The organism is Oligella ureolytica DSM 18253 (genome assembly GCF_000373745.1).
GTDB classification, from domain to species: domain Bacteria; phylum Pseudomonadota; class Gammaproteobacteria; order Burkholderiales; family Burkholderiaceae_B; genus Oligella; species Oligella ureolytica.
This window is the reverse complement of sequence record NZ_KB892279.1, coordinates 1-57,671: the sequence shown is the minus strand read 5'-3', so window position 1 is coordinate 57,671 and position 57,671 is coordinate 1. Positions and strand designations below refer to the sequence as shown.

The following is a 57,671-nucleotide window of genomic DNA, read 5'->3' as shown; positions in this document are numbered from 1 at the left end:
GTGGCTCTGAGAACAAAACAAAATTTGCTATGCTAAATCCCGGTGAGGATATTGTTGAGTGGGTACTCAAAACAGTACCGACAATGGGTGCCGGTTGGTGTCCTCCGGGTATGTTGGGAATTGGGGTTGGCGGTACCGCCGAGAAAGCGATGCTGATGGCCAAGCAAGCCTTGATGGAAGACATTGATATGTATGAATTGCTCCAACGCGGCCCGCAAAACAAATTAGAAGAAATGCGCATTGAGTTATATGAAAAAGTCAATGCACTCGGTATTGGTGCCCAGGGTCTGGGTGGTTTGACCACTGTGTTAGATGTGAAAATTAATACCTTCCCAACACATGCAGCGTCTAAACCGATCGCGATGATTCCTAACTGCGCGGCGACCCGTCACGTACACTTTGAGTTAGATGGTAGCGGTGTGGCTGAGATGCCGGTGCCGTCTTTAGATAGTTGGCCTGATATTGAATGGGCGCCTGATTACAACAAGTCCAAAACGGTGAATTTAGATACGCTCACACCTGAAGAGGTGGCTAGCTGGCAGCCGGGCGATACCTTATTGCTATCAGGTAAGATGTTGACAGGTCGTGATGCAGCGCATAAGCGTATTCAGCAGATGTTAGCAGCCGGTGAGCAGTTGCCGGTAGATTTTAAAAATCGTGTAATTTACTATGTCGGTCCGGTTGACCCTGTTCGTGACGAGGCAGTTGGTCCTGCTGGTCCTACCACTGCAACACGTATGGATGCCTTTACCGATATGATGCTAGAGCAGGGCCTTATCGCTATGATTGGTAAAGCAGAGCGCGGTCCGGTCGCAGTCAATGCGATTAAAGATCACAAGTCTGCATACCTCATGGCTGTTGGTGGTGCAGCGTATTTAGTATCAAAAGCTATTCGCAGTGCCAAAGTAGTGGCTTTTGAGGATTTAGGCATGGAAGCGATTTATGAGTTTGAGGTTAAGGATATGCCGGTCACCGTCGCTGTTGATACGACAGGCGTGTCTGTGCACGAAACCGCTCCCAAGATTTGGCAGGCGAAGATTGAGGAGTTGCGCACGGCAGAAGCTTAAGTAGCCACAGTCGTTATCGCTTTTTCTTGAAGGCAGGCAAAGGGAGTTAGGGTGTTTTCTTAACTCCCTTTTTTGGTCAGTGATAGAGAATTAAAGAGCATGAATAATTTGTCCTGATGCTAAAGCTTCTTCTAAAAGCTTAGAGAGGTAACCTTGCTGAAGTGACATATCCCCCGCAATTTCCATTAACGGCATCAGCACAAAGCTGCGTAAATGCATACGAGGGTGTGGGACCGTTAGCTCTGCACTATCCGAATTGAAGTTCTCATAAAGTAACACGTCAAGATCTAAGGTGCGAGGTGAGTTTCTGTATAAACGCTCTCGACCAAACGCATTTTCAATCGCCTGTAGCTGGTGCAAAAGTTCCAAAGGCGTCAAAGTGGTCTTAATTTCCGCAACGGCATTAATATAATCCGGACCATCTGCATCAAGAGGAGGGCTGCGATAGAGCGATGAACGCTTAACCAGCTCTATCCCTTTGCTTTGACTGATGGTCTCTAGAGCGGATTCCAGTGTGGATGCAGGAGAATTAAGATTAGCGCCCAAAGCGATGTATGCTTTGCTGGCCTTAGTCATCTGTCGTCCTGTTTAGAGCTGAAGTGGTTTTGTTGGCTCTCTTATTGCGACCGGCGCTTGAGCGACGACGAGAACGACGGCGTCTGGATTTTGTGGCCCCGGCGCCACCACCGGCAGATGAAGCCGCTTGATGCGGTAGTTTGCCAAGCATCTCTTTGCGGTTTGCATCGTCAGCGTCAGCTAAGTCCATCCACCATTGGGCAAGCACGCTGTCAAATTCACCGGCAGCCGCACGGATCTGTAAGAAGTCCACTGCTGCTCTGAAACGTTGCTGTTCAAACATGCGGTAAATCGATCGGGCAGATCGCCTTTCAAAACGTGGCTGCATAAACCAGATCTCGCGCATATCGCTGCTTTGTCGCTTTTGAAGCGCTAAGGCGCGTGCGTATTGATCCAATACATCATGAGCGGCTTGGATAAGTGCCGGTACGGCAGGCTCTTTATGCTGCTCTTGGTAGAAAGCCCAGCGTTGATTGACTAATGGCCACAGTGCAGAGGCGTATAAGAAACTGGGGCTGACTGTTTTGTTATGGCGAATGCGAAGATCGGTACGCTCCAAGGCAATATTTAAAAACTTACTGCTATCTACCTGCTGTAGAAGCAAGTCAATTAACGGTAAAACACCTTGGTCAATTTGTTGCTCTTGAATGAGCTGCAGACATAGATTGACATTGCCACAGGTTAATAATTTAAGACATTCGTCAGCCATGCGGGACTCCGGGACATTGGCGAGTAAATTCGCCATTTCTCGGATTGGGGCGGCCGTTTTTTCTTCGATGGTACCGTTTAATTTGGCTTGAAAACGTAGGGCACGTAAAATCCGTACCGGATCCTCTCGATAGCGCTCTTCAGCATTGCCAATGATTTGAACCACACGTTGACGGATATCGCTTAGGCCATCATGGTAGTCAATTAACTCTTCGCGAACCGGGTCGTAATAGAGTGCATTGATGGTGAAATCACGGCGCTCAGCATCTTGAGCTTGCGTGCCGTACACATTATCACTGAGGACGCGACCGAACTCGTCTGTCAGTTGCTTTTTCTTAGAAGCAGCCCTAAAGGTAGATACTTCAATAATTTCGCGACCAAAAACACAATGCACCAGTCTAAAACGGCGACCGATAATTAACGCTCTACGAAAGAGCGGTTTAATTTCTTCAGGGGTGGCATTGGTGGCCACATCAAAATCTTTAGGCTGTAGGCCAAGAGTTAAGTCACGTACTGCGCCACCGACGATATAGGCTTCATAGCCGGCTTGCTGCAGTACCTGGCAGACTTTAATTGCATTGCGTGAAATAAAATGCTTTTGAATCTGGTGTTCATCAGCGCTGTAGATTACTTTTTTAGCCACGGTTTTTGAGGTGCCTGCTTTGTTTTTTGATGTGCGATGTGCAGTCTGTTTATCTTGGTCTGACGTTGGAAAGAACCGCCTTACAAACTTGCTGATGGTGGATTTAGCTTCGTTAGCCATAGACTTTTACTTAAAAAGATCAATAATTGCCCAGTTGTTGCGCTTAGCAATCTCTCGTAGCGTCGGACTTGGGTTTGTCGCTACTGCGTGAGTCGCTTTTTCTAATAGTGGTAAGTCATTCATCGAGTCACTATAAAAATGCACCTCGTTAAAGCTCTCGAAGGTTAAATTTAAGCTCTTGAGCCACTCCTCAACACGCGTTATTTTACCCTCTTTGTAGCTCGCAACGCCAACGAATTGACCGGTGTATCTACCGTTAAGGTACTCCGGTGTGGTGCCAATAATATGAGAAAAACCGAAAGCGCGCCCAACGGGTTCGATAACAAAGGAGTTAGTGGCTGAAACTAAGCAGCATAAATCACCATTGGATAAATGCTGATTCACCAAATCACATGCTTGCTGAGTGATGTTTGGGCGTACGACCTCTGCCATGAAGCGCTCATGATAGGCTGCCAGTTCAAATGGGCTATGCATGGTTAAAAAACTGAGTACAAAGGCCGCTGACTCCTCGATCGTGAGTTGACCGGCATCGTATTTGTCCATGATCTCCTGATTACGGCGTTTTACCTCAGCGGGATCGCCGGCTAAGTTATTACGGCTAAGCCATTCGACCCACTCATAGTCGGTGTCGATTGGCAGTAAGGTGTGATCAAGATCGAAGAGGGCAAGTGTTGTTGTCGTTGTTGTACTCATAGTGTGTTTTTAAATTCAGCTTCTTTAATAAAGTTTTTAATTAAGTTTAATGTGATTTGGCGTCGCTTAGCGATGGAGTAAAGATCTAAAGCATCAAGCCAAGCAAAAAGAGAGCGGATATTACGCTCAGTATTTTTTAAAAGCCAATCCATTGCTTCTTTGTTGATTTTGAGATCTTTTTCAAAGGCGCGTTGCTGTATGGCTAATAAGATATCCTCGTCTTTGAGCGAATGTAATCTATAAGCCAGCCCCCAGCCGAGACGATTACGTAAATCCTCACGAATCGGCATGTTTAGCGGTGATTGGTCGCCTGTCATTACGAGGGAGATGGCGGCATCATTAGTCTTGTTGCGATGACAGTAATTGACCAAATCGAATAGAGTCATTTGCTGAGCAGCAGTTAGCCTATGTACATCATCCACCGCGATGATTCGGGGCTTTGATGCTAAACATGCATCGACAGTCCTTGGAAAATCATTGGCAGTAAAATAGATAGCATCTGTACGATCCGCTGCTAAGGCTTTTAGCAGATGTGTTTTGCCACTGCCGGACTCACCGAAAAGATAAAACATCTTGCCGGTAGAGCAGTCAATGAGCCGGCTGAGCGCTTCCCAGTTCTCACCCGGTACAAAATTATCAAAGCTAAAGTCTTGGCTTAACTGAAGAGCCAATGGCAGTTGTTCAATCATTCAAAATCATTGCAACCACTCAAGCACTGTTGAGTGATAATTTATCGTAAAATAGGATAATCTACTTAATGCGCAGCGTAGTGCACTTTTTCTAACAATAATCATTATTCTTACATATTTGGGTATATTTCTCATGACAAATAAGCAAAACTCCCCTTTAAGTTACCGTGATGCGGGTGTAGACATTGATGCCGGTGAGGCTTTAGTTGATCGTATTAAGCCTTTGGCAGCTAAAACCATGCGCGAAGGGGTGTTAACAGGTCTTGGTGGTTTTGGCGCCTTATTTGAAGTTCCTAAGCGCTATGAGGAGCCTGTTTTAGTCGCCGGCACCGATGGTGTAGGTACCAAGCTGCGTTTAGCCTTTGATTGGGATAGGCACGATACCGTCGGCATTGACTTAGTGGCGATGAGTGTTAACGATATCCTGGTACAGGGCGCAGAGCCTTTATTTTTCTTAGACTACTTTGCTTGTGGTGTACTCTCCGTTGACAAGGCGGCTGCTGTGGTCGGTGGAATTGCCAAAGGTTGTGAGTTGTCAGGCTGCGCCTTAATCGGTGGTGAGACAGCTGAGATGCCGGGTATGTATCCGGAGGGTGAGTACGATTTGGCCGGTTTTGCGGTCGGTGCTGTCGAAAAATCTAAGATTATTAATGGTTCCACGATTGCTGCGGGTGATGTCGTGATTGGTTTAGCTTCCAGTGGCGCCCACTCAAATGGCTATTCTTTAATTCGTAAGATCATTGAGCGCGCAGGGATTAAACCAAGTGATCGTTTTGGTGACAGCACCTTTGGTGACGTCATCATGGCTCCGACGCGTCTCTATGTGAAGCCGCTATTAGCTGCTATTGAAAAGCATGGCGCAGCGATAAAAGGCTTAGTGCACGTTACCGGTGGCGGTTTGTTGGAAAATATCCCACGTATTGTGCCTGCCGGTTTAGCTGCTCATTTGCAAAAAGGTGAGTGGCAGTTGCCGCCCTTGTTCCAGTGGTTACAGGAGCAGGGTAATGTGGATACCCAAGAGATGTACCGCGTCTTTAATTGCGGTCTGGGTATGGTGATTGTAGTAGCTGCCGATGAGGCTGAAGCGATCAAAGCTCAGCTAAGCGAAGCCGGTGAAACAGTCTATCACTTAGGTGGGATTGTTGAGCAGGGTGATGGCGCTCAAGTTGTCATCAAAGAGTAGTGTCAACACCCCAAAATTGCTGATACGGTGTTAACTATATTAGTTAATAAAGCCATGCTCCCGAGCAAGTGCTAGCACTTGCTTAGGCACATCATCAGAAAAGCAGTCAATCTGAATTCTTTCCGGTTGACTGCGCAGCCAGGTAATTTGGCGTTTTGCCAGCTGTCTGGTGGCAGCAATGCCTCGCTCAACTGCTTCATCATAGCTGCAGTTATTATTCAAATAATCCCAGAGTTGTCTATAGCCTACGCAGCGGATTGACGGTAAATCAGGGTGTAAATCCTTGCGCTGATAGAGCGCTTCTACTTCATCTAAAAAGCCCATCTCCATCATTTGATAAAAACGTTTAGCGATTTGTTGGTGTAATTGACTACGATCTGTAGGTTCTAAGCTAATAGTGACAAAATCATAGTTGTGCTGTTTGTTTTTTTGCTCGGACAGCAGTGCCGACATAGGTTTGCCACTTAGTTCAATAATTTCTAAAGCACGTGAAATACGCTGGCTGTCATTGGGTGCTAGGCGATCGGCAGTGATGGGATCTAAAGCAGCAAGTTGTCGGTGCATTGCCGGCCACCCGAGTTCGGCTGCTTCCGCTTCGATCCTTTCTCTGAGAGTGTTATCGGCTTTGGGTAAATCATGCATGCCCTCACGCAAGGCTTTGTAATACATCATGGTGCCACCCTCAATGACCGGCAGACGGCCGCGCACTTCTATCTCACGGATGAGTCTTAAGCTATCATCAACAAAATCCGCTGCGCTATAACTCTCGGCCGGGTCGCGAATATCTAATAAATGATGGGGTACCAGTGCTTGTTCTTCCGCGCTGGCTTTGGCGGTGCCGATATCCATATGTTTGTAAATGGTGGCTGAGTCCATGGAGATAATTTCAATTGGAGTGGACTGGGCCAAAGCCAAAACGGAGGCGGATTTGCCGGCGGCAGTAGGACCACTAATGCAGAGAATCTTTTTTTTCATGATGTTTTTCTTATTCGCCACGCATAAAGAGTTTATCTAAGTCGCGCAGCGACCATTGAAACCAGGTAGGACGACCGTGATTACAGTTATCGGCCTTATCTGTTGCTTCCATCGCCCGTAGAAGAGCGTTCATTTCTGTGATGGTCAGGAATTTATTAGCGCGTACCGAACCGTGACAAGCCATCGTTGAGAGAATTTCGTTGCGTTGCAAAGCGAGTCGTTCGGTACTGCCAATATCATTGATATCTTTTAAGACACCTAAGACAAGACTTTCGATATCACCTCGAGCGAGTAGGGCAGGAACAGCACGTACCGTGATGCTTTTAGGGCCACTGGCACTAAGACGCAGGCCCAATTCCTGCAATAGTTCCTGTTGTGATTCGACAAGAGCGACTTCTTTTTCGCTACAAGAAATTAAGAAAGGAACTAAAAACTCTTGGGTGACAATCTCTTGTTGATTGTGTAATTGCTTTAATTGCTCATAAACGACACGCTCATGGGCAGCGTGCATGTCAACCAGCACGAGACCGGAGTGATTTTGGGCCAAAATATAAATACCGTGTAATTGCCCAATGGCCATGCCTAATGGATAATCCCCCAACTCAGTCTCACTGCTGTTGTGCATTCGAGGTTTAGGTACGTGAATATCTTCAGGTGCGCTGATAGGGGCATAAGCAGATTGCCAGTTGCCGGCTGTCTGCGCTAAGTCTAGCGAATTTTGGTGGTAGCTGGACGTAGGGTAGTTAAGCGCAGCAGGAGCATGGTTGCGACTGCCTGTGTGTGCCGGGTAGGTCCCTTGTGTCATGAGTGCTTGAGGTAATGCGGACTGTGCCGAAGCAGCGTCCACTTCCACTACTTGACCATCACCCGCACGACCTAGGGTGCTCATGACGGCATTAGCATCGCTTTGGCTTTGACCCCCTGTGTTGGATAAGGCTGAGCCGATTGCTTGTGTAAATAAGCGATAGACGGCGCCTGATTCTCTAAAGCGAACTTCACTTTTAGCAGGGTGAACATTGACGTCGACTAAGTCGGGCGAAATTTCTAAAAAAAGCACATAAGCCGGTTGACGATCACCATGTAAGACGTCGCTATACGCTTGTCGAATGGCATGGCTGATGGTGCGGTCGCGTATAAAGCGGCCGTTAACAAAGAGATATTGCTTATCCGCCCTGGCTCTTGCCGCCGTGGGGTGAATCGTGATGCCATGAACTCGCGCAAGTCCATGATCCATTTGTACTTCGAGGCCGTGTTCAATAAATTCCTCACCAATGACATCACGCACACGCTGAAACGCATCGCTCGCTAGCCATTGCTTATATGGCTTTTGATTATGAAATATCCTAAAACTGATGTGCGGATTTGCCATTGCAATGCGCTCCATGGCGTCTACCGCATGACCAAACTCAGTGCCCTCGGTTTTAAGGAACTTGCGACGTGCAGGGATATGCTCAAATAACTGCTTAACATCAATGGTGGTGCCAATGCCGCCGGCTGCCGGACTGATTTCTTTGCTGCTGCCGCAAATGCTATAAGCAAGATCTTGTTCGGCGCTGCGTGAAGTGATGGTCAGACGGCTGACTGAGGCGATTGATGCTAGGGCTTCACCCCTAAAGCCCATTGATGCGACTGACTCCAACTCATCAAGCGAGCGAATCTTACTCGTTGCGTGTTGAGTGATTGCCAACGGCAGTTCATTGACAGGAATACCGCTGCCATCATCAATGACGCAGATACGGCGAATGCCACCGCCCTCAAGCCGTACTTCAATTTGAGATGCACCGGCATCAATGGCATTTTCCAGTACTTCTTTAAGTACCGACGCAGGACGTTCGATCACCTCGCCCGCGGCGATTTGATTGATTAACTGCTCTGGTAGGGGGAGGATTTCTTTTCGTTGACTCATGTCGTACATATTAAAAAACCGCTCGATATTAATCAAGCGGTTTTAAAAACTAAGTTTAATCAGTAGGTGGGTTTGCTTTTAACCCATGCGGGCTAATGGTGGGTTGGTTGCTAAGTAGTCTTGTAAGCCTCTGGCAATCCCCTGCGCTAAGGCTTTTTGGTTGCTCTTGGAGCGTAAAAATCTTTCTTCTTGTGGATTAGAAATAAACGCTGTCTCAACTAAAATGGAAGGTATATCAGGGGATCGTAAAACAGCAAAGCCTGCTTGCTCCACTCGTCGACTATGGACGCCATTGACCTTGGAAAGCGAACTTAAGACGCGATGTCCAATTTTTAATGAGTCTTGAATTTGCTGAGTCGTCGATAGGTCTAATAAAACACTGGCTGTGCTCTTATCGTGAACACCAAAATCAACGCCCCCAATCATATCGGCTTGGTTCTCACGATTGGCTAACCATTTGGCGGCGGCACTCGATGCCCCCTTATTGGATAAGGTAAAGACAGTCGTTCCGCGAGCACTTGGATTGGTGAAGGCATCTGCGTGGATAGATACAAATATATCGGCTTTTACGCGTCGTGCTTTTTGTACCCTTACTTGTAAAGGCACAAAGAAATCAGCATCGCGCGTCATGTAAGCGCGCATATTAGGCTGGGCATTGATCTGGTCGCGTAGGAACTTACCAATGGCTAAGACAATATCCTTTTCTCGCGTGCCGCTAGGGCCAATTGCACCGGGATCCTCACCGCCATGACCCGGATCGATGGCGATTAAGACTTGACGCGAGCCGCGGCTCCTGCTGCCTGAACTGGTTGGCGGTGTTGGCGGAGCAATTTGTCCCTGTACGGTAGGTGCATTGGTGGTTGGGCGATTTGCACCTAACTGATCAATAATACCTGCCAACGGGTCATCACCCGGACTATCTAATAGGGCCATGAGCGGATCGTGGGCTACTTTAGGATACAAATCCAGCACAAGACGGTATTGATAATCACCAATCGGTTTTAGAGTAAACACTTGTGGAGCAATCGACTGCTTAAGATCCATGACTAAGCGTACAACATCAGCACGGTTTTGCCCAACACGTATTGACTGAATGTAAGGGTCATTAGGCTTAATCTGTGACACTAACGAGTTGAGTGCCTGGTTTAGCGTAATGCCCTGTAAATCCACCACTAAACGGTTTGGGTTTTCGAGCATAAAGTGCTCAGCACTAAGCGGTGCACTTAACTCTAAGGTGACACGGGTATATTCATCGGCAGGCCAAGTACGAACAGCCAAGACCTGGGGTCCGGCAGCTTGGGCCCATTTTGGGATGACACTTAGGGTCAATAAGCTACCCGCGACGCTTAAAGCACGACGACGCTTTATGCCTTTGTCTGTGAGTTCAAATTGTTTAACCATTGCTTCCCTTTGTCTGAAATTGCCGATAAAACGGCCTCTCGTCCTTCGTCCTGATAAATTAACTTAAGGTATAAATCAGGAGGAGGGAGTTGCTCGTTTGCTTTTTCTGACCATTCAACTAGTACAACCGCTTGGTCGAATAGCTGCTCCTCAAAACCGGCTTCTTGCCACTCGTCAGAGTCACTAAACCTATAAAAATCAAAGTGATATAAGTATAATCTAGAAACATTATAGCTTTCAAGTAGGGTATATGTGGGGCTTTTAATGCGCCCTGTTACACCTAATGCACGTAAAAAGGCGCGAGCAAAGGTTGTCTTACCGGCGCCTAAATCTCCTTGCAAATAAATACGAGCACCGTCGAAGTTGCTAAGGTCTGGCTCATAACCCGTTGATAAATCAGGGAAAATAGATTCTGCAAGTTGATTTGCCAAGGCCTCGGTGGCCTCTTCATCGGCTAATAACAGGTGATAATTACTCAGTTCTTTGTCCATGTGAATTCGAGATGGTAATGCTAATTCATTGTTAATTAAGTAAATTTTAAGTTATTATTTGTGTTTATTATTGAAAATAATTAACAATTGTTTGTAAAAAAGATGTGTTGACGATAAGAAATAGCCACATCGGGATAGTTAATACACAACATAAGGTTTGTACAGAAATAATATTGGCGACTAAACGAGCGTCACCACCCATGCGTACGGTTAAAACATAAGCCGCCGGTGCGGTGGGAATAGCAGCAAAGATGACAAACATCTGTGTTTCCAATACGCTGAAACCCATAATCAGTGCGATAAGAATGGCACACATCGGCATCAAAAGCAGGCGTCCCGCGGTCATCCAAGCAACTAACGGTGCATTGGCAGTGCCTTCTCTGAGTTTTAGTGCTGCACCAATACAAATCAGACCGAGTGGAATGGAACCTTGACCCAGTTTAGATAAGGTGTTGCTAAGTACCTCAGGTAATTGGAAACCGAGTAAATTCAAGCCCACGGCAGAGGCGGTAGCAAGTACTAATGGGTTGGTGAGTATGGACTTAATCATGCCACCTTGACCTGCTGCCAAGGCGCGAACAGCTAAGATATTAACTAAAGGCACGGTAAAACCGATAAAAACCGCCATCACCGCCACTCCCTCTGTGCCGCCAACGGAGGGGGCGATGGAAAGGGCAATGTAGGTACTGAAGCGATAAACACATTGCTGTGTTGAGTTAGCTGAGCGCTCATCTATTTTTAAAACCGGTCGGGCTAAGCTCGCGACTAATAAACCGGCAAAGGCTAATAAAGCACAAGACAACAAAGAGGTGCCTGCGGTATTAAGACTCAGTGGACTCAATAAAACAGAGCGAAATAACAATGCCGGAAACATGATGAAATACACCATTTTTTCAGTGGTGGCAAAAAACTCACGACTAAAACCCATCTTGTTAAGTAGGAACCAACCAAGCGCTACAAGGATAATGTCAGGTAAGAGAATATATAAAATAGACATGACGGAAGGGATTGGTTTAATGTTTAGAATGGGTTGGGAATTAATGCGCAATTTCTATGTGCGAAAACACAGTTAGCTAGTATAGCTGAATATTAATTTTTAAATGGGAAGCATAATGCAAGAAAGCGATGTCTCTTCTTTTTTAGATACCTTGTGGTTAGAGGAAGGCTTATCCAAAAATACGCTATCCGCTTATCGGCAGGATTTAGGTATTTTTCTTAAGTTTTTAAAAGAAAAGCGTAACAATATCTCGCTATTAGCAGTAAGAGCAGAGGATATTCAAGCGTGGTTAGCGCAAATGCATTTGCAAACCAAGGCGAGTACAGCGAATCGCCGTTTAGCGACGCTCAGACGTTTTTATGCATGGGCCATTCAAAGTCGTCGGATTGACGAAGATCCCTGTCTACACATACAGCCTGCAAAGCAAGCGGCACGATTTCCTAATACCCTAAGTGAGGCACAGGTTGAATTGTTGTTGGCCGCACCTGACATCACGACCCCGGGCGGGCTTAGGGATAAGGCCATGATGGAAACGCTTTATGCAACCGGGCTACGTGTGACTGAATTGATTAGCTTAAAGAGTTTTCATCTGGCTTTAAACGAAGGCTTTGTCCGAGTGGTTGAAGGTAAGGGGGGTAAAGACCGTATTGTGCCACTGGGGGAAGTGGCTGTTGATTACTTGGTGCAATACTTGCAGGAGGGTCGACCGGAATTACTAAAGGGTCGGATTGATGACGCGGTATTTATCACACGCTTGGGTCGTGCCATGAGTCGCCAAGCATTTTGGCAATTAGTGAAGAAATACGCGCAGCAACAAGCGATTCAAGTGCCGCTATCACCTCATGTGCTAAGACACGCTTTTGCGACACATTTACTCAATCATGGGGCGGATTTGCGAGTGGTCCAGATGCTGTTAGGTCATGCGGATATTTCAACCACACAAATTTATACGCATGTGGCGCGCGAGCGCTTAAAAAGTTTACATCAAAAGCATCACCCGCGCGCTTAGGGTGTTATTTTAAATAGGCGCGTGTAGCAGTTTGCGTTTAAATAAAAATGAAGCAAGTCTATGACTTAAGTCTGATTTGCAGGCTATCGACTAAGGTTTAAACTTAGATCCATGCCATACTTTTGAATACGGTTACTATTTTAAAAAGCATAATTTTAAATCAGGAGACAACATGGCCGATTACGATACAGGTCTGGGCAAAAATGCCGCAAATTACGTACCAATTACCCCCATTGATTTCTTAGTCCGTGCTCATGAGGTATTTGGTGATGAGCTATCTATTGTTCATGGGACGACTCGACAGAATTGGACTGAAACCTACTATCGTTGTCGTCAAATGGCAGCTGCTTTAAGGCAAAATGGTGCAACGCGTAGCACAACGATCGCTACGCTTTTATATAATACGCCTGCCATGGTTGAGGCCAGTTTTGGGGTACCGATGTCCGGAGGCGTGTTGCTGGCATTGAATGTCCGTTTAGAAGTGGATGGGCTGATTTTTTGTTTAAAGCATGGCGAAGCCGAGTTCCTCCTGGTAGACAGTGAGTTCGCAGCGTTTATTCCCAGGATTAAGGCGGAGCTGCCGGCATTAAAAATCATCCAGGTCAATGATGAGTTAGGTCCTCAGGGGGTGGAGCTATTTGCTGATGTGGATTATGAGACTTTTTTAGCATCAGCAGAAGACCTTGATAACTGGGTGTTGCCGGAGGATGAGTGGGATGCGATTGCACTGAACTACACCTCAGGCACTACCGGAAACCCTAAGGGTGTGGTGTACCATCACCGCGGTGCAGCCTTAAATGCGATCGCGCAGATATTAGAATTTGATATGCCTAAGCGTCCGGTTTATCTATGGACCTTACCCTTATTTCATTGTAATGGCTGGTGTTTTGCTTGGACGATTGCTGCGCGTGGTGGGGTCAATGTATGCTTACGCAAATTTGAGCCGACGCTTTGTTTTGACTTAATCCGACAGGAGCGAGTTAATTATTATTGTGCTGCTCCTGTGGTGCATGCGGCTTTAGCCAATGCGCCGGCCGAGTGTAAGCAGGGCATTGAACATCAAGTCAATGGGATGGTCGCCGGTGCTGCGCCTCCCGAAGCTATTTTAGCCCGTATGGAAGAAATGGGCTTTAATATCACACATGTGTATGGGCTAACGGAGATCTACGGCCCATCTGCCGGCTGTGTTGAAAAGCCGGAGTGGGATGAGTTAACGGTCAGTGAAAGAGCAATGAAAAAGGCACGTCAGGGCGTACGATATACCCTGCAGTCCGGGTTTGCGGTGATGGATCCGAGCGCGATGAAGCCGGTCCCTGCTGATGGAAAAACCTTTGGCGAGCTGATGTTCCGCGGCAATATTGTCATGAAAGGCTACCTTAAAAATCCTCAGGAAACTGACAAGGCCTTTGCCGGTGGTTGGTTCCATACAGGTGATTTAGGTGTTCTGTATCCTGATGGCTATGCGCAGATTAAAGACCGCAGCAAGGACATTATTATTTCCGGTGGTGAAAATGTCTCCAGTATTGAGGTGGAAGATGTGCTTTATAAATACCCCGGTGTGGCAAATGTCGCTGTCGTTGCATTAGCCGATGAAAAGTGGGGTGAGGTGCCAGTTGCTTTTGTCGAGTTGCAGGAGGGTGCAGTCATCACAGAGGAGGAATTGGATCAATATTGTCGTGCTAAGTTAGCCGGCTTTAAGCGCCCTAAGCATTATGTCTTTGGTGAGTTAGCTAAAACAGCGACGGGTAAGATTCAAAAGTTCGAGCTGAGAAAGCAGGCAGAGGCTTTGTTTACGTAGAGCAACTGCTTAATTAACTGTTTAAAAGGGCGCATATCATGACGGTATGCGCCTTTCTCTTCGCAGAAAGGTGTCGGTAGCTTAAAATTAACTACCATTATTTTTAAATATCAAACAATCATTAAGTGCTTAAGGCGGAGCGATGCTGGATAGTTTAGAGATCATTTCAAGACAGCAGTTACTGGATTTTCCAGCGACTGATACCATGGTGGTCACGGTCAATAACCGGATGGCCATTCATTTAAAAAAAGAATTAATTGCTGCTAAACGTCACGATGCCAAAGTGTTTCAATTGGCGCAGGTGCAGCCGTGGAATTTGTTTTTAGAGTTTCTTTATGAGCGGTTGATCTTTACTGCTGGTAAAGTGCCTGCCGCTAAGCAGTTGACCCCGTTCGCATCATTGCTCTATTGGGAAGCCGTCTTGGAAGAGCAGCATCTCAACACATTGAATTTGACTAAACTTGCCAAGGTTTTGTCCGACGCCTATACCTTGCAAGTAGAGTGGGGTGTGCAGGTTGAAGCGCTTGAAGAGACGCCCGAATATATTGAGTATAAAAAGATCAAGGCGCATTATCTTCAAAGGTTGCAGGAACGGGACGCGATTGACGGACCATTAAAAAATCAATGGCTTTTAGAGCAATTACAACAACATGCGGTCAACGCCTCATCAAATACTGACAGCAGTACCTACACTACCCAACGCTTACAAAAAAACATCGCGAAGAAAATTGTCTTATTGGGTTTTAGAGAGTTGTCTGCTATTCAGGTTGACTTATTGAACGCGTGCCAAGCTTTGGGGGCTGAGCTATACATTCTTGAAAGTGAATTAGAAGAAGTCGCTAAGCTGCAAGTGATCCGCACGCAAAGCAGAGCCGAAGAATTAGAAGTAGCGGTTAACTGGGCTAAGCAAATGCTTCAAAAGCATCCGCGTGGTCGCTTTGCCATTATCGATCCCATGCTGCAAACAGAACTTAATACGGTGCGTCGCTATTTACATGAGCGTATTCAAGACGGCGGTTTAAATGCTGATTTGCTTTATAACGTGGCCATCGGTCGTCCGCTCAGTGACTGGTCCATTGTGCGCTCCGCCCTTGCGTGGCTTAAGCTGTTCATCAAGTTAAGCGCTTCAAAACGTATGCCAACTCAGGAGATTGGTGAGTCCTTGCTGCTTGCTCAGGAAGCCTTGGTGTCAACCTGGGCAGATCAATTAAGTGCCGTTGACTTGGCGCTACGACAAAATAACAAAGTCAGTTATAGCAAACATCAGGTTAAGCAGTTTTTATATGATATTAGCGATGAGTTTAGTGAGCTGACAGAGAGAGCTTTTGCCCTATTTGCAGACGATGAAAAGTACCTAAGGTTAAATCGTTGGCTGCAGAAATTTAAAGCTTTTTTCGAACTCTTTGCCTTTCCCGGTATTAAGAAATTAAGTTCTGCTCAGTATCAAGTATGCGGTGCGTTTGAACAGGCTCTAAAAAATGCAGTGCCTCTATCACAGGCGTTAGACCACATGACGGTTAGCGACGCTTATTATCTCTTCGAGAGAGTCTGTAAACAGCAGATTTTCCAACCGCAGAGAGCGCCCACCGCACGTCTTGATGTGTTGGGTATGTTGGAGGCTGAAGGGGCTAAGTGGGATGCCGTATGGATCTTAAGTATGCAGGATGATGTTTTGCCCACCGTGCCAAAGCCAAATCCTTTACTTCCAAAATCGGCTTTGTTGCGAGTTGATGCGCCGAGGACGGATCACAAGCGCGAGTTTCTATGGGCTGAAGCGATGCTGAAGAGTCTGTTGAAAACAGCACCGGATATCACGATTAGTTGGCATGCCTTTGCCGGGGAAATGCCAACGAAAGCATCACCGCTTATTCATCAGCATTTGGCAGAAGAGAAGTGGGCTAAGGTTGAGGATCTTGACGAAGTGAATCAAGCGGCTACTGAGTCTCAGCAAGCAACACCCGCTGCGCTTGAGTTCTTAAGGGATGATTACGGTCCGCCGGTGCCGGCGGACGGTTTGCTGTCAGGAGGTTCCCGATTAATTGATTTACAAGCCATCAACCCGCAATGGGCGTTTGCAGTGTATCGTTTGCATATGCGCGCTTTTGAGCCCTATCCGCGCTATGAGTTGGATCGTATGCAGCGAGGCAGCTTTATTCACGCTTCTTTAGAGAGTTTTTGGCGTGATGTGCGGGATCAGGCCACGCTCAACGCGATGAGTGATAGCGAACTGGAAGCGAAGATTGCTGAGGTAGTTGATGCCTCAGCGCGTAGTGAGTTGCTCTTTGATTCGGCGACGTTATTGGCGTTGGAAAAAGACTTTGCAAAAAGCCAGTTATTCCATTTCTTAAAATTAGAACAACAACGGGAGCTAGCTTTTACGGTAGCCGATATTGAGAAAAATGCGGAGATTACTCTGTCTAAAATCAAGATACGGGTCAAGATTGATCGTGTGGATTTTTTAGAAAATGATAGCTATTTATACTTAGATTATAAAACCGGCAACCTTCCTAACTACAAGCAGAACTGGTATAGGGAGCGTCCGATTGATTTGCAACTACCCTTGTATGCGGCCTATGGCGAGCACCCGATCAATGAGGTTGGCGGTGTAGGTTTTGGTGGTTTAAAACCTAAACAGATGGGTTTTGCCGGTATTGGATTAGCCAACTGGTCATATCCGGGTAGGTCCGGCGTTGAACTAAAAGAAGAAGCTGAGTTTGAGCAGCAATTAAGTCATTGGAAGGGTGTGTTAATGGGTTTAGCTGATGAAATAGCGCGTGGTTATGCTGCCAATCGCTATGTTTCTCAAAAGGATATGCAGTATTGTGAGGTCTTACCTTTCTTGCGCCTAGATCAGGTCTTTGATGAAGAGGAGAATGACAATGACTAGATTACCCTCGGACGCTGCTGAGCGTAAACGCGCGCTCGCACCTAATCGATCCTTTTTAGTTCAGGCACCGGCGGGTTCAGGAAAAACAGAGCTCGTGACCGATCGTATCCTTTCATTGCTGGCGATTGTCGAGCAGCCTGAGCAGGTATTAGCCATTACCTTTACCCGCAAAGCGGCGGGAGAAATGCGTCATCGTGTGATGGAAAAGCTGACTTCAGGCCTGCAGTCTAAGCCTGTCGAGGACTATAAGGTGGCGAGTTGGGAGCTTGCGCAAAAGGTTTTACAGCGTAATCAAGAAAAAGAATGGCATTTATTGGAGTACCCGAGTCGTTTACGTATCATGACCTTTGACTCGCTAAGTTCAGGCTTAGTGCGCACCATGCCTTGGTCATCGCAAACCGGTGGTGGTTTGGAAATTTCTGAAGCGCATCGCCGTCAGTATCATGAAGCTGCTTTTATGACCATCCGTGAGATTGATGACTTACCGGCGCTGCAAGCAGTCTTAAGTCATTTAAATGTGGATTTGGTGCATTTGGAGCATGCCATTGTGCAGATGTTGGAAACACGTGAGCAATGGCAGGACGCCTTGAGTGACCCGACTAAAACCATCGTCAGTATGGTGCAGACTTTTGAGCGCTTTATCCAGAAGCAGTTGCAGCAGCTCGTCGATCATTTACCGCTTGGTTTTGCCTCAAATTACATTCCTTACTTGGTGCAGTGGGCTCAGGATTGGCCGGATCTTTCTTGTCTAAAGGACGTGGATATCAATCCTTTAACGGCAGAGGTTGATGACTTAGCGCGTTGGCAAGCCGTGGCGGAATCACTGCTGACAAAAGAAAATACGATTAGAAAAAGTCTGAATAAAAATAACGGTGTACCGGCAGATGCGCCATTTAAAAAGGGGTTAATCGACTTCTTAAAAGGAACTGATTTTTCACCGACATTTTTACAAGCTATGGTGACGGTGAGAAGCTTGCCGCTTAACCTACTGACAGACGATCAGATCGTGCTTTATCAAAACCTGTCTATCGTATTAAATAAGGCCTTAGAAAGCTTATATAAAGTCTATGTCAATGAAGGAGCCGTTGATTTTACCGAGGTTGCGCTAAGTGCTTTAAATGGCTTGGGTAGTGCTGACAACCCGGCTGATTTACTGCTGGCCCTTGATGCGCGTATTCAGCATTTATTGGTGGATGAGTTTCAGGATACCAGTCAAATGCAAATTGATTTATTGGCTTTATTAACGTCGGGTTGGTTGCCGGATGATGGACGCACGGTGTTTTTAGTGGGTGATCCGATGCAGTCAATTTATCGCTTTAGAAAAGCAGAAGTAGGGCTTTTTATTAAAGTGGCTAAAGAGCAGCAACTAAATCACGTACCTCTCGAGGTGCTCAAGTTGCGAGAGAATTTTCGTTCAGTTGAGGGGGTAGTGGAATGGAACAACACAATTTATCAGACGAGTTTTCCTGAGGTGTATGATGCTGAATTTGGTGCCGTGCCTTATGAACATTCCGTGTCGTTTAATGGGCCGGGCAGCCTCGAGCCGGTGACACATTATCCTTTTTACTACAGTAATAAGGAGATTAAGGGAGTTGATTCTAAATCCTTAGCGCTTGAAGCGGCAGAAGAAAGAGTGGTTGAGGTCGTCAAAGAAGCCTTCAAACGCCATCAAGACAAAGAAAAACCGGTCGCTATTTTAGTAAAAAGTCGTAGCGCGTTAGGACGTTTAAACGAGCGTTTATTGCAAGCCGATATTCCGGTGCGTGCGGTGGATATGTTCCCGCTCAGTGAGCAACCTTATGTGATTGATTTATTGCAGATTATCCGTGCTTTGACCTATCGTTTTGACCGCGTGGCGTGGTTGTCTTTGTATCGTTCGCCGTTGTGTGGTTTGACGTTAAACACCTTATATGTGATTTTTGGCGATAAAAAAGAACCCAATGTCTTGAAGCAAATTCGTGAGGCACTTAGTGATGAGACCTTAGCCATTCAGATCGGAGAAGAACAATTCGCTCGTTTTAAGCATTTGAGTGAGGTGCTGCTTAGTGTCAGTGCAGAGCAGCAGGGCTTAAGCTTTACGATGCGTGTCAGTACGATGTGGCAGCAATTGGGTGGGCCTTTGCTGTATACCAAAGAGTCCGAAAAAGCCGATATCGAGGCTGTGTTCAATCTGCTTGATAAGCTGGCGCCTTATGGTACGCCTGATCTTGAAGTACTTGAAGAGCATATCTCAAGCTTATATGCGGAGAGTGTGACTGCCGGTGCTGCCGTGGAAATCATGACGATTCACAAAGCAAAAGGCCTACAGTTTGAGGAGGTTATTTTATATGGTTTACATGGCACCTCAAATAATCGGGATGAGATACTTTTGCGTCTTGAGCCTTATAGTTATGAGGTTAATGGTGAAAAAGTGCCCGGTGTTTTGTTAGGTACAGTGCAGTCGAAGCAGCATGGAGCAGCAGAAGATGCCATGACAAAGCTGCTAAAAACGCGAGAAGCACAGCGTGAATTGTTAGAGGAAACGCGACTGCTCTACGTGGCAACGACTCGCCCATGCCAGCGTTTACATCTTTTTTATTTAATGGGCTTAAGTGAAAAAGACGGGGTGTTAAATGTCACTAAACCGTCAAAAAATCAGTTTTTTACCCGTATTGAGCAAGCGCTGGTATTGGATATTGAGGTCATTAAGCAGTCTTTGCCTAATTATGTGGATTCTCACAACCAAGAAGCTGAGTCTACGCAAGGCCCATTCGAGCAGCCATACCAGTTGGATATTGGTGCAGAGCACATAGATGCTACGTTGAGCTTGGGGGATTTTGTGCGCTTTAAGCAAAAGACGATTGAGGAACTGCAAAATGGCTACCGTTCTTATCGTCAATTGGGTGAAAACCTGATGAAAGAAGCCGGTAATGAGGAGGGGACTTGGCAATTTGCCAGTGAAGATGAAGCCCTTTTAGGGACCGTAGCCCATACCTGGTTACAGATGATGGGGGCGGATCAGTTGGCGGGTTGGGATAAGCAGCGATTGCTACAAGGTGAGCCATTAATGCGTCATCAGTTAATGAGCGCCGGTTACAGTGAGGATAGGTTAGAGGAGGCAATGAGGGAATTATTGCTGCTGCTTGCAAATAGCTTAAGCAATCCTCAGTTAAGAGAGTACTTAATCGATCCACTCGCTCAGCATGAGTGGCCTTTGCACGATGTTGATGGCAAGTTGTTGATTATGGATTTAGTGATACCGCACGAGGACTATTGGCATGTGATCGATTTTAAAAGTTCACGTCGTCGGCATGATGAGCATGTCGACGACTATTTACTTCGTATGCGTCAAGAGCATCGACCACAGCTGCAGAGCTATTGTGCTTATTTACGGGCGATTGATGGCAAAGCAGTCAAAGCTTCTTTATTCTTAATGGAAGAGGGGCTCTTTGTGGAAGTCATTTCATAAACTTGTTATACTAGCTTGCGGTGGGTCCCTTCGCATAGGTCCATGGTCAACCTGGTCAGGTCCGGAAGGAAGCAGCCACAGCCATTAAGACTTAGTGCCGGAGTCAGGCTCACCGCCTCATTATCATCTTCCTCCTCATGTTCTATGAATTATTTAGCCCTTGCCCGTAAGTGGCGTCCTCGTAAGTTTTCGGAATTGGTTGGCCAAGAACATGTGGTCCGCGCGCTGTCTAATGCGCTTGATACGCAAAGAATCCATCATGCTTGGTTATTTACCGGTACCCGCGGTGTTGGTAAAACGACCTTGGCGCGCATTCTTGCTAAGTCGCTTAATTGTGAAACCGGTATTACTGCCGCTCCTTGCGGACAATGCTCTGCCTGCTTAGAGATCGATCAGGGGCGTTTTGTCGATTATATTGAGGTTGATGCGGCATCACGACGTGGTGTTGATGAAATCACACCTCTATTGGAACAGGCCATTTATGCGCCATCACGCGGTCGTTTTAAGATATATACGATTGACGAGGTGCATATGCTGACGACTCACGCATTTAACGCGATGTTAAAGACGCTTGAGGAACCGCCGGCACATTTAAAATTTATTTTAGCGACAACCGATCCACAAAAAATACCGGTCACTGTGTTGTCGCGTTGTATTCAATACAATCTCAAGCAGATGGCGCCCGAAGCCGTCATCGAGCATCTGCAGCATTTATTGTCAGACGAAGGCGTACAGTATGAATCCGCAGCCTTACAGTTGATAGCTCGTGGTGCAGCCGGGTCAATGCGTGATGCTTTATCACTGACAGATCAAGCGATAGCGTTTAGTGGTAACCATATCACTGTTGAAGCGATGCAGGATATGTTGGGTGCCATCGATCAAAGCTATTTGCTTCGTTTAGTTAATGCCTTATTAGCAGGTGATGCATCTCAAGTGGTTAGCTTGGCTGATGCGATTGCTGAGCGCGGTTTCTCTTATGAGGGGGCGCTTGCAGATTTGGCAATCGTGCTATCACGTATCGCCATGGAGCAAAGATTGGCGGGCACGCTGGATAGTGACGATCCACTTTATCCGGACATGATGCAGGTAGTGCAGAGCGCTAATCATGATCTGCTGCAGCTCTTTTACACGATTGCCGTGCACGGCCGCAAGGAATTAGCACTCGCTCCGGATGAATATGCCGGTTTTGTGATGATTTGCTTGCGTATGCTGGCGTTGGTCAATACCCCCGTGATTCAAGGTGAGTTGAGTCAGCCACGGCCAGGATCATCTGTAAGTGATGCGCCGATAGCTGACGAAGAGGATAAAAAAAAACTCCTTAAAGAAGACGTAAGCAGTCAAGCAGAGCAACTCTCCGCACGGACTTACACAACCGCTCCGGGTACTGAGCCTGACAGACAGGAAGTCGCTGATGAAGTTTACGAAGCTCAGCCGGAGACGATTGAGAAGATCGCTAGTGCTGACGTAGTAGTGGAAGAAGAGGAGCTGGTTGTTGCTGCTCCGGCAGTGAATACAGTGAGTCCGGCAATCGATGGCGAGAGTGTGCCGACCGAGTCTGTTCGTTTTTCAGAGCCTCACAAAGAACCGCACAATATTGCTAGCTCTGAGCGTTCTGAGATGTCTGACGCCGATTGGGATCGGATATATGACAGTAGTGTAGGTGATTATGATGGCGGTATCATTGATGCACCATTATCTGATAGTCACTTTGAGTTGGGCTGGGAGCCCCATGCGACAGAAAGCGATAATAAAATCAGTCTGGCAAATCTTAATCAAGAGCGCTGGATTGAGCTTACTAAGCGCTTGAATTTGCCGGGCTTAGCTGGTGAATTACTATTAAATAGCCAATGGTTAGCGACCGATGGTAATACTCTGCATCTGAAAATATTCTTAAGAAATGTCGATGAGTTGTCGGTTAAGTCAACCCTAACGACCGCATTGACTGAGTATTTTTCTCAAGTGGTTAAATTGGATTTTAAAACGGGCGAAACAGGGGATGCTACCGCCCGAGCTCAATTAATTAAGGAGCAAGAAGAGCGTCAAAGACAGGCAGAGGAATTGGTGGCCAATGATCCTTATATAAAAAGTCTGCAAGATAATTTTGGTGCGATTGTCGTTGATGGCTCGGTGCAAGTTCTCTCTAATGGATAGATAAGATACAATACGGTAAATTTTTAATCTTTAGGAAAACGTCATATGATTATGAAAAATCAATTAGCTGGGTTGATGAAACAAGCTCAGAAAATGCAAGAAGATGTCAAAAAAGCACAGGAAGCCTTGGCTGAGATCGAGGTTGAAGGCGCGGCCGGCGGTGGCTTGGTTAAAGTAACCATGACATGTCGTTATGATGTACGACGAGTCACGATTGATCCGTCTTTACTAGAAGACGATAAGGATATGCTGGAAGATCTGACGGCAGCAGCCTTTAATGACGCCTTACGCAAAGCACAAGCGACGTCTGAAGAGAAAATGGGTGCGGCGACAGCCGGTATGCCAATGCCTCCGGGTATGAAGTTTCCTTTCTAATTCTTTAAAAAATTACTCTTTTAATTCTAAATAGTTCATTGATTAAAGCTAATATCAACGCTGAGCCTCAATTTGCCGATCCCTTGGAAGAGTTGGTTGATAGCCTGCGACAACTCCCCGGAGTAGGTGAGCGTAACGCTAGGCGTATGGCTTATCATTTGCTGCAATACGATCAGCAAGGAGGCCTAAGGTTAGCCGCAGCGTTAGATAACGCACTTAATAATCTGCGTCATTGTCAACTCTGTAATTCATTTACCTTGGATGATATTTGCTCTACCTGCCGTGATGAGTCGCGTGATCACTCAGTGCTTTGCGTGGTTGAAACGCCGGTCGATCAAAATATGATTGAGTCGACTCGTAGCTATCGCGGCTTGTATTATGTGTTGATGGGTAAATTGCAACCGATTCAAGGGGTTGGGGCAGGCGATCTCAACTTGCAGCGTTTAATTGAACGGACCCAGCATGGGCAGGTTAAAGAAGTAATTTTGGCAACCAACTACACGACAGAAGGTGAAACGACTGCGCATTACCTAAGTCAATTACTACGTCCGCAGGATATTAAAGTGACTCGTATCGCTCGTGGTGTACCGGCGGGTAGTGAGTTGGAATATGTTGATGCGGGCACCATCGCGTGGGCGCTCATGGAGCGCAAAGGCTAGGTGATGTCTGCCTTGTGAGCTCCAATTTTGGTTTTTCAACTAATGGGTTACGAGCTTAGCGAGCAGACTCAATGAGTTTATCAAGTTTAATTGCATCCGCCACAAAGTTGCGAATACCTTCGGCAAGCTTCTCTGTTGCCATCGCATCCTCATTTAATAAAAATCTAAAGCTGGCTTCATCTAGCGTCAATTCGTCGATGTCCATCGATTGGGCTTGCTTCGCGTCCAAAGTCTGAGCCAGAGGGTCATTGTTATCGCTCAGTTGCTGCAGTAAATCAGGGCTGATCGTTAATAAATCGCAACCTGCCAGGGCTTGAATTTGGCCGATATTACGGAAACTTGCGCCCATGATTTCAGTACTGATACCAAACTTTTTATAGTAATTAAAGATGGTCGTGACGGACTGAACACCCGGATCGTTAGGTCCGGACTTCGCCGATTCATCCCAATCAGCACCTGCTTGTTTTTTGTGCCAGTCATAAATGCGTCCGACGAATGGTGAAATTAATTTGACATTGGCTTGAGCACAAGCGACAGCTTGAGGCAGACTGAACAGTAGCGTGAGATTGCAGTGAATACCTTCCTGCTCTAATTGTTGAGCGGCCTGAATCCCTTCCCAAGTAGCAGCGATCTTGATTAGTACACGCTGTGTATCAATGCCGGCAGCCTTGTATAACTCAGTTAGACGGCGCGCGCGCCTGACTGTTGCTGAGCTATCAAAGGATAGTCGGGCATCAACTTCTGTCGATACGCGGCCCGGCACAACCTCTAAAATCTTGCTCCCGAACAAGACCAAGAGGTGGTCCAGTAACTCCTCCGTATTGGCATCGGGGTGCTTTTTAATCACCTCAGTTAGTAACGGGCGATAACGCTCATCTTGCGTTGCTTTTAAAATTAAAGAAGGATTGGTTGTCGCGTCAGTAGGTTGGAGCTTGCTAATGGCTTCGAAGTCTCCGGTGTCTGCAACAATGGTTGTGTATGTGGCTAAGCTTTCTAATTGATTTGTCATTGAAAAACCTAAATTGTTTTATATTTAAGTAAATTAGATGTAAGGATTTAAAATTATATTACGTAGAGATGTAATTTCAGTGAATTAGCCAAAAGGTCATGAAATTAAAAGAGTTATGTAACATACAGGAACTTTGGTTTACTTTTTTTGACCAATAGCCGACCATTTATGGTTGTCGATACATAGTGAAACTCCTAATCTATCAGAAGTAGCTCCTTAGGCACAATCATTGCCTGTACAATGCAGATAGTATATTATGTCTTGAGTGTAATCTATTGTAAGCAAATGTTCGGCCTTTGCTTAATATGGTATATATTAAATAATAATTTTTGGTTTTACTCCCTAGAGGTTTTTTTAGTTGAAAGACTTTCTCTCTCTTCTCACCCTGGTGTTTAGTCTTAGTGTGACACTGCTGCACTCCGCTGCAAGTGCCTCTCCTAGTGACGATGATTTATTGGGTTTTTCGCAGGCTGAGTACGAGTTAGCAATAAATCCCTGTATTGATGAGACTGTTTTAGTAAAGCGCTTTGGTGCGGATGCTCTCAGAGTCAAGGAGCAAGAGCTTAGGGAGTGGCCGCACGAGTTATGTCGGCACATGGATGTGTCGAGTAAGCTTCTGACGTGGAATTATTATTACACCAACTTATTGGCCAATACCGAGCGACCGGGTGTTTTTGCAGCAGAAATTAATAAGCACTTAAGTACGCTTAAAAACTGCACTGATGTGGCTTGTCTAAATAGGCAGTTGCCACGCATGACCGAGTGGGTTTATTTTAATATTGACCGTTTACCTGTCTACACCGATTCAGAGAGTGCCCGCCGCAGTAAGGCTACGGTCGCTGGGGAGCCTGTACTTCATCCCGGATTGGCTTTACGTAACCTGCCCTTAACCTTATCGGGTCAATCGGAGGTCTGTCGAGGTGGTACGACCAATGATTTGGATTTTTTCACCGTCAATTTCGCAATTGAGGGACGCCCCTTAGTGCTTGCTGTCTGTAAAGAGCTTACTGACGGCTCTTCCAATGAGCAAGGTGTTTGGCTGCTGGAGCGATTGGAATCGAGCGGCGAGGGGTTAGGGCTTAGTGGCTGGCGTGAAATTTTGGTTGAGAGAGAAGATAGTCGTCTGTATGTCTTAACCAATAGTCGCACCTCTTATCCGACACTTTACAGTCGCCGATTGACAGGCTCCGGTGAGGAAGTGGTGATTTATGAATTTCGAGAAGCTAAGCAGCATTATGAGCGTAGCGTGGCTTTGAATATTGAGTATGACGCGTTGGGGCGCGCGCATGCTTTTATGCAATAATGGCTCACTCACCTAAAAAATCTCTAAAATCATTACAAATTATTAAGCTTGACATAGATATCCTATATAATAAATAGGTTTAACTAAGTTTTTATGTATGAGATTTTATGGCGCACTCTAGTAGCATTTTTGCTTATCAAAAAGGTGTTGAGCCGGCAATTCTCGCTTTGTCTGATGGTACTGTATTTAGAGGCCGTTCAATCGGTGCGACAGGTCACAGCACAGCAGAAATTGTTTTCAACACATCAATGGCTGGTTATCAGGAAATTCTTACTGATCCCGGATACACTCAACAAATTATCACTCTAACTTATCCCCATATTGGCAATAGCGGCATCAACTCCGAAGACGGTGAATCTGATAAAGCCCATGCTGCTGGTTTAGTCATTCGTAGCTGCCCTGAGCAGTATTCTAATTTCCGTGCTGAGCAATCCCTGCCTGACTATCTAAAAGCAAATGGTATTGTAGCGATTAGCGATGTTGATACACGCAAATTGGCTCGTATTCTTCGTGACGGCGGTGCCCAAGCAGCTTGTATTTTGGTTGGTGACGATGAGGCTAAAGCCATCGAGCTTGCAAAAGCGTATGCCGGTCTTGAGGGTCAAGATTTAGTCAAGACAGTGACTTGCCAGGCTCTTAAGCAGTGGTCACAGACTTCTTGGCAGTTGGGTCAGGGCTATGGTGAGTTATCCGACGCCACCTATCATGTGGTTGCTTATGACTTTGGCGTCAAAAGTAGTCTTTTACGTTTATTAGCTGATAGAAAGTGTCGCGTTACTGTCGTTCCGGCCAATACGTCGGCCGCTGATGTATTAGCGCTAAATCCTGATGGCGTGTTTCTAAGTAATGGCCCCGGCGATCCGGCTGCCTGTGACTATGCTATCGACAATACTAAGCAGCTGCTCGAACAGCGGGTTCCTCTTTTTGCGATTGGTTTGGGTTATCAAATACTCGCCTTAGCTACCGGTGCCAAGACATTCAAAATGAAGCTCGGTAATCACGGCGTGAATCATCCGGTCAAAGATTTGGCGAGTGGCCGCGTACATATTACGACGCAAAATCATAACTACGCTGTTGATGCTGATAGTCTTGAAGCGACGGTCAAGCCAAGTCATGTTTCTTTATTTGATGGTAGTTTACAAGGCATTAAGTTAACTGATCGTCCTGCCTTCGGTTTCCAAGGTCATCCGGTTGCCACGACTGCTCCAAATGATGAGGTGATGTTATTTGATCAATTTATTAATTTAATGGCTGATAAGTAGAGAGTTATGCCTAAGCGTACAGATTTAAAAAGTATATTAATTATCGGTGCCGGCCCGATTATTATTGGTCAGGCTTGTGAGTTTGATTACTCCGGTGCCCAAGCTTGTAAAGCCCTCAAGGCTGAAGGTTATCGTACTATTTTAGTAAATAGTAATCCGGCCACCATTATGACTGACCCTGAAACGGCGGATGTTACTTACATTGAGCCTATTACTTGGCAAGCCGTAGAGCGTATTATTGAGGTTGAAAAGCCGGATGCTTTATTGCCTACGATGGGTGGTCAAACAGCGCTTAACTGTGCCCTTGACTTGGCTCGTCACGGTGTCTTGGAAAAGCACGGCGTTGAGATACTAGGCGCCAATGAAGCTGCAATTGACAAGGCTGAGGATCGTCTAAAGTTCAAAGACGCTATGACCAAAATCGGTTTAGAGTCAGCCAAATCAGGTGTCGCTCATACGATGGAAGAGGCATGGGAGGTGCAGCGTGCGATTGCCGCTGAGATTGGCACATCAGGTTTCCCGGTCGTTATTCGTCCCAGCTTTACTTTGGGTGGTACCGGTGGCGGTATTGCTTATAACCCGGAAGAATTTGAGACAATTTGTCAACGTGGTTTAGAAGCCTCTCCGACGAGCGAGTTATTGATTGAAGAGTCATTGCTTGGTTGGAAAGAGTATGAGATGGAAGTCGTTCGTGATGCCGCGGATAACTGCATTATCGTTTGCTCTATTGAGAATTTAGACCCCATGGGTGTGCATACCGGTGACTCAATCACGGTCGCACCAGCACAAACGTTAACCGCAAAAGAATACCGCATCATGCGCGATGCCTCTGTGGCTGTTTTGCGTGAAATCGGTGTTGAAACAGGTGGTTCTAATGTGCAGTTTGCCGTTAACCCTGACAATGGTCGTATGATTGTCATCGAAATGAATCCACGTGTTTCGCGCTCATCCGCTTTGGCCTCTAAAGCGACCGGATTCCCTATTGCTAAGGTAGCTGCTCGCTTAGCTGTCGGTTATACCTTAGATGAACTGAAAAATGAAATTACCGATGGTCTAACACTTGCCTCATTTGAACCAACGATTGATTATGTCGTTACAAAAATCCCGCGCTTTGCGTTTGAGAAATTCCCACAAGCGGATGATCGTTTGACGACACAAATGAAATCAGTGGGTGAGGTCATGGCCATCGGTCGCACCTTCAAAGAGTCTTTCCAAAAAGCGTTGCGTGGTTTGGAAGTGGGTGTTGATGGGCTTAACCAAATGACCATTGACCGTGAAAAGCTTCAGGTGGAATTAGCTGAACCGGGTCCGCAGCGTATCTGGTATGTTGGTGATGCCTTTGCTAAGGGCTTTTCTTTAGAAGAGGTGCATCAGCTGACTAAAATTGATCCTTGGTTCTTAGAGCAGATTAAAGAAATCGTTGATATCGAGTTAGCGTTGGAAAAAGTGACGTTAGCGGCTATCGATTCGACGACAATGCTTGAGCTCAAACGCAACGGTTTTTCTGATCGTCGTTTAGCTTATTTACTTGATACGACCGAATCTGAAGTCCGCAAAAATCGTCACCAAAATAATATTCGTCCGGTTTTCAAGCGCGTAGACACATGTGCTGCCGAGTTCCCAACCAGCACAGCCTACATGTACTCAACCTATGAGGATGAGTGCGAGGCTCAGCCTACCGATAAGAAGAAGATCATTGTTTTAGGTGGTGGTCCAAACCGTATCGGTCAGGGGATTGAGTTTGACTATTGCTGCGTACATGCAAGTTTCGCGCTACGTGATGATGGATATGAAACCATCATGATTAACTGTAACCCTGAAACCGTTTCTACGGACTATGACACTTCGGATCGTCTGTATTTTGAGCCTCTAACACTTGAAGACGTATTGGAAATTGTCGAGGTAGAAAAGCCGGTCGGTATGATTGTTCAGTATGGCGGTCAAACGCCGCTGAAATTAGCCCGTGATTTAGAGGCTAATGGTGTACCGATTATCGGCACCAGCCCTGAGTCCATCGACATTGCTGAGGACCGTGAGCGTTTCCAAAAGCTGTTGCAAAAATTAGGTTTACGTCAGCCGCCTAACCGCACAGCCCGCACAGAAAATGAAGCATTAGTGCAAGCGGCCGAAATTGGTTATCCGTTGGTAGTGCGCCCATCGTATGTTTTAGGTGGCCGCGCGATGGAAATTGTTCATGAGCAGAGCGATCTTGAGCGTTACATGCGCGAAGCGGTCAAGGTCAGCAACGACTCTCCTGTGTTACTTGACCATTTCTTAAACAATGCCATTGAAGTGGATGTGGATTGTATTGCTGATGGTGAACAGGTCTTTATTGGTGGTGTTATGCAGCACATTGAGCAGGCCGGTGTTCACTCCGGTGACTCAGGATGTAGCTTGCCTCCATACTCTTTAGATGATGAAACGGTTGAAGAGATTAAGCGTCAAACCAGCCTAATGGCTAAAGCACTTGATGTAAAAGGCTTGATGAACGTACAGTTTGCCATTCAGGATGGTGAGGTGTATGTGTTAGAGGTTAACCCTCGCGCCTCACGTACTGTACCATTTGTTTCTAAAGCGACCGGCTTACAATTGGCTAAGATCGCTGCGCGTACGATGGCAGGCAAATCATTAGCTGAGCAAGGCGTTGAAAAAGAAGTAGTCCCTCCTTTCTACAGTGTTAAAGAAGCCGTCTTCCCCTTTGTTAAGTTTCCGGGTGTAGATACCATTCTTGGTCCGGAGATGAAATCAACAGGTGAAGTGATGGGGGTGGGTAAAACCTTTGGTGAAGCCTTCCTTAAGTCTCAATTGGGCGCAGGTGTTTCATTGCCTGAGTCAGGCACTGTCTTTTTAAGTGTCAAGGATCAGGACAAAGATCAGGCCTTAGAAATTGCCAAGGGACTACATGAGTTAGGCTTTAAATTGCGTGCTACGCGTGGTACTGCAGCGAAGATTAGCGATGCCGGTATTCCGGTGCAGGCAGTCAATAAGGTAACTGAAGGGCGCCCTCATATTGTTGATATGATCAAAAACGATGAGATCGATATGGTCATCAATACAGTCGAAGCGCGTCGTAATGCAATTAACGACTCGAAAACCATTCGGACTAATGCCTTATCCGGTAGCTTAACTTTCTTTACCACCATTGCCGGTGCGCATGCCGCAGTACAGGGTATGCTTTATATGCGCGACTCTAAGACCATCAGTGTGTATTCCTTACAGGATTTGCATAAAGAGATGTCTTAGTGCCTTAGCAGCTTGTCTTAGCAGCGTATATTAGCGATATAGCGCGCTAGTATTGCAACCCATGACCCCCATGATCAACGTCAATAGTTATTATGGGGGTTTATTTTTGTCTAGCTTGGTTTAGCAAGGTGCTGGATAAATACCCTGAACAGGGTAGAATGGGATGAGTTAACGCTTCGTTTGCTTATGTAAAATGAGAGAGAAACTCGACCATGATTTACATTCACTGAATAATCACGATGAAACTGACTTTTCTAGGTACTGCAGATTCAGCCCAACTACCTGTCTATAACTGTCTTTGCCCAGCATGCATGTGTGCACATAGTGATCCCTATTATGTGCGTAGGCCTAGCAGTGTCCTGGTGCAGAGTGGTTCAGAGCAGTGGCTGGTTGATTCCGGTGGTATGGACCTATGCCAGCGATTTCCGCCCGGCAGTTTATCAGGTATTTTGCAAACGCATTATCATGCCGATCATGCACAAGGCCTACTGCATTTGCGCTGGGGGGTCAATATGAAGATACCGGTCTATGGTCCACCTGATGAGGTCGGTTTTGCCGATCTATTTAAACATCCGGGCGTGTTGGATTTTTCTAATCCTTTTGCGGCCTTTGAGACACGTCAACTCGGTGACCTGAGGGTAACAGCATTGCCGCTAAATCACTCTAAATTGTGTTTTGGCTATTTATTTGAAAGCGATAAAGGGGCAATCGCCTATTTAACTGATACGGTTGGATTGAGTGACGAAACCCAGCAATATTTAAATAAGATCTCATTAGACTATTGCATTGTGGATTGCTCTTATCCACCCAAGGATATACCGCCACGTAATCATAATGACTTAACGACGGCGTTGGCCATGTGTGAAGAATTAACAGTAAAAGAAGTGCTCCTGACACATATCGGGCACCACATGGAAAACTGGTTGATGGTGCATCGGGACTCGTTGCCCGATCATGTCAGTGCAGCCAGAGACGGACAAATACTGGAGTTATAAGGAGTTCACGTGCTTTGGGCGTTTTAGTTTTCGTCCTTATGTTCGATAAACGACCTTAGCAGTTCTTTGGCTATGTCGACTTGATCTTCTCTAACCAGTAAGATTTGTTCGCTTAGACCCGTGGATATGACCCCTGGGTACATGGTGCCAAAGTGCTTATTACTTATTAGAAAGTCGATGTCATAGGCGGTCATCATGGACGTAATCACGACCGCTTCAGATTCGGATAGGCAGGTATAAATAGGGACCATTTCCATTGGGTTTGTCTCGTCCTGTATGGTCAGGAGCAAGTTTTATGAGTGTCAACTCTCTAAATGCGCTTGATGGCCCCAGTCGAGAAGATGCCATTCGTTCTTTGCATAACGCACGTGATTGATCGAGGTGTTGCGTTGTAATATCTCACGTTCTGTATTATGAGTTAGACCTTTGAAATAGCGCCACATCATATCCAGTGCGCCACCATGAGAAATAATAATGACTAATTCGCCCGGATAGCGCTGCACAATGCCATTAAGACCTTGTTGAATACGCTGTGAGAACATAGCTAGGCTTTCGACTTCGAGCTCAGAGGCAAAGTCTTTAGGAGCAATATGTCCACTTGTATTTTGCTGTTCCAGCGCCTCTCGCCAATTCCTACCTTCTAATTTACCGTAATTGCGTTCGCGAAGATTTGGCTCAATGCTGATTTGTATCGACAGCTCATTGGCTAATGGTTTGGCGGTTTGGATTGCGCGCTTTAAATCACTTGCATAGATGCGTGTCGGTTTTAAGCCGTTGCTGTTATAGATTTGTTGTAGATATTGTGTTTGAAGGTACTTGTTAAGATGTAGTGCTTGATTTGTACCAACCTCATTAAGAGAGATATCGGACCAACCTTGCAGGCGTTGTAATGCATTCCAATCGGTCTCGCCATGACGAATAATTAATAAGTCAGTGCTCTGCCTCGACATAGTGACTCCTAAAATGGGTGTTAGTGTGAGCCTAGATTCTAGCATTAACGTATTAAAAAGTGGTAACGTGTGGATTTTAAGGAATTAGCGTCAATATAAAAACAGGGCACTTTGTGAGTGCCCTGAAGGATAAAACATAGTTTGTCATTTAACAGCAGCGGAAGCTTCCATCACCACCGCCATAACGAGCGTTGACCCGATCACGATAAAACTCTTTGTATGTCATAGGCTCCTGATCCGGATGTTTGTGTGCCATATGAGCTAGGTACATATCGTAACTGGGAACACCAACCATTAAACGGGCAGTTTGGCTTAGGTATTTACCACCTGCCTTGACTTGTCGGCCTGTTTTGGCGAATTGACTAAAACTGAACATTGAATTTCCTTAATTTAAATTTTGATGCCCGCGAGGCTTGGTTTGCAGAAAGCACCTGTTAACTAACTAAATTTTTAAACCAAGCTTCATGGGCTCAAACCTTATTAAGCGTGACCTCTTAAGATGTCATCAGCATTTGCCGGTAATGGCTCATAAGGAGTCTCTTTAGCAGTCACCTGATCGCTAGCCATTGCTTTGCGGCAACTTTGGATAGTAAAGATAACCATCGCGACAACGACAATCATAAAGAAAGCTTGTAGTACGCCGTCAATCTGGTTATTAAGGATAACCTGGCGAACAGACGATTCAGACTGGAAGATGGCACTAGGCACAAAACCGTCAGCAAGCATCGCTTTAAGCTGATTTGCTTTGGCAAAGAAGCCAACACCCGGGTCGTTACTAAACACTTTCAGTCCACCGGCATACATGGTGACGAATGTTAGCCAAACAGCCGGTACGCCCGGTACCCAAGCGTATTGCTGACGCTTAAGTTTAAATAAAACGACGATACACAGCATGAGTGCCATTGCCGCTAACATCTGGTTAGTAATACCGAATAAAGGCCATAGCATATTAATGCCGCCCAACGGATCGGTTACGCCCATGTATAAGAAGTAGCCCCAAGCAGCCACGACAAGTGCTGTCGCTAATAAGTTAGCCGGCAGAGAGTGAGTTTGCTTTAAAGTAGGGTGTACTAAGCCCAATAAGTCTTGCAGCATAAAGCGAGCTGAGCGCGTTCCTGCATCAACAGCCGTTAAAATAAAGAGGGCTTCGAATAAAATGGCAAAGTGATACCAGAATGACATCGAACCAAGACCACCTAAGGCTTGGTGGAAAATTTGAGCCATACCGACGGCTAGCGTTGGTGCACCACCAGCACGTGAAATAATACTGCCTTCACCTACCTCTTCAGCGAGAGTGGTTAAGACATCAGGTGTCACTTGGAATCCCCAACTGGTAACGGTCTGTGAAGCAGCTAAGGCAACATCAGCCAAGCCTGTCGGGTTTAACGCTGCCAATGGTGCGTTCATTGCAAAATAAACACCCGGGTCGATAATTGATGCCGCGATTAATGCCATCATGGCAACAAAGGACTCCATCAGCATGCCGCCATAACCAATCAGGCGTGCTTCAGTTTCGCGAGCAAGCATTTTAGGGGTAGTACCTGAAGAAATTAATGCGTGGAAACCGGATACGGCACCGCAAGCAATGGTAATAAACAAGAACGGGAATAAGCTACCGCCCCACACAGGACCTTTACCGGTACTTGCATATTCAGTGACTGCGGGCATTTGTAAATCAGGTCTGAGGACGACAATACCCACGGCTAGACCAACGACCACACCAATCTTTAAGAAGGTAGATAAATAGTCGCGAGGTGCTAATAATAACCAGACAGGAAGTACGGCAGCAATGAAACCGTAAATCATTAAAGCCCAAGTTAACTGGATACCGTCCAGATCGAAAATTGGTCCCCAAGTTGGGTGTTCTGCGATATGACCACCGTACAAAATGGCGAAAACCAAGCCAACAAGACCGATCACAGAAGCCTCCAAAATACGTCCCGGTCGGAGATAGCGTAAGTAAATCCCCATAAAGATAGCAAGTGGTATCGTAAAGGCAACTGTAAAGGTACCCCATGGGCTGTGAGTCAACGCTTTGACTACGATCATCGCCAGTACCGCGAGAATAATGATCATAATCATAAAGCACGCGATTAATGCGACAACGCCGGGTACAGTACCCATTTCTTCTTTGATTAATTCACCTAATGAGCGAGCATCGCGGCGGGATGATACAAATAGGACCATATAGTCTTGTACCGCGCCGGCAATAACTACCCCTGCTAGAATCCAGATCATGCTGGGTAAATAACCCATTTGTGCAGCTAGAACAGGGCCTACTAAAGGACCTGCACCGGCAATGGCGGCAAAGTGGTGACCAAATAGCACAACTTTGTTAGTCGGGACGTAGTCAAGACCATCATTGTGTCGGAATGACGGCGTCATACGCGTAGCATCAGCCTGCAATACTTTATTCTGAATAAATAAACTGTAAAACCTATAGGCAATGAAATAGGTACATACAGCCGCTGTAAGCAGCCACATTGCATTAATCGTTTCACCACGCCTTAGCGCAATATAGCCGAAAGCAAGTGCACCTAGGATGGCTACTAAAAGCCAGCCTATTTTGCTCTGCAGCGTTGAAGTTTTTGTTGATGACATAGGTTTCCCCATTTTGGTAGTAAGAGAACGAAACAGGTGTTTCTAGATGAAAATGTATATCATAAGATTTATAGTCTAATCAATAACCATGAAATTAATACGGGCTATCAAGGGTAATCCCTAATAAGAGTTTGTCGTTTTTGAGACATTTTCAGTGAAATTATTACTTGCAATTTCTGAAGTGTGTCATTTTTGCCTGTTAGCCTTGCATGATTTAGACACTCATAAATTAACGATAAGGAGTCAAATCAAACACCGATAATGATGAGAAGAAGACTGAGCTCATGCTAAACTTATAGCGCTAAAAGGTGCCTATAACATAGTGTATAAATTAGTTAACAATAGATAACAGGGGTATCCCATGACGGATAAAGAGCAACCAACCTCAGATGAGGCGGTCGGTTTTGGTTATAGTGGCGAAGAAAGTGTCGCCGAACTTGCATTTGAAACAACGGGAGCCGGTGCTGAAGCTCAATCCTTGGCTTCTGATACCACGTCATGGTTTCCTAAGTGGCGCAAGGTAGATCGTTTGGAGCCCGGGCAAATGATTGCGCCGGACGAGCGCCTGCCAATGGGGCAGTCATTGATTTTGGGTGTTCAGCACGTCGTTGCCATGTTTGGGGCGACTGTGTTGGGTCCTCTATTAATGGGCTTCGATGCGAATCTGGCCATTCTAATGTCAGGTATCGGTACGTTAATCTTTTTCTTTTTTGTAAAAGGTCAAGTACCCAGTTATCTGGGGTCTAGCTTTGCTTTTATCGGTGGTGTGGTCTCAGTGACTGCGTATAGCGGTTCCGGTCTTAATCCGAATATTGGTGTTGCACTGGGTGCGATTATCGTTTGTGGGTTGGTATACACCTTGGTCGGTGTGGTGGTTTGGCATTTTAATGCTAAAGGCAGTGCTTCCGCGTGGATTGAGAAGTTTATGCCACCGGTAGTGACAGGGGCGATTGTTGCGGTCATTGGTTTAAATTTAGCACCGGTTGCCGCCAGTGGTGCCATGGCAAGCGGCTCGACCTATGATGCCTTGATGGCCATTGTGACGATGTTGAGTGTGGGTCTGGTGGCGGTATTTACTCGGGGCATGCTGCAGCGCTTATTGATTTTGTTGGGCTTAATTCTTTCTTATTTTATTTATTACCTTTTCAGTAATATCTTCGGCTTTGGTACGCCGGTAGATTTAAGTGCGGTTGCCGCCGCTCCATGGTTTGGGTTGCCGACCTTCTATAAGCCTGAGTTTCAGTTTTCTGCCATTACTATTATTGCACCGGTAGCGATTATCTTAATCGCAGAGAATCTTGGTCACATTCGTGCAGTGAGTGCGATGACCGGTCGTGACTTAGATAAGTATCTTGGGCGCGCTTTTGTGGGCGATGGCGTAGCGACAATGGTGGCAGCGTCGGTTGGTGGTACCGGTGTGACGACCTATGGTGAAAACATCGGTGTTATGTCTGTTACCCGTATCTATTCGACCATTATTTTTGTTATCGCTGCCGTTTTTGCAATTACCTTGGGTTTTTCCCCTAAGTTTGGTGCCTTGATCCATAGTGTGCCGGCGCCGGTTCTCGGTGGGGTATCGGTTGTGGTCTTTGGATTAATTGCTATCGCAGGCGCAAGGATTTGGGTAACTAATAAAGTTGATTTTTCAGATAATCGAAACTTAATCGTTGCCGCCATTGCTGTGATTTTAGGCGCAGGTAATTTTACAATTGAATTGGGTATGTTCAAATTAGAGGGAATTGGCACAGCGACTTTTGGTGCTATTTTGCTTTATCAGCTCTTAAGTATTGGTAGAGATAAAAAGGCATAATATAAAAGTATCGTCATTCGTTTGTCGCTTTTTATACGGCTTGACTACTTGATTTTTACGTTTTTTTTTAGCATAATAGGTTCATCGAACTCCCCGGCTGTGATGGTCGGGGTTTTATTTTTAAGCGCCTCATTTAGTGAATTTGGGGCGCTGTTTTAATCATATTTCATGATAGAGGTAGGTCATGTCAGGTGTTCCTTTAACGGTTGCAGGCGCTAAGCGTCTTAACGAAGAATTACATAACTTAAAAACCGTAGAGCGTCCGGCTGTCATCGATGCAATCGCAACAGCACGCGCACACGGAGATCTTTCAGAAAATGCTGAGTATGACTCGGCGCGAGAGCGTCAGAGCTTTGTAGAAGGACGCATTAAGGAGTTAGAGTCGGTCTTATCAGCGGCTAATGTGATTGATCCTACCGCCTTAGATGCAGGAGACCGCATTGTGTTCGGTGCGACGGTCGAATTAGAAGACCTAAACTCAGGTGAGCAGCTGAAATATCAAATTGTAGGTGATATTGAATCAGATATCCGTCTTAACTTGATTTCTATTTCAAGTCCGGTGGCACGAGCTTTGATTGGTAAGCACGAGGGCGAAGTAGTCAATGTGATGGTGCCATCAGGCGAACGAGAGTTTGAGATTTTATCAGTCGAATATCTCTAGATTTATCTCAATTTAAACCGCCATAATCCTCTCATTTTTTAATTAAAGTGAGAGGATTTTTTGTGACTGACACTGTGGATTGCTTCGCAATACTTAGCTACGCCAATTAATCGCTTCTGCGTCTGCCCGCTCTTAGGGTTAAAGCGCTGGTCGGACGACGACGTGTTGATTTTTTATCTGATTTGGCATTGTCACGTCCAAAAAAAGCATTGGCAATATCGCGATTGCTTTGAGTGCTTTTTGCTTTACTTGGCTTAAACGGACGCTGAAGCTTTTTGCCCTCGGCAGCTACTCTCTTTGGGGTATAGGCTTCACCTGATTTGCGGTAGCTACGCTGATTTTCAGGAGCAAATTCATCATAAGCTTCAGTCTCTATGACGGATTTGCCGGGACGGTATAAAATTAAGGTCTTACCTAAATGGTGGATATTGGCGCAGGACAGCTCATCACAGATTTTGTTAAGCAGGCTGCTGCGCTCTTCACGATCGTCCAGCGCCACTTTAACCTTAATCAGGCTGTGAGCAGTTAGGTTGCGATCGATCTCTTTTAATACAGCATCAGTTAAGCCGTTGTCACCAATTTGTACGACGGGCTTTAGAGCATGAGCTGCAGAGCGTAGTGCACTACGCTCCTTAGAAGCTAGTTCAAGAATAGACATAGGAATTATTGGCAATGGCCAAAAAGAAATTTTCCAAAAATTGGATACATCAACATATTAATGATCCATACGTAAAGCTTGCTCAGCAACAAGGCTATAGAGCAAGAGCTGCATATAAGCTTATAGAGATTTTAGATACTGAAAAGCTAATGCGTCAAGGGGATATTATAGTAGACTTAGGAGCTGCACCTGGCAGTTGGTCTCAAGTTGCGCGAGAAAGATTAGTCACACCTTCGGGAGAGCTTGATGGTCGAGTGATTGCGCTGGATCTTTTACCCATGGAAGCCATTGCCGGGGTTGAGTTTTTTCAAGGTGACTTCCGTGAGGATGAGGTGCTGCACGAGCTCGAAAAGCGTCTGGCAGGGCAGAAGGTCGATCTGGTCATTTCTGATATGGCTCCCAATCTCTCCGGTGTCGGTCCGGCGGATGCAGCAAGAATCCAGCATGTATGCGAATTAGTACTGGAGTTTGCGCTTGAGCATTTAAAGCCTGAAGGGGCCGTGATCGTCAAGGCGTTTCATGGAAGCGGTTTTTCACAAATTGTAGAAATGTTCAAACAGCACTTTAAGCGCGTGGTAGAGCGTAAACCTAAAGCCTCTCGGGATCGTTCTGCTGAAACTTTCTTAGTTTCTAAAGGTCTAAAGTAGTAAGACCTATTGTGTTTATAGATTATTTATGCTGGGTTCTTGAGTTATGGATTTTTGACCCCACGATATTGAGATAGAATAAAGCACATTAATCTATAAACCATCGGTAGTGAGTCTTTATTAAGTGTAAATCTTACATTTAGCTGTATTTACTTGCTCAGTGTTTTATTATTATAAAATTATATTCGGTTTTTTTGGAGTACCATGTTTTGAATAATTCCTTTTCGAAATTTGCCATCTGGGCGGTAATTGCGATGGTCCTATTTACGGTATTCAGGCAGCTTGATGCACCTACAGCGCCTACTGATGCCGTGACATATTCGCAGTTCTTGGAAGATGCAAAGCAAGGTAAATTATCTCGTGTTGAAATCCAGGGGGATACGCTGACTGTTACCCCGGCAAATGGCCGTTCGTACACATTGACCGCGCCACGTGATCTCTGGATGGTGAGTGATTTGATTCGTGATGGCGTGCAGGTGTCGGCCCGTCCGCCTGAGCAGCCTTCTTTCTTTTTAAGTGCCTTATTATCTTGGTTCCCAATGCTTTTACTTATTGGGGTGTGGATTTTCTTTATGCGCCAGATGCAGGGCGGTGGCAAGGGAGGTGCCTTTAGTTTCGGCAAGTCTCGGGCACGTATGCTGGATCAGGCCACTAATCGCGTTACATTTGCTGATGTGGCGGGTTGTGACGAGGCCAAACAAGAGGTGAGCGAGATTGTTGAGTTCTTGCGCGATCCTTCACGTTTCCAACGCCTTGGTGGCCGTATGCCTCGAGGCGTCTTGTTGGTAGGTTCACCCGGTACTGGTAAGACCTTATTAGCCAAAGCAATTGCCGGCGAAGCTAAGGTACCGTTTTTCAGTATTTCCGGCTCTGACTTTGTCGAGATGTTCGTAGGTGTCGGTGCTTCTCGTGTACGTGATATGTTTGAAAATGCCAAGAAGCAGGCGCCGTGTATCATCTTCATTGATGAGATTGATGCGGTAGGCCGTCAGCGTGGCGCAGGCGTTGGCGGTGGTAATGACGAGCGCGAGCAGACCCTTAACCAGTTGCTGGTCGAGATGGATGGTTTCGAATCAGGTCAAAGCGTGATCGTAATTGCAGCGACTAACCGCCCTGATGTGTTGGATCCGGCTTTATTACGTCCCGGTCGTTTTGACCGTCAAGTCGTGGTTTCTCTTCCTGATGTTCGCGGTCGTGAGCAAATTCTTAATGTTCATATGCGTAAAGTGCATGTCGCGCCTAATGTTGACGCATCGATCATTGCGCGCGGTACACCGGGATTCTCCGGCGCTGATTTAGCCAACTTGGTCAATGAAGCCGCCTTATTTGCAGCGCGTCGCGAAGGCCGCATGGTTGATATGGTTGACTTTGAGGATGCCAAGGACAAGATCATCATGGGGGCAGAGCGACGTTCTATCGTTATGCCGGAAGAAGAGCTATTAAATACGGCGTATCATGAGTCCGGTCATGCGCTAGTGGCCAGGTTATTGCCTAAGACTGATCCTGTACATAAAGTCACGATTATTCCTCGAGGTCGTGCGTTGGGTGTCACGATGCAGTTACCTGAGGGTGACCGTTACAGTATGGATAAAGAGCGCTTGCTAAATATGATTGCCGTTTTGTTTGGTGGTCGTATTGCCGAGGAAGTTTTCATGAATCAGATGACGACCGGTGCATCCAATGACTTCGAGCGTGCTACGCAAATAGCTCGTGATATTGTGACCAAATACGGTATGACTGACTCTTTAGGCCCGATGGTTTATTCAGAGCACGATGCCGATCCTTTCTTGGGACGTCAGATGACGCGTTCGGCACCTGTATCTGAAGCGACTATGCAGAAGGTTGATGCAGAAATTCGTTCGATTATTGATCAGCAATATGCTGTTGCACGTAAGCTTATCGAAGACAATCAGGACAAGATGCATACCATGGCTAAGGCCCTCATGGAGTGGGAGACCATTGATATTGATCAGATTAATGACATTATGGAGGGTAAACCTCCACGTCCACCAAAGCTACCTGATCAACCTTATGACTCTCAGCCGCCGGGAGCAGGTAATGCACCCGCTGAGGCAAGCCCTGATGCAGTTCAAAAGCCACAAGACAAAAGCAGTGACAACAAAGATGGCAAGGACAAAGACGGGGATAAGCCGGTAGAGGCAGTTTAGACCTTTAGTTTTTTTATAAGGCACTGTGATATGATTTCGCAGTGCCTTTTTTGATTAATCATCAATAAGTTGTAATGTTATGAGTTCAAGTTTTACCTGTGGACGGTATGTCCTCGATTTGTCGAAGCCATTAGTGATGGGAATTGTCAATGTCACCCCGGATTCATTTTCTGATGGTGGTGCTCAGTCTGAGCAATTGGATTTAGCCATTGAGCACGGCTTACAGATGGTTGAAGAGGGCGCCCACATATTGGATATCGGCGGCGAATCGACTCGTCCGGGTAGTGATGCAGTATCAGTGGAAGAGGAGTTGCGGCGTATCATCCCGGTCATTAAGGGGCTTCGGGATGCCGGCGTACCTTTGTCGATTGATACCTTTAAACCGGAGGTAATGCAGGCTGCATTAGATGCCGGCGCCGATATGATTAATGATATCTATGCCTTACGTCAGCCTGGTGCGCTAGAGGTGGTGGCTAAGCATCCTAATTGCGGTATTTGTGTCATGCATATGGATGGCGAGCCTAAGACGATGCAGCTCTCACCACCTAACTATGACGGTGATATTACTGCGGCAGTGAAGCGGTTCTTAGAAGAAAGGGCGGATGTTTTGTTAAAATATGGGGTTAACTCTTCTAGGGTTATGCTGGATCCGGGTTTTTGTTTTGGTAAAACCGTTGCTCAAAATTATCAGTTATTAAATCAAATGGCAGAGTTAACAAGTTTAAACTTACCACTCTTAGTAGGTCTTTCACGTAAGTCCATGATAGGAGCCGTTGTTGGCAAGGAACCTAAACAACGAGTGGTAGCTAGTGTTGTTGCAGCCGTAGCGGCAGCCAAGCGCGGTGCGGCTGTGCTTAGGGTGCATGATGTCGTCGAAACGCTTGAGGGTTTGGCTGTTTCGCATGCAATTCATCAGGGAGATTAGTAAATGGCACGTAAGTATTTTGGTACTGATGGTGTACGTGGTCGCGTAGGTGGGCCTGTCATTAACGCTGAGTTTGCTCTAAAGCTCGCTTACGCTGCAGGGCGTGTGCTGGCTAATCAGGCATTAGAGGGAATTGAACGACCCACAGTGCTTATTGGAAAAGACACGCGAGTTTCGGGTTATATGATAGAGGCTGCCATGCAAGCAGGTTTTGCTGCGGCAGGTGTTGACGTATTATTGGCGGGGCCAATACCCACACCGGCAGTCGCTTACTTAACTCGCACCTTACGATTAAATGCGGGCGTTGTGATTAGCGCATCACATAATCCATACTACGATAACGGCATCAAGTTCTTTTCAGAAAATGGATTAAAGCTACCTGATGAAATTGAAGCCAAGATTGAGGCCCTGATTGATCAAGAGATTCAGTATGAAGAATCCGAATCAATAGGTCGTGCGCGTCGTTTAAATGACGCGGCAGGACGTTATATTGAATTCTGTAAGAGTAGTTTCCCCAATGATTTAAATCTCCGAGGACTCAAGATTGTTGTTGATGCTGCCCACGGTGCAGCTTATCAAGTCGCGCCGCATGTTTTTAAAGAGCTTGGTGCTACGGTGGTGGATGTGGGTTGTAGTCCTGATGGCTTTAATATTAACCGTAATGTTGGCGCATTATATCCGGAGCAATTAGTCGCGACGGTCAATGCCCAACGTGCGGACTATGGTATTGCGCTTGATGGTGATGCTGACCGTATACAAATGGTTGACTCTAAAGGCAATATTTACAATGGTGATGAGCTTCTCTATGCCATTATTTTAGAGCGCATGCAGCGTTCAGAGGTCAAAGGCGTAGCAGGAACCTTAATGACAAACTTTGGTTTTGAAAAGCGTCTAAACGAGTTAGGTATCCCATTGGAGCGCGCCAAGGTCGGTGATCGTTATGTCCTGGAAGCTCTGCACAATAATGGTTGGAATTATGGCGGTGAGAGTTCGGGGCACTTATTGTGCTTGGATTGTCATACAACAGGTGATGGCATTATTGCTGCATTACAAGTGCTCACCGCGGTGGTACGTAGTGGAAAGGCATTAGGCGAATTGATTAGCGATCTTAAAATGTATCCACAAATAATGATCAATGTCCCTTTAAAACCTGGCTTAGACTGGCAAAATCACGAAAAACTTAATCAAGTCAAGGCTGAGGTAAAGGCTGAGTTGGGTGATAAAGGACGTGTCTTAATTCGGGCCTCGGGTACAGAGCCGATTTTGCGCTTGATGGTAGAAGCTGAGTCCCATGAGCTTGCCAAACGCAGTGTTGAGCGATTGGCCGATGTTGATCTGGGTGCGTAGGTTTTTTTCTATGCATCATAGGTAAAAATTCAATCATTGCATAGTTCTCACGTAGGGTCCGGCGCATTTTTTGTGCCGGACCCCAAAATAAAAATAATTGAAAGAAATCTGTAAAGTGGCTTTTGTATAATGCTTGATGGTATTTAATTCAAAAGAATTGTGTCATCTTGTAATATATATATATCGTCACAAAACTTTTAGTTGTTTGTTTAGCATATTGAGGAAATTAACTTATGCAAGAGCTGATTGAGATTCCAAAGGACTTGAGCAGTATAGATGGTCCTAGCTTGGTATTAGGCATTGCCACTACGAAAGAGGAAGTGGAAGCTGTTCAGCGACTTCGTTACGATGTGTACACGAATGAGATGGGTGTGCATTTTCCGGATGCGATTGATGGTCGTGATGTCGACCACTTTGATCAGTTTTGTCAGCATTTGGTTGTGATGGATACCAAGGAAAATCTTGTTGTCGGTACATATCGCATTATGACCCCTGAAAAGGCGGTTGAAGCAGGGGGCTTTTATTCAGAATCTGAATTCGACTTAAGCGAAATGGCGCATCTACGCTCAGAATTGAGTGAGTGTGGCCGTTCATGCACCCACCCGAACTACCGAGATGGTGCGGTGATTATGCTGCTATGGAGCGGCTTAGCTCAATTCATGCGATATCATAATTTACAATATTTATTCGGTTGTGCCAGTGTCAGTTTGATGGACGAAGGTATTCAGGCGGCAAGGGTCTGGCAGTTAGCGAAGCAGCAGATGTTGGAATATGCCGATGAGCCAATTGTCACCCCGCACGAACCTTATCCTCTCGAGTTGCTGGAAGCCAAAGCCGATGGCGAGCGTATTCGCCAATCTCGTATGCCGGCCCTCATCAAGGGTTACCTAAAAATAGGTGCCCGTATTTGTGGTGAACCAGCTTGGGACAAGGATTTTAACGCGGTTGATTTTCCGGTGATTGTAGACGTTGAGAACATGGATCGCCGCTATCGACGACATTTTGGTTTTGACTGATTGGATTGATTGTAAACTCAAATCCGGAACCTTCCCAATCATGTTTTTCATTGGTTAGGCTAAGCTCTGTCAGTGGATGGTTTGTTAGCCAGCGCTTACTGATACTTAAATAGATATGTTTGCCTTTAATCTCTAATGCCAAGTTTTCTAAATGGATAGCTTGGCGATTGCGCAAAAACATTAGCGCTAGGCGCATACAGAGGATCGCTTGCCATTCTTCATCGGCGAGCTGACCAACCTCGGTTTTGTTTAACTTACCTTGAGAGACAAAATTCAGACGCGATAGGATGGTTTGCTCGTCTTTAGAAAAGCCCGGCATGTCGGCATGTTGAAGTACGTAAGCAGAGTGGCGGTGATAAGAAGATTGAGAAATACTCAAACCTACTTCGTGTAAATCACAGGCCCATCCCAGTAATAGTCGTAAATCATGAGGCCACTCTTCCTGCTCTTTTTTACTCAGTGTCAGTGCTGAGCCATATAATGCTTCTGCTAATAAGCGAACACGAGCGGCTTGCTTCGTGTCAACGCGATAGCGATGCATATATTGTGCAACGGTGCCGGAGCGGATATCAGTGGCTGTTTTACGGCCGAGCATATCATACAAAACACCGACCCTGAGGGCACCTTCACCTTGATTCATTTGTTGAATCTTCAGCTCTTTAAAGGCGGCCATCATAATCGCGAGACCCGCGGGTAAAACCTCAATACGATCTTCTTTTAGGTCTAATAGTAAGGGGGAATTAGCGGAGCCGGTTTTAATTAATACTTTTTTTAACTTTTCCATGCCTGCCAGCGTAATGCCGCGTTCAGAAAAGCCGGAGGCTTGTAAAACAGCCACAAGTGCTTTAGCAGAGCCTGATGAGCCAAAGGCTTCAGCCCAGCCTTGTTTACGATAGCTTTTACTGAGTACCTGAATCTGGTTACGGGCATTGATTTCTGCCTTTTTAAAGGCCTCAGCCGTAACGGCACCGTTAGGAAAATAGAGTTTAGTAAAAGATACACAACCAATGGCTAATGATTTGACTAAGACTGGTTGATAGCCTTGACCAATAATAAATTCAGTAGAACCCCCACCAATATCAACGACTAGGCGATTCTTGTCAGAAAAGGGCAGTTCATGCGCAACACCGGAGAAAACGAGTCGAGCTTCTTCTGGGCCCGACACAACCTGAATAGGAAAGCCTAAGGCTTCTTCTGCTTTTTTTAGCAGTACCTCTTTGTTTTTAGCGACGCGGAAGGTGTTGGTAGCAATCGCGCGAACTTGGCTGGGGTGAAAGTCTTGAATTCGCTCTGAAAAACGATTTAAAACGCTGATTGCGCGTTCTATCGCCTCGTCACTCAAAATTTTCTTATCATCTAGACCGGCTGCCAAGCGTACAGTTTCTTTTAGGCGATCAATCGCAAAAATATGCGCTACGCCCTCACGCTCTTCGATTCGTCCTACTGACAGGCGAAAGCTGTTGGAGCCTAGATCCACCGCAGCAAGTAAATTACTGTTTTCCATAAATTATTGTGTCTGTAAGGGTAAGGTTATTGTACAAAATTTTGTTTTGGAAACTGTTTTGATGAAGCAAATTAACGACAATTTCCCCCCTATGCGTTGAATGAATTTATGGTGTAATATTCTTGTAATATGTAGCTTGTACAATTCTGGTTGTAAATAAATACGCCGATATTATTTTGATTATCGAATTTTTAAACCGATATTTACAATCTGATTTCAAAAGGACGATCATGTTAAAACTAGCTTTATCACGTGTATCTTTAGCAGTGGCTTTAGGTGCTGCTACTTTCACAGTACAAGCTGCCGCTTCAGTGACTGGTGCTGGTGCTTCTTTCCCATACCCTATTTATGCTAAATGGGCTGCTGATTACCACAAAGAAACTGGTCATCAAATTAACTATCAGTCTATCGGTTCTGGCGGTGGTCAGCAACAGATTATTGCAAAGACGGTTGACTTTGGTGCGTCTGATGACCCGTTAAGCGGTGAGAAGTTAGCTGAAACTAACTTATTACAATTCCCTGCGCTTATCGGTGGTACTGTTCCTGTAGTTAACATCGAAGGTATCGAGCCGGGCAAGTTAAAATTAACCGGTACTGTACTTGCTGATATTTACTTAGGTAAAATCACTAAGTGGAATGACAAAGCAATTGCTGATCTAAACGAAGGTACACAGTTACCAAGCTCTGATATTATCGTTGTTCATCGTTCTGACGGTTCTGGTACTACTTTTGGTTGGACTAACTACCTATCACAAGTTTCTGACGAGTGGAAAGAAAAAGTTGGTGAAGGTAAAGCTGTTAGCTGGCCTGTAGGTCAAGGCGGTAAGGGTAACGAAGGTGTTGCCGGTTACGTTCGTCAATTAGCTAACTCTATCGGTTATGTTGAGTACGCTTACGCTAAGCAAAACAATTTATCTTGGACTCAGTTACAAAACCGCGACGGTAACTTTGTACAGCCTGAGCAGTCTTCATTTGCTGCCGCTGCTGCTAACGCAGACTGGGCTTCTGCTCCTGGTATGGGTGTTGTCCTTAACCATGAGCCGGGTGCTGAGTCTTGGCCTATCACTCAAGCTACTTTCATCTTGCTTCACAAAGTTGCTGATAAGCCTGGGCAAACTAAAGCAACCATGGATTTCTTCAACTGGGCTTGGGAAAATGGTGCTGACACAGCGTCTTCTTTAGACTATGTGCCTTTACCTAAAGAAGTAAGTGATGCAGTTCGCAAAGCTTGGGCTGATGAAGTTAAAACAGCTGATGGCTCTGCTATTTGGAAGTAATTTTTAGATTTATCATTTTGATTAATCTAAGCTGACAACGTTAGGCTTTCGTCTATCCAAGTGAATTTGGTAGGTGCATGCCTAACAGCAAGGAGGTCGGGCAGTGGGTTTAGTTATTTGCTGTCCGATTTTCTGTTTTCAATTTGTAATAATTCTTAAGTAAAATAGAGCAAGTGTTATACTCACGCGTTTGTATTTATTTAAGTTAAACTTACCGGATTGCTGTTGTCGACATGTTTAAAAACTATTGTCAATAATAGTAGGTATTTAAACCCTAATTCAAGAGGCTACGGTGTCGAAGAGTATATCTCCTTCTTCCGGCAAAAGTGGGGCAGGCTTGGCAGATTTGATTTTTGCTAATGCAGCACGCTTCTTTGCTTTTTTCGTATTTATTTTACTGGCAGCGATCATGTTATCGCTGGTTTACGGTGGCTGGGATTCAATCAAGGCTTTCGGTTTTAAATTTTTATTTACAACTGAGTGGAATCCTGTGCAAAACCAGTTCGGTGCTGTGGTACCTATTATAGGTACTGTACTAACAGCCGGTATTGCATTGGTTATTGCTGTGCCTGCTTCGTTCGGTATTGCCATGTTCCTTACCGAGCTTGCGCCAACTTGGATTCGTCGGCCCCTAGGTATTGCTGTTGAGATGTTGGCGGCCATTCCTTCGATTATTTACGGTATGTGGGGCTTATTTGTTTTTGTACCATTGTTCCAAAAGCATATTCAGGTCCATCTGATTGATTTCTTTGCACCGATTCCTGTATTGAATCAGATATTTGCCGGCCCTCCCATGGGGATTGGTTTATTTACGGCAGGTCTAATTCTTTCCATTATGATTATTCCTTATATCGCTTCGGTGATGCGAGATGTATTTGAAGTGGTGCCTGCGATGTTCAAGGAATCAGCTTATGGTCTAGGCGCTACGACATGGGAAGTGATGTGGAAGGTTGTACTTCCTTATACCAAAGGTGGTGTGATCGGTGGCATTATGCTTGGTTTAGGCCGTGCTTTGGGTGAGACGATGGCGGTTACCTTCGTAATTGGTAATGCATTCCGCATGCCTAATAGTGTGTTTGCACCGTCTAACTCCATTGCTTCAGCGATTGCTAACGAGTTTAACGAAGCATCAGGATTGCAGTTAGCCGCTTTAATTGAAATTGGTTTAATTCTATTCTTGATTACAACGGTTGTTTTAATGCTATCGCGCTGGATGTTGTATCGTTTGGAAAAAGGTCAAGGAAGTAAAACATAATGAGCAATCAAATGACGACTAATAGTTCCCACGCTTCTCGATTGCCGGCTAATTCGGTACTGCATAGTGGTAATAAAATTTATAAAAAACGCCGAGTGGTTAATAAAATTATGTTGACCCTCTCGCTCTGTACCTTAATTTTCGGTTTGTTTTGGTTATTCTGGATTATCGGTACGCTGCTTGTTAAAGGTGGCGGCTCATTATCGTTAGATCTGTTTACCCAAAATACCCCGGGTCCCGGTGGGCAAGGCGGTTTAGCTAACGCGATTGTCGGTTCGGTGATGATTTCAGCTGTTGCCACGTTGATCGGTACGCCGATCGGTATTTTGGCCGGTACTTATTTAGCAGAATATGGAAACCGTGGCTGGTTAGCACCTGCGACCCGTTTTTTAAATGATGTGTTGCTATCTGCACCATCCATTGTGATCGGCCTATTTATTTACTCAGTCTATGTCGCCCAAATTGGACATTACTCAGGCTGGGCCGGATCGTTTGCTTTAGCAATTATTGTGATTCCGGTGGTTGTTAGAACAACAGACAATATGCTGTTGTTGATTCCTAATAGCCTACGTGAAGCAGCGGTCGCTTTAGGCTGTCCTAAATACCGTATGATTCTGTCAATTTGTTATCGTGCTGCTTTATCAGGCATTATTACCGGTGTTTTATTAGCAGTTGCCCGAATTTTAGGTGAAACAGCACCATTATTATTTACCGCGCTAAACAACCAGTTCATGTCTTGGAGTATGAACTCGCCAATGGCTAACTTACCGGTAACCATTTATCAATTCGCCGCCAGTCCGTTTAATGACTGGAACCAGTTAGCTTGGGCCGGCGCAACGTTGATTACTTTATTGGTTTTAGGTCTAAATATTGTGGCCCGTTTAGTAACTCGTTCAAAATAATTTTTAAAGATTTTAGGATTAACAATGGATACTGTAGCACCAGCAAGAATTAGCCAAGAGGAATTGGATTTGGTTCCTTTAGATGAAACCAAGATTGAGGTTAAGAACTTAAACTTCCACTACGGCAAATTCCACGCAATTAAAAACGTTAATATGCGTATTGCACGTAATAAAGTAACGGCCTTTATTGGTCCGTCAGGATGTGGTAAGTCGACTTTGTTACGTATTTTTAATCGTATGTTTGAGCTTTACCCGGGTCAAAAGGCTGAGGGTGAAATTAATATGGATGGTGAAAACCTCCTAACCAGCGACACAGATATTTCTTTATTACGCGCCAAGGTCGGCATGGTTTTCCAACGTCCTACTCCGTTCCCGATGAGCATCTACGACAATATCGCTTTCGGCGTGCGTTTATTCGAAAACTTGAGCAAACCGGATATGGATGAGCGTGTCGAGTGGGCGCTTCAAAAAGCAGCACTTTGGACTGAGGTCAAAGATAAGCTGGGTCAAAGTGGTTACAGCTTATCAGGCGGTCAGCAACAGCGTTTGTGTATCGCTCGCGGTGTGGCGGTTAAGCCGGAAGTGATCTTGTTAGACGAACCATGTTCGGCATTAGACCCCATTTCAACGGTTAAGATTGAGGAATTGATCTCTGAGTTGAAAAATGACTATACCGTTGCCATCGTAACTCACAATATGCAGCAAGCGGCACGTTGTTCTGATTACACGGCTTATATGTACTTAGGTGAGTTAATCGAGTTTGGTCAAACTGATAAGATGTTTGTTCAGCCACGTCGCAAAGAAACGCAAGACTATATTACCGGTCGTTTCGGTTAATAGCCTAAATTTAAGTCTAGCGCCTGACTCTCACGTGTTAGGCGCTTGGGTGACTGATAAAGCCGAGGATTTCCTCGGCTTTATTGCTGTCTAGTTGGCTGCAAGGCGCAGTGAATCCGGCTAGGTTAAGCTTAAGCACACGTCCCGTAGCTAACAGCTCAATGTCTTGTTCATGTAATTCCCTAGCTGCGTCAGAGGCAGTATCAGAGGGTATGATTTGCGCCTGCTCTAAAAAAGCAGATGTGTCACGGCCTATCAGCATGGCAGGGCCTATATCTGTCTTGGCAAACACTCGCCCATCGTCAGAGAAGTGCCAATGCGCTATCGCGTTGACAGTATGACCGTGGTGCGTTTGAAGTCGCTGTTGAGTATCATCATAGAAAAGAATCAATGGCGCGTGAGGCAGGGTGACGTAGGCTTTTTGAGGGCCATTTTGCACATACCACTCGCCCTTGTCGTTGACACGGTAGTTTCGATTAAAAAATTCGATTAATTGCGTGTTTTCAATCGTATCTCCCTCAGGATCGGCGGCAAAGTCACCTTGGTGATGAAAACGCCACAAACCGCGAGCATTAAGAGACAACCAGCCATAGGCGGCGGGTACATTAGGCCATTTTTTCATGGCGGCTAATACGCGTTCGTCCATCATAAAAACCTCAACTTAATGGGTGAGGAAGGGAATTACTGTGCTTTAAGTGTCTTTAGCAGTTCCCACGTGTCGCTTAAAGGTAAGCCAACGACGCCGGTGAAGCTACCTTCCAGTCTTTCGATAAGCATAGCACCTAAACCTTGAATCGCATAGCCGCCGGCTTTACCGATGCCTTCGCCGCTACGAACATAATGTTCAATTTCAGCGTCACTTAGTTTTCTCATGCGCAGTTTGTTGATGCTGCTGCGCTCTAAGGTGTGCTGTGGAGTGATAAGAACAAGGTGGGTGTGTACCTCATGCTCTTGTCCTGAGAGGATTTGCAGGCTTTGGCGAACATCATGATCACTATGTGCTTTATCAATGACTTGGCCGTTGAGTATGACACAGGTATCAGCCGCAAGAATAGGGCGTATTTCAATAGTATGTGTGCTTGCCTGCAGATAGCTTAATGCTCGTTGGGCCTTTTCTCTTGCCGTGCGCACGACATAATCTGCCGGAGCTTCGCCGGGAAAAATAGGTTCGTCCTCACCTTCATCGGCTTCCGGTACGCGTAAAACCTCATGGTGGACTTCTATTTGCTTTAGAAGCTCATGCCGTCTGGGGCTTGCGGATGCTAAGTAAATAAAAGGGGGTGTCATCATGTCGGAAGCTATTCTCGGTGATAAGGGTGATTAGTTAAAATTGACCAAGCTCTATAAATTTGCTCAACCAAAAGAACTCGTACCATCGGGTGGGGCAAGGTGAGGGAAGACAAGCGAATTTTTTGAGTGATACTCCGCTTGAAATCAGCATCAATGCCATCCGGTCCGCCGATAATTAAGCTGACGTCTTGCTGGTTTTCTATCCAATGACCAAGCATCGTTGCAAGATGCTGCGTGCTGATGTCTTTACCGTGTTCATCAAGCACGATCACGAGATTGTGTGATGGAATGGCTGCTTGAATGCGTTTTGCTTCAGCGGCCATCATTTGTTCCGGCGTCTTGCCTGTGTTGCGAGGCTCAGCTTTAATTTCTTTCAGTTCAACCGAACAGTCGTTGGGAAGGCGCTTGGCATAATCTTGCCAAGCAGTCTTAACCCAGTCCGGCATGCGGTGGCCCACCGCTATTACGGTGGTTTTCATTAATCCTCTTCGGGGTAGGGTTGGGTTGGATCAAAGCCCTGATTGATTTGAGGGATGAGACGGGATTGAGGAAGTAAATCAACTTCCACCGGCTTTTCGCCCCAAATGGCTTCAAGGTTATAGTATTGACGAATGGCAGGTTGCATACAATGAACAACAATATCGGCCAGATCCAGCACAATCCACTCACCTGTGTCTTCACCTTCAACAGATAAGACATCAAGCTTTTGCTCACGTACTGCATCAAACACGCTGCGAGCTAAAGAGCGAGTCTGTCGGTTTGAGGTACCGCTGACAATAATCACACGATCAAATAGACTGGTCAGTCCGGTTGTGTCAAACACCTGAATGTCTTGAGCTTTTGCATCTTCTAAAGCATCAATGACTAGGCGTTGCATGTCTTCTAGTGGCATATTTAACATAAAAATCCTTTTGTTTTTATCGAGCGGTTCTGTTAATTCTTATAAAGATGATGCTCGTTAATGTATTGTATGACCTCAGGATGTACATAATCACTGACGTCTTCATTGTTGGCCAGACGCTGGCGAACCTCAGTTGAGGAAATATCCATTTCATCAAAGAAAATCTGAATAATTTCTTTACCTGGGACCTGAGCATCCAGCATGGCTTGGGGTATCTCTGAGGAGTAGTCAGGACGTTTTGCAATGACAAGCGTCAGAGTTTGCATGATTTCCTGCCAACCATTCCACGTCGTGAAGTTTTGCAATTGGTCTGTGCCCATGAGCCAAAAATAATCAATGTTTTTGTCTAATTGTCTAACTGTATCCACAGTATAAGTGGGGCCATCTCGCTCGATCTCCATGGTGTTGAACAGGATCTTGGGGTTGTCCTCTGCTGCAATCTTCAGCATGGCCAGACGATGCTCCCGACTCACTGACAATGTGTCTTTTTGCCAAGGTTGACCGGCTGGCAGTAGCTCCACATGTTCTAAGGGTAATTGCTTTAGAGCGCTTAACGCTAATTCGATATGCGCGATATGAATTGGATTAAAGCTGCCGCCTAAGAGGCCGATCTTAGGGCGCACCGTCATTTTATCGCTCGCCATGCAATATCTTTGCGGAACTGCATACCGTCAAATTTAATAGATTCAATCGTCTCGTAAGCTTTTTGTCGAGCTTCTTCGATCCCCTGTCCAAGTGCGGTGACGCAAAGTACACGTCCACCTGAGGTGGTTATTTCGTCGTCGACCAGTTTAGTGCCGGCATGAAACACCATGACGTCATCACTATCGTGTGGCAAGCCGGTAATCACGTCACCTGTGCGTGGGTCAGCAGGATAGTTGTGTGCGGCCAATACCACGCCAATAGCACTGCGAGGATCCCAGTCGATGTGTACTTGATCTAAGTTGCCCTGAGTAGCTGCTTCAAATAAAGCGACAAAGTCATTTTTCACGCGCATTAAAAGCGGCTGAGTTTCGGGATCGCCTAATCGGCAATTAAACTCAAGGACTTTAATAGGGCGCGTGGCGTCGTCGCCTTCGCCAATCATCACGCCGGCATATAGAAAGCCGGTGTATTCAATGCCATCGGTTTTCATGCCTTCAACGGTAGGAATAACTACTTCACGCAAGATACGATCATGAATGATGTCATTGACAATCGGAGCAGGGGAGTATGCACCCATACCACCGGTATTGGGACCAAGATCGCCATCTAATTGGCGCTTATGATCTTGACTGGACGCTAGGGGAAGAATGGTTTTGCCATCACAAAGGACGATAAAACTCGCTTCTTCACCCTCTAAAAATTCTTCGATAACAACCAATGCACCGGCCTCACCAAATTGACCGCCAAGCATATCGTCAATTGCCTGGTGCGCCTCTTCGGGAGTCATCGCAACAACGACGCCCTTGCCGGCGGCTAAGCCATCTGCCTTGATAACGATAGGAGCACCATGCTGATCGACGTAGTCATGGGCCGCTGAGGCTTCTGTAAAGCTGGCATATGCGGCCGTTGGAATGTGATGACGAACCATGAAGGCTTTTGCAAAATCCTTGGAGCTTTCTAACTGAGCTGCTGCTTGACTTGGGCCGAAAATTGCTAAGCCCTCGGCGCGAAAATGATCAACCACACCAGCAGCCAAAGGCGCCTCAGGACCAACGACGGTTAACGCTACTTGATTGTCCTTGGCAAAACGCACCATTTCTTCAGGTGTGTTGAGATTGACGTTAATCAGACGCTCGGAACGAGCTGTGCCACCGTTGCCCGGTGCTACAAAGACTTTATCCGCATTAGGGGATTTGGAAAAACTCCACGCTAAGGCGTGTTCACGACCACCGCCACCGATCACTAAAATATTCATAAGGATGTTGCTAATACTCTTTAAAGATTAAATTACTAATTACTCGCCTGCTTCTTCTTCGTCAAAAACGGCGTTGGTATACACTTTTTGTACGTCATCTAAGTCTTCTAACATGTCGATGATCTTTTGCATTTTGTTGGCGTCGTCACCAGATAGCTCGATTTCATTTTGTGGCTTCATCACGATTTCAGCGACTTCCGGTTCAAGCTCCGCCGCAATAAAGGCGTCACGGACTTGAGCAAAATCGGTCGGTGCAGAAATCACTTCGGTGAGGCCGTCTTCGTCGGTTAGGACGTCTTCAGCACCTGCTTCTAAAGCAACTTCCATGATTTTCTCTTCGTCGATATCAGGAGCAAAAAGAAATTGACCGACATGATCAAACATAAAGGTCACTGAGCCGTCGGTACCAAGATTACCGCCATTTTTAGTGAGGGCGTGACGCACGTCGGAGACGGTGCGTGTGCGGTTGTCGGTCATACAGTCAACAATCACCGCGGCGCCATTAATGCCGTAACCTTCGTAACGAGCAAACTCATAGTCATCACCATCTGCTGCGCCGACACCGCGTTGGATCGCGCGATTAATATTGTCCTTGGGCATATTGTTCGCGGTTGCTTTGTCGATGGCCAAACGTAATGGAGGGTTAGTGTCCGGATCAGGGCCGCCACCACGCGCTGCAACGGTGATTTCACGGATGATTTTTGTCCAAATTTTACCTCGTTTGGCGTCCTGGCGACCTTTGCGGTGCTGGATATTCGCCCATTTACTATGACCTGCCATAATGTGTTCTTTTAATTTAAAAAGGTTAAACTGATGTAATAAATTATTAGTATAAGTATATTAATTTTGATATTTTATTGTGCCTTGATTTTACCTTGATTGGCACTTTTTTTATAGAATAGCCCTAATTATAGCCTTTTAAAAGGAATCCTTTATGCTCGAGCCCATTGCCTTCGGATGTAATTCTGAAAAAGACGTTGTTTTACACCCAAAATTAGCTAATCGCCATGGTTGCATTACAGGTGCGACTGGTACCGGTAAGACGGTCACGTTACAGTTAATGGCAGAAGCGTTTTCCAGGATTGGCACACCGGTGTTTTTAGCAGATGTTAAGGGAGATTTGTCCGGCATTTCGCAAGCCGCAGTAATGACTGAGGGCTTACAAAAACGCTTGGAGAAACTTGCCTTACCGGAGCCTAAGTTAGGGGCTTGCCCGACTGTTTTTTGGGATGTGTTTGGTGAAAAAGGGCATCCGGTACGCGCCACGATTAGTGATATGGGGCCGTTATTGTTGGCACGGGCCATGAATCTTAACGATACCCAGAGCGGAATTTTAAATATTTGCTTCAAATTGGCTGATGACGAGGGCTTGTTGTTGCTTGACCTCAAGGATTTACGAGCAATGCTGCAATTTGTCTCAGACAAGGCCAAAGAGCTACGAACGACTTATGGCAATATTTCACCGGCGTCGGTAGGTGCCATTCAGCGTGCTTTGCTTGAATTAGAAGTGCAGGGTGGTGATGTTTTTTTCGGTGAGCCGATGCTTGATGTATTTGACCTGATGCGTACGGATGCTAATGGTCAGGGCGTAGTAAATATCTTAGCAGCTGATAAGTTAATGCAGTCACCCAGGTTATATGGAGTTTTCTTGCTATGGTTACTAGCCGAATTGTACGAGAACTTACCGGAAGTGGGCGATTTAGAGCAGCCTAAATTCGTTTTCTTTTTCGATGAAGCGCACTTGTTATTTGATAGTGCGCCCAAGGCATTATTGGAACGCATTGAGTTGGTTGTGCGCTTAATTCGTTCTAAGGGGGTAGGCGTTTATTTTATTACACAAAATCCCTTGGATATTCCGGACGCTGTGTTGGGTCAATTAGGTAATCGCGTACAACACGCTTTACGAGCTTATACCCCGCGAGACCAACGCGCAGTTAAAACAGCTGCTGATACGATGCGCCCTAATCCTCCCTTAGATATACCGCAAGTGATTACAGAGCTGGGGGTGGGCGAGGCTTTGGTTTCATTTTTAGACCCTAAGGGTATCCCGACGCCTACCGAGCGAGTCTGGATGTTTGCGCCAGGGAGTCGTATTGGTTTGGCCACAGCAGATGAGGTGGCACGTATTCGTGCTGCGTCATTATTTACGCATAAATATGATCAACCAGTGGATCGTGAGTCGGCTTATGAGCTGCTGCTGCGTCGAGCGGAAGAAGCGGTTGCAGAAGAAGCCAAAGAGCAGGAGGGCGGAAGTGGCTTAGTGGGTATGCTCAAAGATGCGTTATTAGGTTCGACGGGCCCTCGGGGTGGACGACGCGAAGGCTTGGTAGAGCAGGTAGCCAAGACAGAAGCTCGTCGTATCGCAAGAAATATGATGCGCGGCGTATTAGGCTCGTTATTAGGTCGGGGTAGTAAGAGATAAATAAGCTTGTTTAACTAAAAATAAAAAGGAGATGATTTGATGTCATCTCCTTTTTTATTTTTTAACGAGTTTTAACCTTTTTCATCTGGGAAAATTGAGGCGTAGCTTTCAGGTAAGTTATGAAAAATCAGTTTTTTATTTAAAGCGAGATAGGTATCAAATTCTTCTTTGCTGAAGCAGGAGTAAAAATCGTTTAATGTTTTTTCAATAGTTTTAATAATTTCTACTTGTAGGTTATTGCTTTTTTCGGTTAGTGCTAATTCTACGACGCGTTTGTCTTTTTCGGAACGCTTGCGGGTGATTAAGCCCTTGGCTTCTAATCGGTTAAGTGTGCGCGTCATTGCGCCTGTGTCGACGCCGATGATGCTTGCTAATTCAGCCGCTGTGTTGACGTCGCCGCAATCGAGCAGTACGATAGGGCGCCACTGAGCGCCGGTTAGGCCTAGTCGTAATAAGTTTTCATCTAACTGTTCATTAATCGCTTTGTGGATAATGCGCAGTAGATTGCCGACGTTTTGTTCATTTTCTAAGTTGTCGCCTGTGTTGGCTTCTAGTTTGATATGGTTCATGGCGGTTATGGCGCAACGGCATAAGACAATACATTTACTTTATTATCAGGCATGCTACTATTTATGGGGTATATTTTTAATTAATTTAAGTTTACAACTAAATAGGAATAGCAGTAAAAATACAATGACTGACGTTGCTTAGAGCTATAGTCATTTGTGGTGTATGAGGAAAAAAGAAGGTGGCGTATCCTGTTGATTGTTTCGACCAAGAAATAACCAACAGTTGAGTGATACGCCATGACCAATACTACCTTGAATGTTCTTTCACAACCAGATGAAACTGGCACAGATGTGCTTACCGCTTTGCTACGTAATGGAGCTCGCCAGCTCATTGCGCAAGCAGTTGAAGCTGAGTTGCAACAGCTGCTGCAAACCCATGAAGACAAACTCTTGCCTGATGGCCGCAAAGCCGTGGTGCGCAACGGCCATTTGCCCGAGCGTAG

Annotated in this window: 49 protein-coding genes, 1 other RNA gene and 1 pseudogene (1 of these 51 running past the window's edge); 27 read left to right on the top strand and 24 right to left on the bottom strand. The window is 45.8% G+C overall.

The features are described 5' to 3' along the window. Nucleotides 1-1,067, top strand: partial view of a fumarate hydratase gene (locus B092_RS0100250; RefSeq protein ID WP_018573234.1) — the 3' portion only. Its footprint begins 454 nt before the window's first position; 1,067 of the gene's 1,521 nt are visible here — the last part of the coding sequence; its start codon lies beyond the left edge, outside the window; the stop codon is at nt 1,065-1,067. Nucleotides 1,068-1,157: 90 nt separating this feature from the next. Here the strand turns inward: B092_RS0100250 and folK are convergent, their stop codons facing one another. The 4 genes from folK to B092_RS0100230 are packed head-to-tail and all read right to left on the bottom strand — an operon-like array spanning nt 1,158 to nt 4,496. Next, complete coding sequence (gene folK, locus B092_RS0100245) at nt 1,158-1,643, bottom strand: 2-amino-4-hydroxy-6-hydroxymethyldihydropteridine diphosphokinase (RefSeq protein ID WP_018573233.1); 486 nt, start codon at nt 1,641-1,643, stop codon at nt 1,158-1,160. After that, nucleotides 1,636-3,114, bottom strand: coding sequence for a polynucleotide adenylyltransferase PcnB (pcnB, locus tag B092_RS0100240; protein WP_018573232.1), 1,479 nt, complete (start codon nt 3,112-3,114; stop codon nt 1,636-1,638). Before pcnB ends, folK begins: the two co-directional genes overlap by 8 nt. Before the next feature lie 6 nt (nt 3,115-3,120). Continuing rightward, nucleotides 3,121-3,807, bottom strand: a complete 687-nt coding sequence (locus tag B092_RS0100235; protein WP_018573231.1) for an HAD family hydrolase — start codon at nt 3,805-3,807, stop codon at nt 3,121-3,123. Continuing rightward, nucleotides 3,804-4,496 carry an HdaA/DnaA family protein gene (locus B092_RS0100230; RefSeq protein ID WP_018573230.1) on the bottom strand — a complete coding sequence of 231 codons (693 nt, stop codon included), beginning with the start codon at nt 4,494-4,496 and terminating at the stop codon, nt 3,804-3,806. Before B092_RS0100230 ends, B092_RS0100235 begins: the two co-directional genes overlap by 4 nt. A gap of 133 nt (nt 4,497-4,629) precedes the next feature. Here B092_RS0100230 and purM point away from each other — a divergent pair, with 133 nt between their 5' ends. After that, a complete protein-coding gene (purM, locus tag B092_RS0100225; RefSeq protein WP_018573229.1) occupies nt 4,630-5,679 on the top strand; it encodes a phosphoribosylformylglycinamidine cyclo-ligase in 1,050 nt (349 codons plus the stop codon). Between the two features lie 39 nt (nt 5,680-5,718). On the opposite strand, the gene miaA is transcribed toward purM, so the two are convergent. The 5 genes from miaA to B092_RS13395 form a co-directional block, all read right to left on the bottom strand. After that, the gene (gene miaA / locus B092_RS0100220; protein ID WP_169333951.1) at nt 5,719-6,657 is read right to left on the bottom strand and encodes a tRNA (adenosine(37)-N6)-dimethylallyltransferase MiaA; all 939 of its coding nucleotides are present in this window, start codon (nt 6,655-6,657) and stop codon (nt 5,719-5,721) included. A gap of 7 nt (nt 6,658-6,664) precedes the next feature. Further along, complete coding sequence (gene mutL, locus B092_RS0100215) at nt 6,665-8,560, bottom strand: DNA mismatch repair endonuclease MutL (RefSeq protein ID WP_026253490.1); 1,896 nt, start codon at nt 8,558-8,560, stop codon at nt 6,665-6,667. A 78-nt stretch (nt 8,561-8,638) separates the two neighbouring features. Beyond that, nucleotides 8,639-9,961 carry an N-acetylmuramoyl-L-alanine amidase gene (locus B092_RS0100210; protein WP_018573226.1) on the bottom strand — a complete coding sequence of 441 codons (1,323 nt, stop codon included), beginning with the start codon at nt 9,959-9,961 and terminating at the stop codon, nt 8,639-8,641. Next, nucleotides 9,925-10,452 carry a bifunctional alanine racemase/tRNA (adenosine(37)-N6)-threonylcarbamoyltransferase complex ATPase subunit type 1 TsaE gene (locus B092_RS0100205; RefSeq protein ID WP_018573225.1) on the bottom strand — a complete coding sequence of 176 codons (528 nt, stop codon included), beginning with the start codon at nt 10,450-10,452 and terminating at the stop codon, nt 9,925-9,927. Before B092_RS0100205 ends, B092_RS0100210 begins: the two co-directional genes overlap by 37 nt. A 67-nt stretch (nt 10,453-10,519) precedes the next feature. Next, the gene (locus B092_RS13395; protein ID WP_018573224.1) at nt 10,520-11,449 is read right to left on the bottom strand and encodes an AEC family transporter; all 930 of its coding nucleotides are present in this window, start codon (nt 11,447-11,449) and stop codon (nt 10,520-10,522) included. Nucleotides 11,450-11,564: 115 nt separating this feature from the next. Here B092_RS13395 and xerD point away from each other — a divergent pair, with 115 nt between their 5' ends. The 8 genes from xerD to recR all read left to right on the top strand — a co-directional run bounded on the left by xerD (nt 11,565) and on the right by recR (nt 23,776). After that, nucleotides 11,565-12,458, top strand: a complete 894-nt coding sequence (gene xerD / locus B092_RS0100195; protein WP_018573223.1) for a site-specific tyrosine recombinase XerD — start codon at nt 11,565-11,567, stop codon at nt 12,456-12,458. Nucleotides 12,459-12,630: 172 nt separating this feature from the next. Next, a complete protein-coding gene (locus tag B092_RS0100190) occupies nt 12,631-14,256 on the top strand; it encodes an acyl-CoA synthetase (protein WP_018573222.1) in 1,626 nt (541 codons plus the stop codon). A gap of 142 nt (nt 14,257-14,398) precedes the next feature. Beyond that, a complete protein-coding gene (locus B092_RS0100185; RefSeq protein ID WP_018573221.1) occupies nt 14,399-17,143 on the top strand; it encodes a PD-(D/E)XK nuclease family protein in 2,745 nt (914 codons plus the stop codon). Further along, nucleotides 17,136-20,591, top strand: a complete 3,456-nt coding sequence (locus tag B092_RS0100180) for a UvrD-helicase domain-containing protein (protein ID WP_018573220.1) — start codon at nt 17,136-17,138, stop codon at nt 20,589-20,591. The genes B092_RS0100185 and B092_RS0100180 overlap by 8 nt, the downstream gene beginning before the upstream one ends. A gap of 19 nt (nt 20,592-20,610) precedes the next feature. Further along, nucleotides 20,611-20,708, top strand: an RNA gene (ffs, locus tag B092_RS14835) — signal recognition particle sRNA small type. Nucleotides 20,709-20,735: 27 nt separating this feature from the next. Beyond that, the gene (dnaX, locus tag B092_RS0100175) at nt 20,736-22,742 is read left to right on the top strand and encodes a DNA polymerase III subunit gamma/tau (protein ID WP_018573219.1); all 2,007 of its coding nucleotides are present in this window, start codon (nt 20,736-20,738) and stop codon (nt 22,740-22,742) included. A 48-nt stretch (nt 22,743-22,790) separates the two neighbouring features. Further along, nucleotides 22,791-23,117, top strand: a complete 327-nt coding sequence (locus B092_RS0100170; RefSeq protein WP_026253488.1) for a YbaB/EbfC family nucleoid-associated protein — start codon at nt 22,791-22,793, stop codon at nt 23,115-23,117. Nucleotides 23,118-23,155: 38 nt separating this feature from the next. After that, complete coding sequence (gene recR, locus B092_RS0100165; RefSeq protein WP_018573217.1) at nt 23,156-23,776, top strand: recombination mediator RecR; 621 nt, start codon at nt 23,156-23,158, stop codon at nt 23,774-23,776. Nucleotides 23,777-23,831: 55 nt separating this feature from the next. Here the strand turns inward: recR and tal are convergent, their stop codons facing one another. Continuing rightward, nucleotides 23,832-24,785, bottom strand: a complete 954-nt coding sequence (gene tal, locus B092_RS0100160; protein WP_018573216.1) for a transaldolase — start codon at nt 24,783-24,785, stop codon at nt 23,832-23,834. Nucleotides 24,786-25,143: 358 nt separating this feature from the next. Here tal and B092_RS0100155 point away from each other — a divergent pair, with 358 nt between their 5' ends. The 4 genes from B092_RS0100155 to phnP all read left to right on the top strand — a co-directional run bounded on the left by B092_RS0100155 (nt 25,144) and on the right by phnP (nt 31,588). Continuing rightward, nucleotides 25,144-26,088, top strand: coding sequence for a hypothetical protein (locus B092_RS0100155; protein ID WP_232244244.1), 945 nt, complete (start codon nt 25,144-25,146; stop codon nt 26,086-26,088). A 107-nt stretch (nt 26,089-26,195) separates the two neighbouring features. Beyond that, nucleotides 26,196-27,350: a glutamine-hydrolyzing carbamoyl-phosphate synthase small subunit gene (gene carA, locus B092_RS0100150; RefSeq protein ID WP_018573214.1), complete on the top strand. Its 1,155-nt coding sequence runs from the start codon at nt 26,196-26,198 to the stop codon at nt 27,348-27,350. Between the two features lie 6 nt (nt 27,351-27,356). Continuing rightward, nucleotides 27,357-30,593: a carbamoyl-phosphate synthase large subunit gene (gene carB, locus B092_RS0100145; protein ID WP_018573213.1), complete on the top strand. Its 3,237-nt coding sequence runs from the start codon at nt 27,357-27,359 to the stop codon at nt 30,591-30,593. Between the two features lie 239 nt (nt 30,594-30,832). Then, on the top strand, nt 30,833-31,588 hold the full coding sequence (gene phnP, locus B092_RS0100140) for a phosphonate metabolism protein PhnP (RefSeq protein ID WP_026253487.1): 756 nt from the start codon (nt 30,833-30,835) through the stop codon (nt 31,586-31,588). A gap of 23 nt (nt 31,589-31,611) precedes the next feature. Here the strand turns inward: phnP and B092_RS0100135 are convergent, their stop codons facing one another. The 4 genes from B092_RS0100135 to cstA all read right to left on the bottom strand — a co-directional run bounded on the left by B092_RS0100135 (nt 31,612) and on the right by cstA (nt 35,139). Beyond that, nucleotides 31,612-31,845, bottom strand: a complete 234-nt coding sequence (locus B092_RS0100135) for a hypothetical protein (RefSeq protein ID WP_018573211.1) — start codon at nt 31,843-31,845, stop codon at nt 31,612-31,614. Nucleotides 31,846-31,890: 45 nt separating this feature from the next. Further along, complete coding sequence (locus tag B092_RS0100130) at nt 31,891-32,538, bottom strand: histidine phosphatase family protein (RefSeq protein WP_018573210.1); 648 nt, start codon at nt 32,536-32,538, stop codon at nt 31,891-31,893. A 148-nt stretch (nt 32,539-32,686) separates the two neighbouring features. Then, nucleotides 32,687-32,914: a YbdD/YjiX family protein gene (locus B092_RS0100125; RefSeq protein WP_018573209.1), complete on the bottom strand. Its 228-nt coding sequence runs from the start codon at nt 32,912-32,914 to the stop codon at nt 32,687-32,689. Nucleotides 32,915-33,018: 104 nt separating this feature from the next. Then, nucleotides 33,019-35,139, bottom strand: a complete 2,121-nt coding sequence (gene cstA, locus B092_RS0100120; protein WP_018573208.1) for a pyruvate/proton symporter CstA — start codon at nt 35,137-35,139, stop codon at nt 33,019-33,021. Between the two features lie 544 nt (nt 35,140-35,683). On the opposite strand from cstA, the gene B092_RS0100115 reads away from it, so the two are divergent. After that, nucleotides 35,684-36,949, top strand: a complete 1,266-nt coding sequence (locus B092_RS0100115; protein WP_115064472.1) for a solute carrier family 23 protein — start codon at nt 35,684-35,686, stop codon at nt 36,947-36,949. Between the two features lie 184 nt (nt 36,950-37,133). Then, nucleotides 37,134-37,610: a transcription elongation factor GreA gene (gene greA, locus B092_RS0100110; RefSeq protein ID WP_018573206.1), complete on the top strand. Its 477-nt coding sequence runs from the start codon at nt 37,134-37,136 to the stop codon at nt 37,608-37,610. Nucleotides 37,611-37,716: 106 nt separating this feature from the next. On the opposite strand, the gene yhbY is transcribed toward greA, so the two are convergent. Further along, entirely contained in the window at nt 37,717-38,268 is a 552-nt protein-coding gene (gene yhbY, locus B092_RS0100105; protein ID WP_018573205.1) for a ribosome assembly RNA-binding protein YhbY, read from the bottom strand. Nucleotides 38,269-38,282: 14 nt separating this feature from the next. Here yhbY and B092_RS0100100 point away from each other — a divergent pair, with 14 nt between their 5' ends. The 5 genes from B092_RS0100100 (at nt 38,283) to B092_RS0100080 (ending at nt 44,371) form a co-directional block, all read left to right on the top strand. Continuing rightward, nucleotides 38,283-38,915, top strand: coding sequence for an RlmE family RNA methyltransferase (locus B092_RS0100100; protein ID WP_018573204.1), 633 nt, complete (start codon nt 38,283-38,285; stop codon nt 38,913-38,915). A gap of 209 nt (nt 38,916-39,124) precedes the next feature. Continuing rightward, nucleotides 39,125-41,083, top strand: coding sequence for an ATP-dependent zinc metalloprotease FtsH (ftsH, locus tag B092_RS0100095; protein ID WP_018573203.1), 1,959 nt, complete (start codon nt 39,125-39,127; stop codon nt 41,081-41,083). 79 nt (nt 41,084-41,162) lie between these two features. After that, entirely contained in the window at nt 41,163-42,008 is an 846-nt protein-coding gene (gene folP, locus B092_RS0100090) for a dihydropteroate synthase (RefSeq protein ID WP_026253484.1), read from the top strand. Nucleotides 42,009-42,011: 3 nt separating this feature from the next. Then, entirely contained in the window at nt 42,012-43,355 is a 1,344-nt protein-coding gene (gene glmM / locus B092_RS0100085; RefSeq protein ID WP_018573201.1) for a phosphoglucosamine mutase, read from the top strand. A 233-nt stretch (nt 43,356-43,588) separates the two neighbouring features. Further along, nucleotides 43,589-44,371 carry a GNAT family N-acetyltransferase gene (locus B092_RS0100080; RefSeq protein WP_018573200.1) on the top strand — a complete coding sequence of 261 codons (783 nt, stop codon included), beginning with the start codon at nt 43,589-43,591 and terminating at the stop codon, nt 44,369-44,371. Here the strand turns inward: B092_RS0100080 and B092_RS0100075 are convergent. After that, nucleotides 44,292-45,875: a Ppx/GppA phosphatase family protein gene (locus B092_RS0100075; RefSeq protein ID WP_018573199.1), complete on the bottom strand. Its 1,584-nt coding sequence runs from the start codon at nt 45,873-45,875 to the stop codon at nt 44,292-44,294. The two genes, B092_RS0100080 and B092_RS0100075, sit on opposite strands and share 80 nt — an antisense overlap. Before the next feature lie 230 nt (nt 45,876-46,105). On the opposite strand from B092_RS0100075, the gene pstS reads away from it, so the two are divergent. The 4 genes from pstS to pstB all read left to right on the top strand — a co-directional run bounded on the left by pstS (nt 46,106) and on the right by pstB (nt 50,146). Continuing rightward, a complete protein-coding gene (pstS, locus tag B092_RS0100070; RefSeq protein ID WP_018573198.1) occupies nt 46,106-47,152 on the top strand; it encodes a phosphate ABC transporter substrate-binding protein PstS in 1,047 nt (348 codons plus the stop codon). A gap of 292 nt (nt 47,153-47,444) precedes the next feature. Then, the gene (pstC, locus tag B092_RS0100065) at nt 47,445-48,407 is read left to right on the top strand and encodes a phosphate ABC transporter permease subunit PstC (RefSeq protein WP_018573197.1); all 963 of its coding nucleotides are present in this window, start codon (nt 47,445-47,447) and stop codon (nt 48,405-48,407) included. After that, nucleotides 48,407-49,309 carry a phosphate ABC transporter permease PstA gene (pstA, locus tag B092_RS15305; RefSeq protein WP_018573196.1) on the top strand — a complete coding sequence of 301 codons (903 nt, stop codon included), beginning with the start codon at nt 48,407-48,409 and terminating at the stop codon, nt 49,307-49,309. The genes pstC and pstA overlap by 1 nt, the downstream gene beginning before the upstream one ends. Before the next feature lie 24 nt (nt 49,310-49,333). After that, nucleotides 49,334-50,146: a phosphate ABC transporter ATP-binding protein PstB gene (gene pstB / locus B092_RS15300; protein WP_018573195.1), complete on the top strand. Its 813-nt coding sequence runs from the start codon at nt 49,334-49,336 to the stop codon at nt 50,144-50,146. A 37-nt stretch (nt 50,147-50,183) separates the two neighbouring features. Here pstB and B092_RS0100050 read toward each other — a convergent pair whose 3' ends face one another. Genes B092_RS0100050 through B092_RS0100020 form a run of 7 tightly spaced genes read right to left on the bottom strand, consistent with a single transcriptional unit; the run spans nt 50,184 to nt 55,017 of the window. After that, nucleotides 50,184-50,795, bottom strand: a complete 612-nt coding sequence (locus B092_RS0100050) for a DUF2946 family protein (protein WP_232244241.1) — start codon at nt 50,793-50,795, stop codon at nt 50,184-50,186. Between the two features lie 32 nt (nt 50,796-50,827). Next, nucleotides 50,828-51,436, bottom strand: a complete 609-nt coding sequence (locus tag B092_RS0100045; RefSeq protein ID WP_018573193.1) for a Maf family protein — start codon at nt 51,434-51,436, stop codon at nt 50,828-50,830. Nucleotides 51,437-51,444: 8 nt separating this feature from the next. Further along, a complete protein-coding gene (gene rlmH, locus B092_RS0100040) occupies nt 51,445-51,915 on the bottom strand; it encodes a 23S rRNA (pseudouridine(1915)-N(3))-methyltransferase RlmH (protein ID WP_018573192.1) in 471 nt (156 codons plus the stop codon). Then, entirely contained in the window at nt 51,915-52,328 is a 414-nt protein-coding gene (rsfS, locus tag B092_RS0100035) for a ribosome silencing factor (protein WP_026253480.1), read from the bottom strand. The genes rlmH and rsfS overlap by 1 nt, the downstream gene beginning before the upstream one ends. A 41-nt stretch (nt 52,329-52,369) precedes the next feature. Then, nucleotides 52,370-52,981 (bottom strand): nicotinate (nicotinamide) nucleotide adenylyltransferase, encoded by a 612-nt coding sequence (gene nadD, locus B092_RS0100030; protein ID WP_115063929.1) that lies wholly within the window; start codon nt 52,979-52,981, stop codon nt 52,370-52,372. After that, nucleotides 52,963-54,237 carry a phosphoribosylamine--glycine ligase gene (gene purD / locus B092_RS0100025; protein ID WP_018573189.1) on the bottom strand — a complete coding sequence of 425 codons (1,275 nt, stop codon included), beginning with the start codon at nt 54,235-54,237 and terminating at the stop codon, nt 52,963-52,965. Before purD ends, nadD begins: the two co-directional genes overlap by 19 nt. Before the next feature lie 39 nt (nt 54,238-54,276). Beyond that, nucleotides 54,277-55,017, bottom strand: a complete 741-nt coding sequence (locus tag B092_RS0100020; RefSeq protein ID WP_018573188.1) for a YebC/PmpR family DNA-binding transcriptional regulator — start codon at nt 55,015-55,017, stop codon at nt 54,277-54,279. Between the two features lie 154 nt (nt 55,018-55,171). On the opposite strand from B092_RS0100020, the gene B092_RS0100015 reads away from it, so the two are divergent. Further along, nucleotides 55,172-56,659, top strand: coding sequence for a helicase HerA-like domain-containing protein (locus B092_RS0100015; protein WP_018573187.1), 1,488 nt, complete (start codon nt 55,172-55,174; stop codon nt 56,657-56,659). A gap of 71 nt (nt 56,660-56,730) precedes the next feature. Here the strand turns inward: B092_RS0100015 and B092_RS0100010 are convergent, their stop codons facing one another. Next, entirely contained in the window at nt 56,731-57,228 is a 498-nt protein-coding gene (locus tag B092_RS0100010) for a MarR family winged helix-turn-helix transcriptional regulator (protein ID WP_018573186.1), read from the bottom strand. A 237-nt stretch (nt 57,229-57,465) separates the two neighbouring features. Between B092_RS0100010 and B092_RS0100005 the strand changes: the two are divergent. Continuing rightward, nucleotides 57,466-57,671, top strand: a pseudogene (locus tag B092_RS0100005) (IS256 family transposase); the annotation flags it as partial.

What these genes read in the sequence shown, in the direction of transcription:
- folK (WP_018573233.1), bottom strand. Translation starts at nt 1,643, where the DNA reads ATGACTAAGGCCAGCAAAGCATACATCGCTTTGGGCGCTAATCTTAAT.
- pcnB (WP_018573232.1), bottom strand. Translation starts at nt 3,114, where the DNA reads ATGGCTAACGAAGCTAAATCCACCATCAGCAAGTTTGTAAGGCGGTTC.
- B092_RS0100235 (WP_018573231.1), bottom strand. Translation starts at nt 3,807, where the DNA reads ATGAGTACAACAACGACAACAACACTTGCCCTCTTCGATCTTGATCAC.
- B092_RS0100230 (WP_018573230.1), bottom strand. Translation starts at nt 4,496, where the DNA reads ATGATTGAACAACTGCCATTGGCTCTTCAGTTAAGCCAAGACTTTAGC.
- purM (WP_018573229.1), top strand. Translation starts at nt 4,630, where the DNA reads ATGACAAATAAGCAAAACTCCCCTTTAAGTTACCGTGATGCGGGTGTA.
- mutL (WP_026253490.1), bottom strand. Translation starts at nt 8,560, where the DNA reads ATGAGTCAACGAAAAGAAATCCTCCCCCTACCAGAGCAGTTAATCAAT.
- B092_RS0100210 (WP_018573226.1), bottom strand. Translation starts at nt 9,961, where the DNA reads ATGGTTAAACAATTTGAACTCACAGACAAAGGCATAAAGCGTCGTCGT.
- B092_RS0100205 (WP_018573225.1), bottom strand. Translation starts at nt 10,452, where the DNA reads ATGGACAAAGAACTGAGTAATTATCACCTGTTATTAGCCGATGAAGAG.
- B092_RS13395 (WP_018573224.1), bottom strand. Translation starts at nt 11,449, where the DNA reads ATGTCTATTTTATATATTCTCTTACCTGACATTATCCTTGTAGCGCTT.
- xerD (WP_018573223.1), top strand. Translation starts at nt 11,565, where the DNA reads ATGCAAGAAAGCGATGTCTCTTCTTTTTTAGATACCTTGTGGTTAGAG.
- B092_RS0100190 (WP_018573222.1), top strand. Translation starts at nt 12,631, where the DNA reads ATGGCCGATTACGATACAGGTCTGGGCAAAAATGCCGCAAATTACGTA.
- B092_RS0100185 (WP_018573221.1), top strand. Translation starts at nt 14,399, where the DNA reads ATGCTGGATAGTTTAGAGATCATTTCAAGACAGCAGTTACTGGATTTT.
- B092_RS0100180 (WP_018573220.1), top strand. Translation starts at nt 17,136, where the DNA reads ATGACTAGATTACCCTCGGACGCTGCTGAGCGTAAACGCGCGCTCGCA.
- dnaX (WP_018573219.1), top strand. Translation starts at nt 20,736, where the DNA reads ATGAATTATTTAGCCCTTGCCCGTAAGTGGCGTCCTCGTAAGTTTTCG.
- tal (WP_018573216.1), bottom strand. Translation starts at nt 24,785, where the DNA reads ATGACAAATCAATTAGAAAGCTTAGCCACATACACAACCATTGTTGCA.
- carA (WP_018573214.1), top strand. Translation starts at nt 26,196, where the DNA reads ATGGCGCACTCTAGTAGCATTTTTGCTTATCAAAAAGGTGTTGAGCCG.
- carB (WP_018573213.1), top strand. Translation starts at nt 27,357, where the DNA reads ATGCCTAAGCGTACAGATTTAAAAAGTATATTAATTATCGGTGCCGGC.
- phnP (WP_026253487.1), top strand. Translation starts at nt 30,833, where the DNA reads ATGAAACTGACTTTTCTAGGTACTGCAGATTCAGCCCAACTACCTGTC.
- B092_RS0100135 (WP_018573211.1), bottom strand. Translation starts at nt 31,845, where the DNA reads ATGGAAATGGTCCCTATTTATACCTGCCTATCCGAATCTGAAGCGGTC.
- B092_RS0100130 (WP_018573210.1), bottom strand. Translation starts at nt 32,538, where the DNA reads ATGTCGAGGCAGAGCACTGACTTATTAATTATTCGTCATGGCGAGACC.
- B092_RS0100125 (WP_018573209.1), bottom strand. Translation starts at nt 32,914, where the DNA reads ATGTTCAGTTTTAGTCAATTCGCCAAAACAGGCCGACAAGTCAAGGCA.
- cstA (WP_018573208.1), bottom strand. Translation starts at nt 35,139, where the DNA reads ATGTCATCAACAAAAACTTCAACGCTGCAGAGCAAAATAGGCTGGCTT.
- B092_RS0100115 (WP_115064472.1), top strand. Translation starts at nt 35,684, where the DNA reads ATGATTGCGCCGGACGAGCGCCTGCCAATGGGGCAGTCATTGATTTTG.
- greA (WP_018573206.1), top strand. Translation starts at nt 37,134, where the DNA reads ATGTCAGGTGTTCCTTTAACGGTTGCAGGCGCTAAGCGTCTTAACGAA.
- yhbY (WP_018573205.1), bottom strand. Translation starts at nt 38,268, where the DNA reads ATGTCTATTCTTGAACTAGCTTCTAAGGAGCGTAGTGCACTACGCTCT.
- B092_RS0100100 (WP_018573204.1), top strand. Translation starts at nt 38,283, where the DNA reads ATGGCCAAAAAGAAATTTTCCAAAAATTGGATACATCAACATATTAAT.
- folP (WP_026253484.1), top strand. Translation starts at nt 41,163, where the DNA reads ATGAGTTCAAGTTTTACCTGTGGACGGTATGTCCTCGATTTGTCGAAG.
- glmM (WP_018573201.1), top strand. Translation starts at nt 42,012, where the DNA reads ATGGCACGTAAGTATTTTGGTACTGATGGTGTACGTGGTCGCGTAGGT.
- B092_RS0100080 (WP_018573200.1), top strand. Translation starts at nt 43,589, where the DNA reads ATGCAAGAGCTGATTGAGATTCCAAAGGACTTGAGCAGTATAGATGGT.
- B092_RS0100075 (WP_018573199.1), bottom strand. Translation starts at nt 45,875, where the DNA reads ATGGAAAACAGTAATTTACTTGCTGCGGTGGATCTAGGCTCCAACAGC.
- pstS (WP_018573198.1), top strand. Translation starts at nt 46,106, where the DNA reads ATGTTAAAACTAGCTTTATCACGTGTATCTTTAGCAGTGGCTTTAGGT.
- pstA (WP_018573196.1), top strand. Translation starts at nt 48,407, where the DNA reads ATGAGCAATCAAATGACGACTAATAGTTCCCACGCTTCTCGATTGCCG.
- pstB (WP_018573195.1), top strand. Translation starts at nt 49,334, where the DNA reads ATGGATACTGTAGCACCAGCAAGAATTAGCCAAGAGGAATTGGATTTG.
- B092_RS0100050 (WP_232244241.1), bottom strand. Translation starts at nt 50,795, where the DNA reads ATGATGGACGAACGCGTATTAGCCGCCATGAAAAAATGGCCTAATGTA.
- B092_RS0100045 (WP_018573193.1), bottom strand. Translation starts at nt 51,436, where the DNA reads ATGATGACACCCCCTTTTATTTACTTAGCATCCGCAAGCCCCAGACGG.
- rlmH (WP_018573192.1), bottom strand. Translation starts at nt 51,915, where the DNA reads ATGAAAACCACCGTAATAGCGGTGGGCCACCGCATGCCGGACTGGGTT.
- rsfS (WP_026253480.1), bottom strand. Translation starts at nt 52,328, where the DNA reads ATGCCACTAGAAGACATGCAACGCCTAGTCATTGATGCTTTAGAAGAT.
- nadD (WP_115063929.1), bottom strand. Translation starts at nt 52,981, where the DNA reads ATGGCGAGCGATAAAATGACGGTGCGCCCTAAGATCGGCCTCTTAGGC.
- purD (WP_018573189.1), bottom strand. Translation starts at nt 54,237, where the DNA reads ATGAATATTTTAGTGATCGGTGGCGGTGGTCGTGAACACGCCTTAGCG.
- B092_RS0100020 (WP_018573188.1), bottom strand. Translation starts at nt 55,017, where the DNA reads ATGGCAGGTCATAGTAAATGGGCGAATATCCAGCACCGCAAAGGTCGC.
- B092_RS0100015 (WP_018573187.1), top strand. Translation starts at nt 55,172, where the DNA reads ATGCTCGAGCCCATTGCCTTCGGATGTAATTCTGAAAAAGACGTTGTT.
- B092_RS0100010 (WP_018573186.1), bottom strand. Translation starts at nt 57,228, where the DNA reads ATGAACCATATCAAACTAGAAGCCAACACAGGCGACAACTTAGAAAAT.